The 57671-nt window shown below is 44.5% G+C and carries 53 protein-coding genes, 1 other RNA gene and 2 pseudogenes; 7 read left to right on the forward strand and 49 right to left on the reverse strand.

Annotated features, from left to right (window positions below):
• The 7 genes and pseudogenes from G5B12_RS18220 to G5B12_RS01265 all read right to left on the reverse strand — a co-directional run.
• Positions 1–108: pseudogene (locus G5B12_RS18220) on the reverse strand (flavodoxin family protein); the annotation flags it as partial.
• Between the two features lie 161 nt (positions 109–269).
• The gene (locus G5B12_RS01240) at positions 270–1649 is read right to left on the reverse strand and encodes an IS4 family transposase (RefSeq protein WP_174087615.1); all 1380 of its coding nucleotides are present in this window, start codon (positions 1647–1649) and stop codon (positions 270–272) included.
• Positions 1650–1992: 343 nt separating this feature from the next.
• Positions 1993–2649 (reverse strand): flavodoxin family protein, encoded by a 657-nt coding sequence (locus G5B12_RS01245; protein ID WP_118071593.1) that lies wholly within the window; start codon positions 2647–2649, stop codon positions 1993–1995.
• A gap of 194 nt (positions 2650–2843) precedes the next feature.
• On the reverse strand, positions 2844–3245 hold the full coding sequence (locus tag G5B12_RS01250) for a (deoxy)nucleoside triphosphate pyrophosphohydrolase (RefSeq protein WP_118063019.1): 402 nt from the start codon (positions 3243–3245) through the stop codon (positions 2844–2846).
• Position 3246: 1 nt separating this feature from the next.
• Positions 3247–5942: pseudogene (locus G5B12_RS18460) on the reverse strand (DUF3427 domain-containing protein).
• Between the two features lie 65 nt (positions 5943–6007).
• The gene (locus G5B12_RS01260; protein ID WP_202031865.1) at positions 6008–6760 is read right to left on the reverse strand and encodes an alpha/beta hydrolase-fold protein; all 753 of its coding nucleotides are present in this window, start codon (positions 6758–6760) and stop codon (positions 6008–6010) included.
• A 10-nt stretch (positions 6761–6770) separates the two neighbouring features.
• Complete coding sequence (locus tag G5B12_RS01265) at positions 6771–7466, reverse strand: Crp/Fnr family transcriptional regulator (RefSeq protein WP_021976855.1); 696 nt, start codon at positions 7464–7466, stop codon at positions 6771–6773.
• 373 nt (positions 7467–7839) lie between these two features.
• Between G5B12_RS01265 and G5B12_RS01270 the strand changes: the two genes are divergently transcribed.
• The 5 genes from G5B12_RS01270 to G5B12_RS01290 all read left to right on the forward strand — a co-directional run bounded on the left by G5B12_RS01270 (position 7840) and on the right by G5B12_RS01290 (position 13113).
• Entirely contained in the window at positions 7840–8697 is an 858-nt protein-coding gene (locus G5B12_RS01270; RefSeq protein WP_021976854.1) for a DUF3100 domain-containing protein, read from the forward strand.
• Positions 8698–8699: 2 nt separating this feature from the next.
• The gene (locus G5B12_RS01275) at positions 8700–9146 is read left to right on the forward strand and encodes a hypothetical protein (protein WP_174087616.1); all 447 of its coding nucleotides are present in this window, start codon (positions 8700–8702) and stop codon (positions 9144–9146) included.
• Positions 9147–9319: 173 nt separating this feature from the next.
• Positions 9320–10642, forward strand: coding sequence for an amidohydrolase family protein (locus G5B12_RS01280; protein WP_174087617.1), 1323 nt, complete (start codon positions 9320–9322; stop codon positions 10640–10642).
• The gene (locus G5B12_RS01285) at positions 10639–11463 is read left to right on the forward strand and encodes a sulfite exporter TauE/SafE family protein (RefSeq protein WP_174087618.1); all 825 of its coding nucleotides are present in this window, start codon (positions 10639–10641) and stop codon (positions 11461–11463) included. Before G5B12_RS01280 ends, G5B12_RS01285 begins: the two co-directional genes overlap by 4 nt.
• A 270-nt stretch (positions 11464–11733) precedes the next feature.
• A complete protein-coding gene (locus tag G5B12_RS01290) occupies positions 11734–13113 on the forward strand; it encodes an alanine/glycine:cation symporter family protein (RefSeq protein WP_442859954.1) in 1380 nt (459 codons plus the stop codon).
• Positions 13114–13230: 117 nt separating this feature from the next.
• Here G5B12_RS01290 and G5B12_RS01295 read toward each other — a convergent pair whose 3' ends face one another.
• The 3 genes from G5B12_RS01295 to G5B12_RS01305 form a co-directional block, all read right to left on the reverse strand.
• Positions 13231–13737, reverse strand: coding sequence for a gamma carbonic anhydrase family protein (locus G5B12_RS01295; protein WP_021976849.1), 507 nt, complete (start codon positions 13735–13737; stop codon positions 13231–13233).
• Positions 13738–13827: 90 nt separating this feature from the next.
• Complete coding sequence (locus G5B12_RS01300) at positions 13828–14859, reverse strand: LacI family DNA-binding transcriptional regulator (protein WP_118169890.1); 1032 nt, start codon at positions 14857–14859, stop codon at positions 13828–13830.
• A gap of 244 nt (positions 14860–15103) precedes the next feature.
• On the reverse strand, positions 15104–16594 hold the full coding sequence (locus G5B12_RS01305) for an AAA family ATPase (protein WP_118063032.1): 1491 nt from the start codon (positions 16592–16594) through the stop codon (positions 15104–15106).
• Positions 16595–17044: 450 nt separating this feature from the next.
• Between G5B12_RS01305 and G5B12_RS01310 the strand changes: the two genes are divergently transcribed.
• Complete coding sequence (locus G5B12_RS01310; protein ID WP_174087620.1) at positions 17045–18421, forward strand: MATE family efflux transporter; 1377 nt, start codon at positions 17045–17047, stop codon at positions 18419–18421.
• A gap of 258 nt (positions 18422–18679) precedes the next feature.
• Here the strand turns inward: G5B12_RS01310 and G5B12_RS01315 are convergent, their stop codons facing one another.
• From G5B12_RS01315 to G5B12_RS01325, 3 genes are read right to left on the reverse strand one after another with little or no spacing between them, the layout of a single operon-like run.
• Positions 18680–19060: a prenylated flavin chaperone LpdD gene (locus G5B12_RS01315; protein WP_021976845.1), complete on the reverse strand. Its 381-nt coding sequence runs from the start codon at positions 19058–19060 to the stop codon at positions 18680–18682.
• Positions 19045–19614: a UbiX family flavin prenyltransferase gene (locus tag G5B12_RS01320; protein ID WP_174087621.1), complete on the reverse strand. Its 570-nt coding sequence runs from the start codon at positions 19612–19614 to the stop codon at positions 19045–19047. Before G5B12_RS01320 ends, G5B12_RS01315 begins: the two co-directional genes overlap by 16 nt.
• The gene (locus G5B12_RS01325) at positions 19611–21077 is read right to left on the reverse strand and encodes a UbiD family decarboxylase (protein WP_118063034.1); all 1467 of its coding nucleotides are present in this window, start codon (positions 21075–21077) and stop codon (positions 19611–19613) included. The genes G5B12_RS01320 and G5B12_RS01325 overlap by 4 nt, the downstream gene beginning before the upstream one ends.
• 143 nt (positions 21078–21220) lie before the next feature.
• Here G5B12_RS01325 and G5B12_RS01330 point away from each other — a divergent pair, with 143 nt between their 5' ends.
• Entirely contained in the window at positions 21221–22096 is an 876-nt protein-coding gene (locus tag G5B12_RS01330; RefSeq protein WP_021976842.1) for a LysR family transcriptional regulator, read from the forward strand.
• Between the two features lie 10 nt (positions 22097–22106).
• Here G5B12_RS01330 and feoB read toward each other — a convergent pair whose 3' ends face one another.
• From feoB to G5B12_RS01510, 36 genes are all read right to left on the reverse strand, one after another.
• Positions 22107–24485 carry a ferrous iron transport protein B gene (gene feoB / locus G5B12_RS01335; protein ID WP_021976841.1) on the reverse strand — a complete coding sequence of 793 codons (2379 nt, stop codon included), beginning with the start codon at positions 24483–24485 and terminating at the stop codon, positions 22107–22109.
• A gap of 321 nt (positions 24486–24806) precedes the next feature.
• Positions 24807–26252 (reverse strand): glycogen synthase GlgA, encoded by a 1446-nt coding sequence (gene glgA / locus G5B12_RS01340; RefSeq protein ID WP_119248070.1) that lies wholly within the window; start codon positions 26250–26252, stop codon positions 24807–24809.
• Between the two features lie 58 nt (positions 26253–26310).
• Positions 26311–27117 (reverse strand): sporulation transcription factor Spo0A, encoded by an 807-nt coding sequence (gene spo0A / locus G5B12_RS01345; RefSeq protein ID WP_118063038.1) that lies wholly within the window; start codon positions 27115–27117, stop codon positions 26311–26313.
• A 325-nt stretch (positions 27118–27442) separates the two neighbouring features.
• Positions 27443–28651: a SpoIVB peptidase gene (gene spoIVB, locus G5B12_RS01350; protein ID WP_021976837.1), complete on the reverse strand. Its 1209-nt coding sequence runs from the start codon at positions 28649–28651 to the stop codon at positions 27443–27445.
• 108 nt (positions 28652–28759) lie between these two features.
• Complete coding sequence (gene recN / locus G5B12_RS01355; protein WP_174087622.1) at positions 28760–30445, reverse strand: DNA repair protein RecN; 1686 nt, start codon at positions 30443–30445, stop codon at positions 28760–28762.
• A gap of 42 nt (positions 30446–30487) precedes the next feature.
• Positions 30488–30949: an arginine repressor gene (gene argR, locus G5B12_RS01360; RefSeq protein WP_174087623.1), complete on the reverse strand. Its 462-nt coding sequence runs from the start codon at positions 30947–30949 to the stop codon at positions 30488–30490.
• Positions 30950–30965: 16 nt separating this feature from the next.
• Positions 30966–31826 (reverse strand): NAD(+)/NADH kinase, encoded by an 861-nt coding sequence (locus G5B12_RS01365; protein ID WP_021976834.1) that lies wholly within the window; start codon positions 31824–31826, stop codon positions 30966–30968.
• A 23-nt stretch (positions 31827–31849) separates the two neighbouring features.
• Entirely contained in the window at positions 31850–32659 is an 810-nt protein-coding gene (locus tag G5B12_RS01370) for a TlyA family RNA methyltransferase (protein WP_021976833.1), read from the reverse strand.
• A gap of 82 nt (positions 32660–32741) precedes the next feature.
• Positions 32742–34628, reverse strand: a complete 1887-nt coding sequence (gene dxs / locus G5B12_RS01375) for a 1-deoxy-D-xylulose-5-phosphate synthase (RefSeq protein WP_021976832.1) — start codon at positions 34626–34628, stop codon at positions 32742–32744.
• A gap of 22 nt (positions 34629–34650) precedes the next feature.
• Positions 34651–35538 carry a polyprenyl synthetase family protein gene (locus G5B12_RS01380; protein ID WP_118063044.1) on the reverse strand — a complete coding sequence of 296 codons (888 nt, stop codon included), beginning with the start codon at positions 35536–35538 and terminating at the stop codon, positions 34651–34653.
• Entirely contained in the window at positions 35528–35752 is a 225-nt protein-coding gene (gene xseB, locus G5B12_RS01385; protein WP_021976830.1) for an exodeoxyribonuclease VII small subunit, read from the reverse strand. The genes G5B12_RS01380 and xseB overlap by 11 nt, the downstream gene beginning before the upstream one ends.
• Positions 35752–36957, reverse strand: coding sequence for an exodeoxyribonuclease VII large subunit (gene xseA, locus G5B12_RS01390; RefSeq protein WP_021976829.1), 1206 nt, complete (start codon positions 36955–36957; stop codon positions 35752–35754). Before xseA ends, xseB begins: the two co-directional genes overlap by 1 nt.
• A complete protein-coding gene (gene nusB / locus G5B12_RS01395) occupies positions 36954–37430 on the reverse strand; it encodes a transcription antitermination factor NusB (RefSeq protein ID WP_021976828.1) in 477 nt (158 codons plus the stop codon). The genes xseA and nusB overlap by 4 nt, the downstream gene beginning before the upstream one ends.
• A 32-nt stretch (positions 37431–37462) precedes the next feature.
• The gene (locus tag G5B12_RS01400) at positions 37463–37849 is read right to left on the reverse strand and encodes an Asp23/Gls24 family envelope stress response protein (protein WP_015524453.1); all 387 of its coding nucleotides are present in this window, start codon (positions 37847–37849) and stop codon (positions 37463–37465) included.
• A gap of 80 nt (positions 37850–37929) precedes the next feature.
• On the reverse strand, positions 37930–39519 hold the full coding sequence (locus G5B12_RS01405) for a peptide chain release factor 3 (RefSeq protein WP_021976827.1): 1590 nt from the start codon (positions 39517–39519) through the stop codon (positions 37930–37932).
• Positions 39520–39606: 87 nt separating this feature from the next.
• Positions 39607–40452, reverse strand: coding sequence for a SpoIIIAH-like family protein (locus G5B12_RS01410; RefSeq protein ID WP_021976826.1), 846 nt, complete (start codon positions 40450–40452; stop codon positions 39607–39609).
• An 11-nt stretch (positions 40453–40463) separates the two neighbouring features.
• Positions 40464–40829, reverse strand: coding sequence for a hypothetical protein (locus G5B12_RS01415; protein ID WP_243003873.1), 366 nt, complete (start codon positions 40827–40829; stop codon positions 40464–40466).
• The gene (locus G5B12_RS01420; RefSeq protein ID WP_118071579.1) at positions 40744–41361 is read right to left on the reverse strand and encodes a stage III sporulation protein AF; all 618 of its coding nucleotides are present in this window, start codon (positions 41359–41361) and stop codon (positions 40744–40746) included. Before G5B12_RS01420 ends, G5B12_RS01415 begins: the two co-directional genes overlap by 86 nt.
• Complete coding sequence (locus tag G5B12_RS01425) at positions 41319–42608, reverse strand: stage III sporulation protein AE (protein ID WP_244096016.1); 1290 nt, start codon at positions 42606–42608, stop codon at positions 41319–41321. The genes G5B12_RS01420 and G5B12_RS01425 overlap by 43 nt, the downstream gene beginning before the upstream one ends.
• The gene (locus tag G5B12_RS17965; protein ID WP_021976822.1) at positions 42605–42991 is read right to left on the reverse strand and encodes a SpoIIIAC/SpoIIIAD family protein; all 387 of its coding nucleotides are present in this window, start codon (positions 42989–42991) and stop codon (positions 42605–42607) included. The genes G5B12_RS01425 and G5B12_RS17965 overlap by 4 nt, the downstream gene beginning before the upstream one ends.
• Positions 42992–43005: 14 nt before the next feature.
• Positions 43006–43200 (reverse strand): stage III sporulation protein AC, encoded by a 195-nt coding sequence (gene spoIIIAC, locus G5B12_RS01435; RefSeq protein ID WP_021976821.1) that lies wholly within the window; start codon positions 43198–43200, stop codon positions 43006–43008.
• Positions 43201–43258: 58 nt separating this feature from the next.
• Entirely contained in the window at positions 43259–43777 is a 519-nt protein-coding gene (locus G5B12_RS01440; RefSeq protein ID WP_021976820.1) for a stage III sporulation protein AB, read from the reverse strand.
• Complete coding sequence (gene spoIIIAA, locus G5B12_RS01445; protein ID WP_021976819.1) at positions 43762–44694, reverse strand: stage III sporulation protein AA; 933 nt, start codon at positions 44692–44694, stop codon at positions 43762–43764. The genes G5B12_RS01440 and spoIIIAA overlap by 16 nt, the downstream gene beginning before the upstream one ends.
• Before the next feature lie 84 nt (positions 44695–44778).
• On the reverse strand, positions 44779–45927 hold the full coding sequence (locus G5B12_RS01450) for a YncE family protein (protein WP_021976818.1): 1149 nt from the start codon (positions 45925–45927) through the stop codon (positions 44779–44781).
• Positions 45928–45952: 25 nt separating this feature from the next.
• On the reverse strand, positions 45953–46501 hold the full coding sequence (locus G5B12_RS01455) for a 4'-phosphopantetheinyl transferase family protein (RefSeq protein WP_118071578.1): 549 nt from the start codon (positions 46499–46501) through the stop codon (positions 45953–45955).
• Positions 46498–48324, reverse strand: coding sequence for an ATP-dependent helicase (locus G5B12_RS01460; RefSeq protein ID WP_118071577.1), 1827 nt, complete (start codon positions 48322–48324; stop codon positions 46498–46500). Before G5B12_RS01460 ends, G5B12_RS01455 begins: the two co-directional genes overlap by 4 nt.
• Positions 48325–48346: 22 nt before the next feature.
• Complete coding sequence (gene gltX, locus G5B12_RS01465; protein ID WP_021976815.1) at positions 48347–49801, reverse strand: glutamate--tRNA ligase; 1455 nt, start codon at positions 49799–49801, stop codon at positions 48347–48349.
• Positions 49802–49959: 158 nt separating this feature from the next.
• Positions 49960–50193 (reverse strand): acyl carrier protein, encoded by a 234-nt coding sequence (gene acpP / locus G5B12_RS01470; RefSeq protein WP_021976814.1) that lies wholly within the window; start codon positions 50191–50193, stop codon positions 49960–49962.
• 141 nt (positions 50194–50334) lie between these two features.
• Positions 50335–51495, reverse strand: coding sequence for an FtsW/RodA/SpoVE family cell cycle protein (locus G5B12_RS01475; protein ID WP_021976813.1), 1161 nt, complete (start codon positions 51493–51495; stop codon positions 50335–50337).
• A gap of 110 nt (positions 51496–51605) precedes the next feature.
• Positions 51606–51951: a transfer-messenger RNA gene (ssrA, locus tag G5B12_RS01480) on the reverse strand.
• 235 nt (positions 51952–52186) lie between these two features.
• Complete coding sequence (gene efp / locus G5B12_RS01485; protein ID WP_015524430.1) at positions 52187–52744, reverse strand: elongation factor P; 558 nt, start codon at positions 52742–52744, stop codon at positions 52187–52189.
• A gap of 86 nt (positions 52745–52830) precedes the next feature.
• Positions 52831–53340, reverse strand: coding sequence for a shikimate kinase (locus G5B12_RS01490; protein WP_148446681.1), 510 nt, complete (start codon positions 53338–53340; stop codon positions 52831–52833).
• Positions 53337–53843, reverse strand: a complete 507-nt coding sequence (locus G5B12_RS01495) for a YqeG family HAD IIIA-type phosphatase (RefSeq protein WP_173761934.1) — start codon at positions 53841–53843, stop codon at positions 53337–53339. Before G5B12_RS01495 ends, G5B12_RS01490 begins: the two co-directional genes overlap by 4 nt.
• A 10-nt stretch (positions 53844–53853) precedes the next feature.
• On the reverse strand, positions 53854–54720 hold the full coding sequence (locus G5B12_RS01500; RefSeq protein WP_148446685.1) for a patatin-like phospholipase family protein: 867 nt from the start codon (positions 54718–54720) through the stop codon (positions 53854–53856).
• 15 nt (positions 54721–54735) lie between these two features.
• Positions 54736–56097, reverse strand: coding sequence for a citrate/2-methylcitrate synthase (locus G5B12_RS01505; RefSeq protein ID WP_173771481.1), 1362 nt, complete (start codon positions 56095–56097; stop codon positions 54736–54738).
• Positions 56098–56277: 180 nt separating this feature from the next.
• The gene (locus tag G5B12_RS01510; protein WP_021976807.1) at positions 56278–57495 is read right to left on the reverse strand and encodes an aminotransferase class I/II-fold pyridoxal phosphate-dependent enzyme; all 1218 of its coding nucleotides are present in this window, start codon (positions 57493–57495) and stop codon (positions 56278–56280) included.
• Positions 57496–57671: the final 176 nt, after the last annotated feature.

Consider the following 57671-nt stretch of genomic DNA (forward strand, 5'->3'; position numbering starts at 1 on the left):
ACCATGCACCATGTTCCAGTATGTAGAACCAGCAACCGGCATCTGTGCAATTCCGAAATATTTATTCAAACCATCCAGCGCTGCAGTTGTTCCGCCTCTTCTTAGGATATATGGTCCAAAACATGCAAAAACTTTTTTCCTTAATTTGATATAAAACTGAATATCTGAATAGAAATATTCCATTTTATTTGTTAATAACTAAGACTTCCCATACCTAAAATGGGATTCGCACCTTGAAAATTCAATATTTCAGCTAACAAAATAGCAATTTATGCCGCTACAGCCTTGGGATGGAGTGCATTTCGCAGATATTCCGGCAGTCTTGCTTCAAAATCAGTGGTAAAAGCAGTCAGTTGTTCATCACTGAGCTTTAAATTTTCTTGAAGGCTCGCCATTAAGGAATCCATTAGGATGCCAAGTGATCTGTTGAAAGTAATGTCTGCCATTTCATCAACAAGGAAGAAGAACAGTTCCCCAAGAGTTCGCTGATCTTCATTTTGTCTCTGTTCCATTGCAAGTAACATATATCTGGTAAACACAATGGCCACATGGGCTGTCAGTGCATCATAAGATAAACTATGGCATTCTCCAATCAGGTTCAGCATGGATTTACAGGTCTTGAAGAAAACCTCGATCTGCCAGCGTTTCCCATAAATACGGATGATCTCTTCTTCGGAAAGAGTAGTATCTGTACAGATAAAGGCAAGCCAATCCCTGCGATTTGCTTTGTTCCTTACGCAAACAATTTTTGCAGGAATTGGATTTTCTTTTCCTACCATAACATCAACAGAAAGCAGATACTTTGATCTGCCGCGGCGTTTTTTATTCCGGGAATAGATCTCTTTGATATTCAGCTGTTCACCACAGTACAAATATTTAATCCGGCTGCTTTTCTTGATCATGGCAATCACATCCATACCTCTTGAGTGAATGTCTGTGACCTGTGCCGGGTTGGAAAACCAGGAATCAAACAGGATATAATCCGCTTTCAGTCCTGCACTGATGGCAGTATCCAACAGTGTCATCATTACTTCCGGTGCTTTTGTCTGAGCAAGTTTGCGTCTTTTGCCTGCAAGGGTTCTGTTATCAAAGGTCTTTACCGGGCCAATGATATTTGTATCTTTTGCGGATGCCAACAGACAGCTGTTAACAGGAATCAATGTATTTCCATCACTCCAGCTTAAAGTAAGCACTCGGAAGCCTTTTTTGAAATGCATATCCGTGTGGTCAAAAACTCTTGATCCCCGTTCTGTTTTCTTACAGCTTGTGCGATTAAAAAGACTGTCATCAATGATGAATACATTTTTTCTTTCTTGGTTTGTCAGATCACGAATGTCATTATTCACGATATCTGCTGCAAGAAGAGAAGTAAAACGGAGCCAGTTTGTTTTTGTAGAATTAAGGAAGCGATAGAAAGTGTTTTTAGAAAACTGTTCCTTAAAAGAGCCGGTTCGTTGCTGCATATACATACTTCTTCCGATAAAAATGTTACTGAGCTTGTAACGAAGCAGGGAAACAGGTGAAACACCTTTTTCTTTCATTCCGTTGCATTTAGCAAGAAGTTTGCCGACATGATGTTTGGAAAAAAATCTTTGAACACAGTCGATTAAGTCGTTCTCATCGAAATGGTTTTGTGGTATACTGGACATGGCATAAATCTCCTTTGTAAAGATGGTTTCTAGTCAACTCCATTATACCAAAGTGAACAGATTTATGCCTTTTTTATTGGCTGAAATATTGAATTTTCAAGGTTCAACACACCGCATCGGTGTGGGAAGTTTTAGTCATATATTTTTATGTATTTTCTTATTCTGTGGTTCCGACCAATATACCAAAATCATATATCTTCATAACCTTTCATTTGTAATATCGTCCATATAATTGATAACATGTTCCATATCACGCGCCGCATCCACCTGCAGTTTTTCACAGATTAAGAAAATAAATGAAAGAAAGGAAGTTTTGTCGCATCACAAAACTCCCCCCACTCTTTTATCTTTGGTTATCTTCTCGTCTGATAAAATTCGTACATGCTTCTGTCTCTGTCGCAGGATAAGGCACCCCTTCTTTCTTTCCAAGGGCAAAACATCTCATCATCCATACCATATTTCTGGCAAGATTCCGCATGGTCTGCATTCCTTCTTCATCCTGCGGTGCTTCCTCTCCATACAGACCATGCACCATGTTCCAGTATGTAGAACCAGCAACCGGCATCTGTGCAATTCCGAAATATTTATTCAGACCATCCAGCGCTGCAGTTGTTCCGCCTCTTCTTGCAACAGCTACCGCTGCTCCCGGTTTAAATTTAAAGACATCATAAACTTCATCACCCCCTGCACTGTAAAACGCCCGGTCCAGGAAATCATAAATCCTTCCACTGGGATGTGCAAAATACACCGGCGTTGCAAAAACAAAACCATCAGCAGATTTCGCCTTTTCTACAAAATCATTCACACCGTCATCTTTAAACACGCACTTTCCTGTTTTCTGACAGACATTACACTGCAGACAATCCGCAATCGGCTTTCCGCCCACCTGAATCACTTCCGTTTCTACGTTCTCTGCGTGAAATACTTTTTCCATTTCTTTGATTGCTGCCATTGTGGTTCCGTTGGGGTGGCTGCTTCCGTTTAGTAGTATTACTTTCATGTGAATACCCTCCTCTTTATTTTACAAAAAATTTTACAATTTCCCTTTTAATTCAATTGAAACATGTCCATGGCCTCCTCCTGGGATATATGGTCCAAAACATGCAAAAACTTTTTTCCCGGGTTTGATATAAAACTGAATATTTTCTAAACTTCTTTTTATAATTTATATGCTATCTCATCTTAACATTAAATCTACTGTCCCATTCCAATCTTCCCAATCAACTCCACATCCGCCGGCAACCAGTCTACTTTATCCAACTCGTTCTTCTTTAGCCATTTCGCATCTTCAGCTTCTTTCAGTACCAGATTGCCTTTTATCACCTCACACCAGAAGCAGTCCATGGACAGATGAAAGGTTGGATAGTCATATTCTATTGTATCAATCAGTTCTCCAACAGAAATTTCTGTATCCAGTTCTTCCATGATTTCTCGTTTCAGGGCTTCCTGGGGTGTTTCTCCTTCTTCTATCTTTCCACCCGGAAATTCCCAGCCGTCTTTGAATTCTCCGTATCCCCGCTGAGTTGCAAAAATAATATCTTCACCATTTTTATTTACTGCTTTGATAACTGCCGCTACTACTTTTATTGTTTTCATACTATTTATTTTCTCCTGTTATAATTTTGCTTTCTAAATATCTGAGCAAATCTTCTCTAACCGCATAATGCATTTTCATTGTCACTTTTGTAATGTCCCTTAAATTTCCGTTATTGTCTTTTTTCTTATCACCGATGATATTTATAATGTCGAATGTCCCCATATAATAAAAACTGGTTTCTGCATCACTTTTCTTAATAAAAAGATGCCGTCTCTTTGCTTCTACAACATCTTTCATATAACCACTTTCCGGCCCTTTGCCAATCTGAGAATCCCATTTAAAAATCATATTATCAACAAACATGTCTGCATAATCCGGCTTTCCATCTGCATATAATTTATCTTCATTTTCTGCTCCAATTTTGTGATATGTTACAAAAATGAAAACATCTTCACCAATTCGTTTCATACCGTACATCGTTGATGATAAGTCTTTTTCACAATTCATCAAAAAACTTACATCTCGCCGAGAATATTTTTCATATAAAACAAATTTACTATCCTTTGCATAGCTGTATTTGTTTTTATATCTCTTTAGCCCTACCAAGACAATATCTTTCATCTGTTTACGAAATTCTGCATGACTTAACCGTTGCGTATAACTATACATTCTTTCCAGCATATCGTCTGTATTGGTTTTCACAATTTCAATATTTGCAAATTTCTCATATTCTTCTTTATTGCTTACAAAATGTCCTTCAAGAACATAAATCGCATTATCCCAAGCATTTTCATTTTCAATCAAATATTCCTGTTTCATTTTTTCCACAAATGTTTCTTTGGTGATACTCTCTTTTTCAAATAAATCTTTTAATATTTCCAATTCATAAGGTCTTACACCACTTAATACAGTTTTACAAAGATATTCTAATGTTACCTTCTCCTGTTCAGAAATTACCCCTTTGTAAATTTGAGGTTCTACGATACAAAGAAAATCCTGGTATGTTTTGTATTCTCGTATAAGTACCAGTGGATCAATTTCACCATTTTCATAAAAGTCCAGTAAATATGGAATTCTGCCCAAACGATTTTTCAGCATCATATAATTCTCGCGAATAATAGCTCTTATTACTCGGATTTTATCAATAGAATGAAATATTCTTTCTTTAGAAATTTCATCAAAATGAATCGTTGAAGATCCTGGTATGATATTATTTCCACTAATCATATATTTTCGGATCGTGTCAGAATTGTAACTTCTGTCTCCATATAATGCAATCGGGATCATAAAGTTATTCCGATAATTTCCGATAAAATCCAAAATCACCACAACAACACATTAGCTTCATCGATTCGGCTGCAAAAAATCAAACCTTTTACACGTTCTCCGCTATGGCCAAAATATTCCGCCTGCTTCATAACATGTTCTACACGTTCATCCGATGTCAGATATCTGAAACTTTCCATTTTTTCTGTTGCTGATTTTCCCGCGTCTGAGATAACCTTCAGATCTGTAATCCCAAAATAATGAAATGTACATAACAGATCCTCTTCCATTGCATCCTGTAAACGAATCTCATAGGCAATCTGATGATTAAAGATTTCATAGATATTTCTGCCTTCCAGATTATCGTCCCGTTTATCCGGTGTTGCAGTCATACCTAGCCATAGCTTTGGAGTAAAATATTCCATTACTTTTTTGTAGCTGTTTGCAGAACTGTGATGTGCTTCATCGATCACGATCGCATCAAACGCATTCCTGTCATATTTCTCCAAAACATCTTCTTTGCTCAGTGTCTGGATCGTTGCAAAAATATAATCCGCATTATAATCCTGATGTTTCCCGGTAACCATTCCCATAGAAACACTTTTGTCAAATACTTTCTTATAAGATTCCAACGCCTGCTTTGCGATCTGTCCTCTGTGAACAAGAAACAGCACTCGTTTATATCCAAGTTCTCTCATGGCAAAAGCGGATGCATATGTTTTTCCCGTTCCTGTAGCGGAGATCAACAATGCCCTCTTTTCACCAGCTTCCACGATTTTCTGAAGATTTGTAATAAAACCAATCTGCATGGAATTGGGCTGTAGACGATATTTTTCTATGGATGTGATTTCTTCACTTCGGGCAAGTTTTCGCTGTTTTTTTATGAGTTCGTATCTCTTTTTATAGTTTTCGTAAAACTCATCAAAATCCAGTGCATACTTACTATTCCAAAGTTCATAAAATTCATCTACTACACTTTTTGACATTTCACCCTGGCTGGTGGATACAATTCGTGTATTCCATTCCCGGTTTGTAGTAAGTGCTGTTTTTGTTATATTGGAGCTTCCTATGATGATCCTGTAGATTTCTGCTTTCCGAAAAATATATCCCTTTGTATGAAATCCTTCTCCGGATTTGTCTACATCATACATTTTCAGCGTTATATTAGAAAGCGCATTCAGCGTTTTCAGAGCTTCCGGTTCACTGAAACTTAAGTAATTGGTTGTAAGAATTTCACCTTTTATCCCTTTCTCTTCCAGCTCCTGCAAAATCTGCAATAAGGGTGTAATTCCGCCCATTGTAATAAATGCAACACTGATCTGAAACTGATCGCATGTCATCAATTCATCCTCTATTGATGACAGCACCTTTTTCCCCTGTTTATAATCGTTTGAGATAAACTGTGGTTTATATGCCAGATTTGATGTACTTGTTTTATCTATGTATGCGGTTTCAAATCCATTACGTAATTCCTGAAGTTTTTCCTGCATTCCCATTCGTACTATTTCCAATCCTGTTTTTAATGAATGTTTATTGCCAATATCGATTTTTATAATTATACCATTGTTCTGTCCCTATTTGTTTTGCAATTGTTGATCTTACAAATATTTTCTCCCATACACCACAAAAATCCCTTCCCGCACCGCACATCCACATCCTGGAAATGATTCCCCTTATTCCATTCCAGCACACACTCTATCTTCTCGCTGTTTTTATAACAGCTATCCATTTCCCGGATGTTCTGCCCGACCTGGCGCATTGCTGCATTCCGGGTTCTCTCTTCACGGTCTCCCAGGCTGAGATATACCCTTTTCGTTTGTATCTGTTTTGTTTTCATATATTCCAGCCATCCTGGAAACCAGACCGACGGAGACATTCCGGCTGCTGCCGCAAATTTGACAGCGCAGCTTTCCTGGTAAGCGCTCCACAGGGCAAACAGTCCCGCAAGGGAATATCCTCCCAGGATCACCGGAATATCTTTTATATTTTCTTCTAATCCATATCGTCTTCCAATCTCCGGTATCAGCATTTTTTCTATAAATGCCAATGTCTCTCCGGCACCTTTCCCAAAGTCCTCTTTTCTAAATACCGCCGGAGCACACCAGGGTGACAGATCCTGATTCCAGTCTTTTACCAGAAACGAAACCAGCAGAAAACTTTTTTCCGTGTGCTCTGTCATAAACCGGATCTGCTGATCCAGCATCTGTGAGTGTGGTTCGTTAACCGGCTGGAGCAGAAGATATTGCGGATTTTTCTTTCCATATGCAATGCATGTAATTTCGTTGATCTCAAAAATATTTTTTTCCATAATCATTTTCTCACGATACATAATATCCAATCTTATCTCTGGCCATCCGGTACTGTTCCAGGGACATGACAACCTTTCCTTTTCGGGTATCAATAAGGCCGTCTTCTTTCAGTTTTGTGATGGTTCGGTTGATGGTTTTTACAGTCATGCCCAGTTCTTCCCGGATTCCTTCTCTCGTTTTCCGAAGGATAACTTCTCCCTTCTTCTCGATATTGTGGGTGGAAGCAAATTTCAGCATATAGTCCAGAAACAGGAATGTAGGAGGATAAAATAATCTGGCACCCCGGTTATAGGAGGAGCGATAGAGTTTGTATGCAATCTTGTGGGCTACCAGCCGCAGAAGATGGATATCCTGGGCGATCCACATCTCAAAATCCTCCCTGGAGATCATAAACACCACACATTCGGTCAGTGTTTCAATGGATACGGATGTGAGCGGTTTTTCCGCAAGAATGGTAACTTCGCCGATAAAATCAATTGCTTCATTTTTTTCGATCATAAATACATTTCCATTCTCAAATTCATTGATCACCCGGTGGTTTCCACTGCATACGATCCCGAAATAATCCAGGGGATAATCTTTCTGATGGATGATGGTCCCAGGCGGAAATTTCCGGATGGTGTAACGGGTTTTCAATTCTTCCGGCATGTTTTTAAAGTAGGTTTCTGCCTCCGGATAGGTTTCGATCAGTTCTTCCAGTGTCATTTCGCGTCTCCTGATACAGGCAGATTACATGGGATCATCTGCCGTTTTTCATAAAACAGATATTTTTTTCCTTCTGCCTGTTTTCTAAATCCCCTGACATAAGAATGGTCATATTATATCATGGTATTCTCATAATTTTACAAATTTTTCTAAAAAAGTACCTTTTGTCCTTTTTTTTGCCTTTCCAAAAGCGTACAATCCTCACCGTGAAGAGTTCAGATGTTTACATATTGATCTGCTTTGTCCAAAGCTCTGCACCGGATTTCCACAGATGGTATCCGAAACACTTTACTGGCAGTTTTTTGCATCCAACCAGTTGCTTATCACAGATGGGAGCCCCGAAAAACTGTCTCTAAACACAGGGAGGAAAGAAATGAAGCAACAGGACTTTATGTATTCAGGCCTTGGCGAGCGCCTGAAAAAAGAATGGAAAATCTATCTCGCCGCACTGATCTTTATCATAATTGCTGATTCCATAGGACAGATCAAGATTCCCCTGGGACCAGGAACTTTGATCTTGTTTCCTATTTTTTATTCTATTTTTCTTGGTATCCTTTCAGGGCCTCAGATTCTGAAGATATTCAAAAAGCCTGAGGTAAAGGCTGCATCCAAACTTGTTATTGTATGTATCTGTCCTTTTATCGCCAAGCTTGGCATTAACGCAGGTGCAAGCATTGAGACTGTGATCTCCGCAGGTCCGGCACTTCTCCTTCAGGAGTTCGGAAACCTGGGAACCATCTTTTTATCACTGCCGATTGCACTGCTCCTTGGCCTGAAACGTGAGGCTGTAGGCGCCTGCCATTCTATCAACCGTGAAACAAACCTTGCTCTGATGCAGGATGTTTTCGGCCCGGATTCTGCTGAAGCCCGGGGAAGCCTTTCCATTTATATCATCGGTGGAATGGTTGGAACTATCTTCTTTGGATTCATGGCAACTGTGATTGCCTCCACCGGTATCTTCCATCCATATTCTCTTGGTATGGCTTCCGGTGTTGGTGCCGGTATCATGATGGCAACAGCTACTGCTACCTTATCGGAAATGTTCCCTGCAATGGCCGATCAGATCAGTGCACTTGCAAGTGCCAGTGAAACCATTTCCGGTATTGACGGAATTTACATGGCTCTGTTTGTAGGTATTCCACTGTGCAACTGGCTTTATGCAAAACTGGAACCCAAGCTTGGCCCCATCCATGACAAACTGACTGGAAAAGGAAGAAAAGGAGAGAAATAACAATGAGATATATTGAGTGGGCTGTAATGTTTCTTGTGGCAGGCATCGGAATCGCCCTTGCCAACTTTGTAGGATTTCAGGTAAACTTTATGGATTCTGTCCCAGGCATCCTGATCCTTCTTGCGATCTCTTTTGTATCCGTAGTGATCAGTAAGCTGGTACCTTTTAAATTGCCGGTGATCGCTTACTGTTCTCTTATCGGACTTCTTGTGGCAAGCCCGTTATGTCCGGCACGTGAATTTGTGATCGAAGCTGCCGGAAAGATCAATTTCACCGCACCGCTGACTATGGTTGGCGCTTATGCCGGAATCTCCATCAGCGACCAGCTGAAAGAATTTGCAAAACAGGGATGGAAAATGCTTCTCATCGCGGCTCTGGTCATGATCGGAACTTTTACCTGTTCTGCCATCATCGCCCAGATTATTCTTTCCATGACGCATGTGATCTAACAGATCTGACCAGATCAGGTATGTCCCCTGTGAGATCACAAAAACACGAAACAGCGTGATGAACTTTCTTGTAACTGTCTTCAAGCCGGCTGGTGTATTTTCACTGACCGGCTGTTTTTTCCTGTCACCCAAAACAAAGATTTCAAAAATCAGCTTTAATCTGAGAGGTAAACATGAACGAAAAAACAACTTGTGATATCTTAATCCGCAACACTTCCATCCTGGATGAAAACTTCCAGATCCGGCGCAATATTTTCATCGCCATTCAGAACGGAATCATTCTTTCCATCACTGAAAAAGAACCTTCCGGTCTTACAGTCACAAAAATCATCGACGGGAAAGATCTCCTGTGGATGCCAGGTCTTGTGGATGGCCATATGCATACCGGACAGCAGCTTCTCAAAGGTGCGGTTCTGGATGAACTTCCTATGATCTGGACCAGGATCATGCTGCCTTTTGAGAGCACTCTGACTCCGGAAAAAATGCGCCTCAGTGCCAGCCTTGCAGCCCTTGAGATGATCAAAAACGGAACGACCGGTTTTGTGGACGCCGGAAGCTATTTTATGGAAGAAGCTGCCAGAATTTATCTGACTTCCGGTCTTCGTGGCGCACTTTCCCATTCTTCCATGGATCAGGGAAATTTTCCGGATTCCATCCGCCAGACCACAGTGGAAGTTCTTGCATCGGAAGACCGGCTTTTTGATGAATTTCATGGAAAGGGTAATCTGAAGGTATTCTATTCTTTACGGGCACTGATGAACTGTTCCCCTGCACTTATCAAAGCCACTGCCGGGCGAGCCACAGAGCGGAATACTTTTTTCCAGGCTCATATGAACGAATACGCAGGGGAAGTGAATTATACTCTGGAAAAATACCAGATGCGCCCTGTGGAATATCTGGATTCCCTTGGAGTCCTGAATGAAAATTTTCTTTCTGCACACAGCATCATATTGTCCGCCCACGAGCGTTCTCTTCTTGCAGAAAATCAGGTAAAAGTTGTTCATTGTCCTTTCAGCAACTGCGGAAAAGGTGTACCGGATACTCCTTCTCTTCTGGAGCAGGGAGTCTGCACCGGCCTCGGCACTGACGGAGCCGCCCACGGAGGCCTAAGTCTCTGGAATGAAATGAAGATCTTCCGCTCTGTTATGAATGCTTTCTGGGGAGCAAAAAATGCTGATCCCGCTGTAATGCCTGCAAAAACCATCCTGAAAATGGCCTCCGAAAACGGTACACACCTTCTCGGCGAAGAAAAATCCGGTGTATTAAAAGAAGGGTTCAAAGCAGATCTGATCTCCATCAACTGGCGCCAGCCTCATCTTCTTGCCACAAACAATCCGGTAAATACACTTCTGGAATGTGTCTGCGGAAATGATGTGTCTGACAGCATTGTAAACGGAAAGCTTCTGATGCGAAACCGCCAGGTCCTGACCCTGGATGAAGAAAAGATCCTTTGGCAGGCAGAAAAATATTTTACTTCCGGGGAGGTGTCTGAATGAGTTCTTTAACCATCCTGACTCTCGCGATCATCGCAGCCGCAAATATGGCAGTCGGCGGATGCATCGGAATCTGTGGAATTGCCGGTTTTCTGCTTCCCATGCTGTATACCGGCGGACTGGGCTTTGATGTGACCTATGCGCTGGCACTCAGTTTTCTTGCGTTTCTGGTGTCCGGCATCATTGGTTCTTTCAATTATTACAAAGCCGGAAATCTGGAGGTACGGATGTCCCTGAAACTTGGTATCGGCAGCCTCATCGGAGCCATTGCCGGTGTGTTCCTCCAGTCCATGATCGAGAAATCCACAGCAAAAACCATCCTTTATCTGGTGGTACTGTTTTCCGGTGCTTCCATTCTGATCCGGATGTGGAATGAAAAACGGAAAGCGGATTCTGTCTCTGCAAAGAAAGTTATTTCCGATGGAAAAAATTCAGCATCTTCTAATCCTTCCCATCCAAAATCTATTGCAGACCATATGGGATTCCTGATTTTCCTCGGAATCACAACCGGAGCGATCTGTTCTCTCTCCGGTGCAGGCGGCCCGGTACTTGTGATGCCTCTTCTGGTAGCATGCGGAGTGTCCGCAAGGATTGCCGTCGGTGTGGCACTTTTTGATTCTGTGTTTATTGCCATTCCTGCATGTATCGGCTATCTTTCCAGAATTACCTGGACAGAAATCCTGGGACTTCTGGTGCTGATCGTTCTGACTCACGGAATTGGCGTATGGCTTGGAAGCCGGTTTGCAGGAAAAGTTCCGGTTCAGGGGCTGAAAATATTTGTAGCCGTTTTCTCTGTCTGCATCGCAATTTATATGCTGGCATAAAATACTGTAAATTATCTTTTTTTGTTGCATCATTCTAAAAATTCCTGTATAATCAACATAATCATTACAACAAAAGAGCGTAACGTACAAGGGCGTACAGCACATATTTTCATATGTCTGCACGCCCTTGTGTTATTTCTGCAGTCTTCCGATGATCACTTTCTCCATCACAGCATAAGGTATCTTTTTCATACCTGCCGACCTTAGAGCATCGGAGATCTTTTTTGAATATTGCAGAATCCGCTTTGAGAAAGGGAGGAGATTTCTATGATGAATGCAATCGGAAATGTGATAAACCAGATCGACAGTCTGGTGTGGGGCTGGTGGATGATCATTTTGCTTCTGGGTACTCATATTTTTATGACCATCCGTACCGGTGTGATCCAGCGAAAGATCGGTACTGCCATCCGCCTGTCTGTTACCAAGGATCCCGACGCAGAAGGTGAAGTCAGCCAGTTTGGTGCTCTGACCACAGCACTTGCTTCTACCATTGGAACCGGAAATATCATCGGTGTGGGAACCGCCATTGCTCTTGGCGGTCCCGGCGCAGTTCTCTGGTGCTGGCTTACCGGTGTTTTCGGAATCGCCACCAAATACAGCGAATCTCTCATTGCCGTAAAATACCGTGTCAAAACCAAAGACGGCCGTATGCAGGGTGGTGCCATGTATGCTCTGGAGCGTGGACTGAATATGCGCTGGCTTGGTCTGATCTTTGCATTCTTCGGCGGTTTTGCTTCCTTTGGAATCGGATGTGCCACACAGGTCAATGCCATTGCAACGGTATGCAATGAAAACCTCCATATCCCACCTGCAGTGATCGGTATCGCAGTAGCGGTTCTTACTGCTCTTGTTATTTTCGGTGGGATTAAATCCATTGCAACGGTATGTGAACGTCTTGTTCCGTTTATGCCATTTTTCTATGTGATCGGCTGCATCATCATCCTTGGGATCAATTTTGACTTTATTATCCCCGCTGTAAAAACCATCTGCAAGCTTGCATTTACACCAGGGGCTGCTGCCGGTGGTCTTGTAGGACGTGGTATCATGATGGCCATGCAGTATGGAATCGCAAGAGGACTTTTTTCCAATGAATCCGGTATGGGTTCTGCTCCTATCGCTGCCGCTGCTGCTCAGACAAGAAATCCGGTACGTCAGGCTCTTGTTTCCAGCACCGGTACCTTCTGGGATACCGTTGTAGTGTGTCTGATGACCGGTCTTGTTCTCGTTACCAGTATTATGAAAAACCCATCTATCGATATGGGAAATATCACAGATGGCGGTGTCCTTACCACCCTTGCTTTTCAGCAGATCCCAGGTTTGGGTCCCGTGATCCTGGTGGTAGGTATCATTTCCTTCGCATACTCTACCGTCCTTGGATGGGCATATTACGGGGAACGGTGTGTCGAGTATTTTTCCGGCAAAAAAGGCCTTATTCCATATCGTGTTCTGTACATTGCGGTAGCCGCCATTGCTCCTGTTATTTCTCTGAATCTGGTATGGACCGTAGCCGATATCCTGAATGCCCTGATGGCCATTCCGAACCTGATCGCAGTATTACTTCTTTCCAATGTGATCATAAAAGAGACCCAAAAATATATCAATGATCTGGATGCACGGGATGACACACCTGTAGAAGTGATCGATAAGTAAAAACACACAAATATGATTATTTTATATAACAAAATTACAGCTCCGACTGCTTCTGATATTACAAAGCAGTCGGAGCTGTTCATTTATGATCGGAACGCAATCGCAAAGCAATTACTTTCATAATAATACATCCTGCTCTTTCATCTCTTCAGACACTGCAAGATATTCTTTGCTGTTTTCCACAATCCCAAGTTTTTCTTCCCAGGTAAGATTACGTTTGATTCTGGCCGGACTTCCCATTACCAGAGAACCATCCGGGATTACTGTATTCTTGGTCACAAGGCTTCCGGCTCCTATGATGCAGTCGTTTCCAATCTTTGCACCATCCAGGATCACTGCCCCCATTCCGATCAGTGTCCGGTCTCCGATGGTACAGCCGTGGATTACTGCATTATGTCCTACAGTAACATTATTTCCGATATGGACCGGCATGTTATGGCTGACATGAATCGTACAGTTCTCCTGGATATTCGTCTCCTCTCCAATCACTACAGGAGCATCATCTCCACGGATCACTGCATAATACAGCACACAGCTGTCACGACCGATCGTCACATCACCCAGGATCACCGACTGTTTTGCGATCCTGGCACCTTCTGCAATTTTTACATTTTTATAATTCATATTAATCTCCAAACATTATCAAGGGGATATTCGCGATCCGCAGGATATTTCCCTGATTCAGCTAAACTTTTTTCAAACCACAGACTGTCTTCAGCCCATGTTATATCTGGTACGGATCACGATATCTGTATATTGGAATTCTTTCTCCGGCTTCTTACTGTCAAATAGTAGCTGAAAAAGAATGGTCACCGGGGAATGCCCCTGTACAGCGGCATCCTGGCCGATAAGGAAATTAATGGTACCCTCTTTCAGCCATTTCAGATTTTCTTCCAGAAAATCGTTGGCGATCACATGCATGGTTTTATCTTTTCCAAGTTTCTGCAGAGTCTGGCAGACACCTTTTACTCCATGGCCGGTAATATAAATACCGGTAAGGTCCGGATAAAGCTCCAGAAGCTCTTCCACGATCTTGGATGCCACCCACTCATCATCGTAAGAATACCGGATATCCACAACTTCAATTCCCGGAAAGCTCTCCTTGATCTCTGTTGTGAATCCCTTCTGTCTGCTGATCAGTCCAGGATTTGCAACCTGTCCGGAAATAATGGCAACCTGTCCGTTTCCTCCTGTCATCTCTCCCATCAGGCCCGCCGCCGTACGGCCGGCCTGAAACGTATCCTGTCCTACAAAACATAATCTTTTCGTATCTTCCAGATCCGCATTAAAAGTAACTACCGGAATTCCATACTCTTCCTGATACTGATTGATTCTGGCTTTCAGAAGCTGATCTTCCGACGGTGTCAGCGCAATTCCATTGAATCCATCTTCCCGGAGTTCTTCCATTGCAGCCATTACTTTTTCCGGTTCTACGCCATCAATCTCATAAATCTTTACCGTTCCGCCAAAGCTCTCCACTTCTTCCTTTGCTTCCAGAACTCCCTTCAAAACCTGCTGCATAAAAGGAGTTGTCATATACTGAAGGATCACGCCGATGCGGATTTTTCGCTTCGCCATGGCAAGAGCACGACCTGCGCGGCTGGGCTGATACCCCATCTCCCTGGCAATCTTCTTGATCTTTTCCTCTACTTCCGGACGGATGCGGCCTCTGTTATTCAGGGCCCGGTCCACGGTTCCTCTGGAAACTCCTGCTGCTTCCGCAATCTGCTGTAACGTCACTGCCATATTTTACCCTCCAAAATATCCCCTGTACTTTCCGTGTTCACGTGCACATGTTTTTATTTCATTATACACATTTACGTGTTCTCAGGCAATCCCTGATTTGATTATTTTTATAATTTCCAGGCAAGTCCCCACCCACTGCTTATCTCTTTTCGCACTCCCACAAGAGACTTACTTGATTTTGTAAAAAAATGCTTCCGAAAATTTTTCCGGAAGCATTCTTATCATTCTAAAATAAATCCCTGCGTCAGTCCAGAAGCTCCTGTACCATCTCCGGGGTAAAGGTCACGGCTTTCACATGATCCACCTCGATCTGATACAGCGCATTGGCCGCGATATGCTCTGCCGCCTGCTCCAGATCACGGATTCCTGTAGTGTCCTCAAATTTCTTGATCACTGCATCCAGCGCCTCATCGGTTACAATACATTCTTCCGGCTTCAGGCTCATACGTTTCAGAACTTTTGGAAGTGCAAATCTGGAGAAGATGATCTTCTTTTCCTCCGGTGTGTAATCCGGAATGTCGATCACTGCAAAACGGGACATCAGAGGAGCACTGATCTGTGCCTTGTCATTGGCTGTGGCAATCGGATAGACACCAACGGTCGGAACCATACATTCCATGTAGTTATCTGTGAAACCAAGATTATCCAGAAGTGTCAGAAGCACATCTGCCGGATTTCCGTTGCCTTTCCCTGATGCAGCCTTGTCAAGCTCGTTGATAATAAATACCAGATTGGATTCTCCTGCCATGGAAAAAGCCTCCATGATGATTCCTGGCTTGGCATTTGCGTAGACACGGGAACTTCCGGTCAGCTGTTCCGGATCGTTAATGGAACTCATATCCAGAGTTGTCCACGGCATTTTCAGGATCCTTGCAACTGCATAGGCGATCTGAGATTTACCGGTACCCGCCGGTCCTACCAGAAGCAGTCCGTAAGCAGGAAGTGTATGGGTACGGTTGATCTGGATGATCGTCTCAATAATCCTCTGTTTTACACGTTCCATTCCATAAAGTTCCTCATCCAGGATACGACGTGCTTCCTTGGGATCAATAGACTCAAAGTAATTATGTTTCCACTGAATGTTCATCATGATGGAAAGTGCTCTCTGAGCATGACGTCTTTCCTCCTGGGAAACCTCATGGGAGCGGGCAACTGCCAGGTTTCTTCTCGCCCAGAGACGGATATTATCCGGCATGGTCTTTCCGGCACAGGTCATAAAGTCGGTGATACTCTGAATGCTGGTGAGCTTCATGTCATCACCGTCTTCTTCCTCCTCATCGTCCTCATTTACTTCTGCAGGTGCACTGCTTGCAAACAGACGCTCGATCATAAACTGAAGAAATCCATCTTCTGCAGAAAGCTTGGTGCCACCGCCAAAAGCGATCTCCCGGATTTTGTAAACAGCATATCCTTCTTCCGTATTCTGTCCGGAAAGGCGGATGTTGATATGATTTTCTCCAAGCCATCTGATCAGACTTGTAAAACGGGAATCAATCTTCAGAATATCTGCTGGAAAAACACCGTCCTCTTCCTTGAACTCAAATGCCGTCTGCTTTGCAGGGTTGGAAAAATATCCACAGGAATGATGCTTCCATTCTCTTTTGCTGTTATCCAGGATCAGCACTGGTTTCTCCGGTGTGGCTTTTGTCTCATTGGAACGAAATGTTGTATATGTGCACTGGCTCTTTGTCTTATTTTCGTCTGCCGGTGCTGCGCTGAAATCAAAAACTGGCATATTTTTTACTCCTCTTTCTCTGAAAAATATCTTTTGTAAAGCAGACTTCGCATCCTGTTCTGACGCATATTTCTGAGCATAGTCTCTTTACAGCCGTCTGCGTTCAGTGTATCACGGATTAAAGATCTCAACAACCGCTGATATGATTTTTTATACATTTTTTGCATAAAAATCAATGAAATATTCTTCTTATTGCATTCTGTCATCATCGTCAAACGGATATTCGCAATTCGCCTTTACCACATAACTCTACACCAAATAACTGTTTCGTCATTTTCCCATAAGTTGTTTAAACAATTTTACAGTTTACCGATTGACACTGTCTGTAAACTGTGTTATTGTGCAACTATGTCTACTTTTACTATTCTTTTACAAAAGCCGACACAGTTACAGTTCCTGTGGATTTTTAATTTCCGTGGTGCTGTGATCGTATATTTTTTGGAGGAGGAAATGAAAAATCAACTTTCGCAGCGGGATGACTTTTATCCACAGATCGTTAAGCTTGTCATCCCTATCATCATTCAGAACCTGCTCAGTGCAGCGGTCAATTCTGCTGACGTTATCATGCTGAACTTTGTAGGTCAGTCATCCATCTCCGCAGTTTCCCTGGCAGCAAATTATTCCAATGTCCTGTTCATGGTATACTACGGTCTTGGTACAGGTGCTACCCTGCTTTGTGCCCAGTATTACGGAAAAGGGGATTACAAAGCCATTCAGATCATTGAGGGAATTGCACTTCGTTTTTCCATGATCATCTCTATTCTTGTGGCTCTGGTTGCGTTTACCATGCCGCAGATGATGATGAAACTGTTCACCAATGACCCGGAACTTCTGGCCATAGGTTCTTCTTATATCCGCATTATGGGTATCACCTATATCTGCTGGGGTATGACGGAGGTTTATCTGGCTGTCCTTCGAAGTATCGGGCGGGTGACTGTCAGCATGGCCATGAATATGCTGGCTTTCGGGCTGAATATCCTTTTGAACGCAACATTTATCTTCGGCCTTTTCGGAGCTCCAAAACTTGGAGCCACTGGTGTTGCCATTGCTACCGCGCTTTCCAGAACCGTGGAGCTGATCGCATGTTTTATCGTTTCCGCCTTCAGTAAAAATGTACGGCTGGATCTTCGGTATATGTTTATTAAAAATAAGCTGCTGTTCAGCGATTTTGTACGGCTTTCCCTGCCGGCTCTTGGCAATGATATTTCCTGGAGTGTTGGTTTTTCCATGTATTCGGTGATCCTCGGGCATCTTGGCACAGATGCAGTTGCTGCCAATTCTCTGGTTGTGGTTGTCCGTAATATTGGTACAGTTTTCTGTTTTGGTATTGCAAGCGCAGGTGGTATCCTTCTTGGAAATGTGATGGGCCAGGGAGATCTGGAGCGTTCCAAGCATTATGCTTCCAAAACTTTGAAACTTACAGTGATCGCCGGTGCTTTTGGCGGCCTGATCGTTCTTGCTATTACGCCTTTTATCATGAAGTTTGCTTCCCTGACTCCTACGGCTATGCATTATCTGAAGTATATGCTTCTGATCAACTGTTATTACATTATGGGAACTGCAGTAAATACAACCCTGATCGCCGGTGTATTCCGTGCAGGCGGTGATACGAAGTTTGGCCTGATCTGTGATACCATTGATATGTGGGTATATGCAGTACCACTTGGATTCTTCGCCGCATTTGTACTGAAGCTACCGGTTATGTGGGTGTATTTTCTGCTCTGTACGGATGAATTTGTGAAGTGGCCTTGGGTTATTAAGAGGTATCTTAGTGGAAAATGGGCTAAGAATATTACCCGTGAGGATATATTTGAGAATAATAAATAGAATATTGAGTGGATGTGGAGTATTGACTTTTACTGACAAACGGACGCAGGAGAGCGCAGATCAAGCTGCGCTCTCCTGCTGTGTTTTCATTGGATGAAATTTCCAGTCAATTCAACAGGACAGAACGTTCACGTTCGTCTCCGTCCCTTCCGGTTTGAAATGCCAGCCTGGGAGACAGTATCTGGCTCCCGGGCGTCCGTTCAGCACCAACACCTTCCGCCCGACTCCCTCCCCGGTACACCAGACCGAACCCGCAAACTACACCTGCAATCTTCTTATCACACACTCTGTCAAACGTCCAACACTCTCCTGCACCTCCCGGATCTCCTCCGCCGAAATCCCATCTTTATGAAATCCCCCGGTACAAATAACTCTCCTGTTCAATTCTCCGGAAACTTTCTCCGCCATCCATCTGCAGATCACCTCATCCTTATGCCCCGGAAAATTCAAAACCGAAGAAGTCGCACTCACCGAACCATCCCCTGACAGAGACACCCTCGGTTCCGTCTGCACCACACACCCCAGATGCGGTCGCTCCCCGCCCTGCAGGCAAAGAAGCACATCCTCACCGATCAATGCAGCACTGACCTCCAACTGACATCCCGCAGCCACCATACATTCCGTCACAATCCATTCCATCTACGATACTCCTTCGCTTCAATCCCAAACGGCTCCAGAAGCTTCGCCGCAATATGATATACCATATCATCAATACTTTCCGGCTTATGATAAAACGTCATCATCGGCGGAATGATCCGCACCCCCGGGAGCATGGAAAGCTCATAAAGATTCCGGAGATGGATCCCGCTTAACGGCGTTTCCCTGGCAGCCAGCACCAGCGTTCTCTGCTCCTTGATCGTCACATCTGCCGCACGCAGGATCAGATTATCCGCATAGCCGCTGTGGATACCCGCAATCGTCTTCATGCTGCAGGGTACGATCAGCATTCCCTCTGTTTTAAAAGAACCACTGGCCGGTTTTGCCCCAATTTCCTCCGGTGCACATACATGATCAGCCAGTCGTTTCACATCATTCACTTCCAGTTCCGTCTCCTGCCGAAGAGTCAGTTCTGCACTGGAACTCATGATCAGATAAGACTCAAAATCCGGATCCTCCCGGATAATCTCCAGACATTTTACAAGGAGCGGCAGGCCACTTGCACCTGTCGCACCGACTACAATTCTCTTTTTCATTTTTTCAGCCATTTCTCCGGATCCAGTTCCATAAAACGCGCTCTGTGGAAATGATCTTTCAGATCATAAGGTACCGTACAGTCAAAAATCGTTTTGCATGCAATTCCATGATCCCGGATACTTGGAGAAAATGCCGGATCATTGGACGGATCCAGCGGATGGCATCGAACACCCGGAATGGTGATCACATCCACATCCCCCTGGAACCTTGTGTTCATTGCCCAGAGAACATCATTCATGTCAAAGCAGTCCACATCTTCATCTACGAGGAATACATTTTTCAGCTCACTGAACGCGGAAAAGGCAAGAAGTGCAGCCTGACGCTGTCTGCCCTCATCACTTGGAGAAAGTTTCTTAAACTGAAGAACAGCCATATATTTTCCACCGCCGGCACTGCTGCAATATACATTCTGAAGTCTTCCCGGCATCGCCTTCTCCACCATTCCATAGATACTAGCCTCTGTAGGAATTCCTGCCATGGAAACATGTTCTTCACTTGGTCCGATACAGGTCTGCATGATCGGTTTCTCCCGATGCGTTACCGCAGTTACCTTGATCAGCCAGCACTGGTCACTTGCAGGACCAGTATATCCCGGAAACTCCGGCATCGCATAGCCGGTATTGCTGTTCTGATCTTCCTTTACACGTACTCCAGGGATCACTTCTCCCTCGATCACATATTCCGCATTTGCAATAGCACGCTCATTTACCGTCACACATTTACAAAGCTCCACCGGTTCTCCACGCAAAGCCCCTGCCACAGAAAGCTCATCATATCCCAGCGGTGTTGTAGGCGGCTCAAAGCAGGAACCGATCTCAATGGCGGGATCAACTCCGATACTGATAGAGATCGGAAGCTTCTGTCCCAGTTCCTCAGCACGCTCCGCCATTGCTCCGATATGTCTGGCCCCAGGTGTAAAGAAAATCGAAAGCTCATCTTTTCCCTGAATACAGAGACGGTGAATCGTCACATCATGTACACCAGTATCCGGATGTGTGGCATAACACATACCAAGTGTAATGTACGGTCCAGCATCATCCGGTGTATTGGTCGGTGCCGGAACCAGCTTGTACAGATCAAAATCCGGATCTGTTGCTTTATGGATCACCTGCTGACACGGTGCATCCCCTTCAAAATCTATCGGTGGAACAGGATTCTCCACACTTTTACAAAGCATCTTTCCAAGATTTTCCGGCTGGGTATCAAGTAAAGCAGCAACTCTTTTCCTGCTTGCGAGAAGACCGATGGCTACTTTTGCATCCGGATGTCCTTTCACATGATTAAAGATCATGGCCGGTCCCTCTTTTGTAGGACGCTTTACTGTTCCACCGGCTCCTACATAACGGTATACACCTGCAAGCTCTGCCATCGGATCTACTTCCACATCTGTTTCGATCAGCTGATCCGGCATCCGTTCCAGAAGTGCCAGGGCACTTCTTAAATCTCTTACTTTCTCTGCCATAAAAACCTCCTGCATTCTCTTTATTTCCTGATGTTATTTTATCTCTTTTTCACGTGGTCAATCAATTCTTTCTATGGTATAATTGTTTCCAATATGGAATGATTCGGTTAAAAATCAATATCCTATGAAAGGCAGGTGTTATCATGACTCTCGAACAGATCGACTATTTTATCTGCACGGTCCAGTCCCGGACTTTTTTTGATGCAGCGGAAACCATGCATATCTCCCAGTCCTCTCTTTCCAAACAGATCATGAAACTGGAAAAAGAACTGGACCTCACCTTATGGGATCGTAGTAAACGGACTGCTGTGCTTACTCCTGCAGGGGAATTTTTTTATAAAGAAGCACTTAAGATTTCCAGACAGTATCATCGTTCCATGGAATCAGTGTCCCATTTTAAGGACTGTGAATCCCAGACCCTTCATATCGGAACCCTTCCTTTTCTCTCCCAGTACCATCTCACTTCTGTGATCCACAGTTTCTGTGCCGCACATCCGGAGCTTTCTTTCTCTCTGAAGGAGGTGGAAGATCAGGATCTTCTCTCCGGCCTCGAAAAAAATCTTTTCGATCTGATTTTTGTACGGAAGCACATGCTGGATCTGAAACTTTATACTTTTCACGTTCTCACAGAAGACCGGTTGGTTGCCGTACTTCCCAAAAATCATCCTTCTGCGTCCAAAAAAACGGTCTCTCTTACTGAACTGAAAAGGGAAATTTTTATCCTGATGCCCCCACACACTTCCATTTACCGTTTCTGCATGCAAAGTTTTCATGATGCAGGGATCCATCCTCAGATCCTGCGTACTGCCCGTGCAGAATCCATCGTCAGCGCAGTGGAAATTGGTGAAGGAATCAGTCTTCTTACAGAAAGCAGCTTTCAGCTTTTCCGTCAGCCTTCTCTTGCTGCAGTCCCGATTAACGGACTGGAAAAATTATCCGTTGGAGTTGCCCATAAAAAAAATATGGCTCTCACATCTTCCGCAGAATGTTTTCTGCAGTATGTGAAAAGCCATATATAAAATATTTTTTCTATAATCCAAGCATCATTCCCACACCATGTACAACAAATGCAACGATCCATGCAGTGGCACACTGCATCAGTGCAATACCTGCTGCGGCCCTTACGGTTCCCATCTCTCTCCGCACAGTTGCAATAGCTGCAACACAAGGTGTATAGAGCAAAGTAAAGATCAAAAATACATAAGCAGTAAACGGAGTAAACAAAGTCTGAAGCAATGCCGTCTTTCCGCCCAGAAGAACTGTCAGCGTTGACACAACACTCTCTTTTGCCATAAAGCCGGTAATCAATGCTGTGGATACTCTCCAGTCACCAAAGCCCAGTGGGGCAAAAAGTGGTGCCACAATACTTCCGATCTTTGCCAGAAGGCTCTGATCTGCACTGGAAACCAGATGCAGGCCTGCATCAAAGTTCTGCAGGAACCATACGATCAGCGTTGCCGCAAAAATAATGGTAAATGCTTTCTGAATGAAACCCTTTGCTTTCTCCCAGATCAGCTGTCCCACGCTTTTTGCAGAGGGAAGACGATAGTTTGGGAGCTCCATGACAAATGGTACCGGCTCACCTTTATATTTGGTTTTCTTCAGGATCAGCGCATACAGAATACCACAAAGGATACCTGCAAAATAAAGACTGATCATCACAACGCCTCTCCACTGTTTCGGGAAAAAAGCACTGGTAAGAAGTCCGTAAATTGGAAGCTTGGCACTGCAGCTCATAAAAGGAGTCAGCAAAATCGTCATCTTCCGGTCACGTTCACTGGACAGTGTTCTTGTTGCCATAATAGCAGGTACGGAACATCCAAATCCGATCAGCATCGGCACAAAACTTCTTCCGGAAAGTCCGATCTTTCGAAGAAGTTTGTCCATAACAAAAGCCACCCTGGCCATATATCCGGTATCTTCCAGAATTGACAGGAAAAAAAACAAAGTAACAATGGTGGGAAGAAATCCAATTACACTTCCGATACCACTTAAAATTCCATCTACAACCAGGGACTGCAGTACTGAGCTGACACCTGCTGCTGCCAGTCCCTTGCCGATAAGAGCAATTACCCAGTCCACAGCCATGGTCATTCCATCCGAAAGCCAGGCTCCCAGATAATTAAACGTCATCACAAATACAAAAGCCATAATTCCCACGAAACAGGGAATCGCTGTATATTTTCCGGTGAGGATACGATCTATGGCTACACTTCGTTTATGTTCCCGGCTTTCTGCCGGTTTTACCACAGTTTTTTCACAGAGCTTTTCAATAAAATCAAAGCGCATGTTCGCAAGCGCTGCCTCACGGTCCAGGCCCCCATCTTTTTCCATGACATGTACCAGCTCACCAAGGACCTTTTTTTCCCCTTCAGGCAAAGCCAGACGTTCTTCGATGAGCGGATCTTTCTCCACGATCTTTGTAGCTGCAAAACGCACAGGGAGTCCTGCTTTTTTTGCATAGGGTTCGATCAGATGAACGGTTGCATGGATACATCTGTGAAGCGCACCTACCGGATCCTTCGGTGACTGATTGTCCGTACAGAAATCAATTCTTCCCGGTGCTTCTCTATATCTTGCAACATGAATCGCATGATCGATCAGCTCATCGATTCCCTCATTCTTTACTGCTGAGATTGGAACAACCGGTATACCCAGGATCTCCTCCAACTCATTGATCCGGACAGAGCCTCCATTTGCCCTTACCTCATCCATCATATTTAACGCCAGCACCATTGGAATTCCGAGTTCCATCAGCTGCATGGTAAGATAAAGATTTCTTTCAATATTGGAAGCATCTACTATATTAATGATTCCTGTAGGTTTCTCATTCAGCAGAAAATCCCTTGTTACGATCTCCTCGCTGGAATACGGAGAAAGTGAATAAATTCCGGGAAGATCCGTCACTGTCGCCTCCGGATGTCTCCGGATACTGCCTTCTTTCTTGTCAACAGTTACACCTGGAAAGTTTCCAACATGCTGATTGGAACCAGTCAGCTGATTAAAAAGTGTTGTCTTTCCACAGTTCTGATTACCTGCCAGGGCAAACGTGATCGGTTCTCCCTTGGGGATCGTGTCCCCAATCCGGTTCTTACGGTAATCACGGGCCTTTCCAAGCTCTCCAACGCCAGGATGGGCAATTGGCTGATGCCGTTCGCTCTCTTTCTTCGTTTCTGTCATCGATTCGATCCCAACGATCTCAATCTTTGCAGCTTCTGCCAGCCGCAATGTCAGCTCATATCCACGCAGCACAAGCTGTACCGGATCTCCCATAGGAGCGGTTTTACGAAGGGACACCTCTGTCCCTGGTGTAAGCCCCATGTCCAGAAGATGATGTCTCAGCTCCCCCTCGCCACGAACACTGATAATTCTGCCACATTCTCCAGTCTTTAATTTGTCCAGTGTCATATCGTCACCTCATCATAAGTACAATTTATATGGTAATACAGCTGTCTGTATTATCCACTAGTATAAATGTAACACACTTCAAGTTGTTTGACAATAACTGATTAATCTGATAAGTTTTATATAAATAACATTAATTTATGAGTTATTTATCATTAACATTTTTATTTTTTCTCATTTTAATTTAATTTAAATTTAACAGACAAGAAACTGTATCTTTTCAGCAAACATCTTCTAACATATTCTCCTCACTAAAAAAGCACAAACGACATATTACCTGTCGTCTGTGCTCTCTTATTACTTTGAATTTGTTTCAAAAAATTCTTACTCACCAATCAGCCAGTTATACATCTCTTCATACTGACGTGCGGAATTATTCCAGGAGAAATCTGCTGCCATTGCACGATCTACCAGTTTATTCCATTCACGCTTCTTATCATAATATACACTCTCTGCATAACGGATCGTAGCAAGCATTTCATGTGCATTGTAATTCACGAAGGAAAATCCTGTTCCTGTTCCCTCGAATTCATTGTATGGAATAACCGTATCCTTCAGACCGCCGGTTTCTCTGACGATCGGAAGAGTTCCATAACGAAGGCTCATCAGCTGACTTAAGCCACATGGCTCAAACAGTGACGGCATCAGGAATGCGTCAGATGCTGCATAAATTCTGTGAGACATTGCCTCATCATAGTAAATCTGTGCAGATACCTTGCCGTGATATTTCCAGTCAAAGTGACGGAACATATTCTCATAGCGTTCTTCACCGGTACCGAGGACAACGATCTGAACCGCATCCTGGCAAAGCTCATCCATGATGTAAGCGATCAGATCGAATCCTTTCTGATCTGTCAGGCGGGATACGATACCGATCATCATGGCCTTTGGATCCTGCTCAAGTCCGAGATCTTTCTGAAGCTGGATCTTATTCTTGATCTTTTCCTTGCGGAAATTCTTCGCATTGTAGTTTCTGGTGATGTTTGGATCTGTCTCCGGATTGAATTCATTGTAATCAATACCATTTACAATACCTCGCAGGCTGTTGGCCCTTGCATTGAGAAGACCATCCAGCTTTTCACCGTAGAATGGTGTTTTGATCTCCTCTGCGTAAGTATTACTTACTGTGGTGATCGCATCTGCAAATACTATACCGCCCTTCAGGAAGTTGGCATCCTTATACGCCTCCAGTTTATCCGGTGCAAAATAGTAATCAGAAAGCCCTGTAATATCCTTAACAGTCTTAACATCCCATACACCCTGGAATTTCAGGTTATGTATTGTCATAACAGTCTTGATTCCACGGAAGAATTCATTCTGCTGGAAAGAATCATGAAGGTAAACCGGAACAAGTCCTGTCTGCCAGTCATGACAGTGAATGATATCCGGTCTGAATCCGATCACCGGAAGAACTGATAACACAGCTTTGGAAAAGAAAGCAAATTTCTCAAGATCCCACGGTGCGCTGTCATATGGTTTCGGACCGCTGAAATAATATTCATTGTCAATGAAGTAGAACTGGATCCCATCATACTGCATCTGCATGATTCCCACATAGCAGTTCTTGAATCCAAGATCCATATAAAAATGGGTCACATACTCCATTTTATCTTTCCATTCCTGTTTCATGCAGGCATATTTCGGTAAGATCACGCGGATATCAAAATATTTTTTGTCAAAGCACTTAGGCAGTGAGCCGGCAACATCAGCAAGTCCTCCTGTTTTGATAAAAGGTACTGCTTCTGATGTAGCAAACAGAATTTTTTTCATCTGTATTCCCCTCCCTGGGTACACCCGTTTTTATTTATGATTATACTCCAAAATTCCTCTAATTTAAAGACCGATTTTTATATTCCAGTCTGATTTTATCGGCAATCAGTGCTATGAATTCTGAATTCGTGGGTTTCCCTTTTCCGGTGCTTACGGTATATCCAAACAATTCATCGATGGTATCCATCTTTCCGCGGCTCCATGCCACCTCGATCGCATGGCGTATCGCCCGCTCCACCCTGCTTGGCGTTGTCTGATGGCGTTTCGCAATGGTTGGATATAAAACTTTGGTGATGGAATTGAGCATTTCCATGTCATTGACAGACAGGATGATCGCATCCCTTAAATATTGATATCCCTTGATATGTGCCGGAACTCCGATCTCATGAATGATATTCGTCACATCGGTTTCCAGATTCCTCTCCGGCTGAGGTTTTTTGGTTTCTGTGATACCTGGCCTTGGAATCTCCCGCACTCTTCTTTCCCCGATTTTCCGGATATGTTTGATCCGGTTTAAAAGTGTGGTGTTGTCAAAAGGCTTCAACACATAGTAGTCTGCTCCAAGACTGAATGCATCCTCTGTAATCCTTTCCTGTCCAACTGCGGATAATACGATAAACACTGGAACTTTTTTGACATTTGCGTCATGGGAAAATTTCTCCATAACGGAAAGGCCGTCCATCTTCGGCATAATGATGTCGAGAATCACAACATCCGGCTCCTTATCTTTGATTATGTTACAGATTTCTTCTCCGTTGTGTGCTTTTCCGACCAGTTCAAGGTCTTTATCTTCTTCGATCATCTGACCGAGCATGTCTGTCATTTTCGCGTTATCATCAGCAATTGCAACATTTAATTTGTCCATGAGGACCCTCCTAACTTCTCTCTCCTTGGGTTTCCAGACATACCCCCTGTCACCACGGCAGTAACCGACACTGTTAGCTGCCTGCGCTTTCCCCTTGCTGGCGGCAAAATTATTATAGTGGAAATCCTATGGTAAAATCAAGATAAAAGTAGTTATTTTACCTCACTTTCGTACGATATTTTTCGACATTTTTTCTCTTTTATATCACAAAATTCACTAAAATACTGACGTTTCCTTCTGTATCCGGCATTTTTTTCCATATAAAAAAGAGGCACTTTTCCTGGATTTTTCCGTGTTTTTCTGTGCCTCTTTCCAAAGTTTCCGATTATGCATTACCTGTCATATTTTCTATAAAAATCCCATACCCTCCGGTAGAATCCTGCACAAATACATGAGTCACGGCACCAAAGAGTTTTCCATTCTGGAGCACCGGGCTTCCGGACATTCCCTGAACGATCCCGCCGGTTTTTTCCAGGAGTTCTTTGTCTGTGATCCGGATCACGAAGCTTTTGTTGGAGTCCTCATGGTTCATATCGATCCTGGTGATCTCTGCGGCATATTCTTTTACTTCGCCATCTGTACAGCAGAGAATGGACGCAGGTCCGGTTTTCAGATCCTGTTTGTAGCCTATGGGGATTTTTTTCAGATCCAGATTTTTCATCCGCCAGGCATCCATGATCCCAAAAATGCCATTTTTACTGTTTTCCGAAATTTCTCCCAGGATATTATCGGCGTCGTATCGGATCAGCCCGGAAAGTTCTCCCGGATTTCCTTTTTCTCCTTTCCGGATTCCCAGAATCTGGGCATCATAAAGATTTCCGTCTGCAATACTTAAAAGTTCACCTGTGTCCACATCGCTGATCCCATGACCAAGTGCGCCGAATCTTCCATCTTCATCCACATAGGTTAACGTTCCGATTCCCTGTGTATCATCCCGCACCCAGATTCCCAGTTTGTATTTGCCTTCTTTATCTTTTACCGGAGTCAGAGACAGAGGAATCGTCTCTTTTCCCCTGCGGACTTTCAACATCACAGAATCTCCGTCAAGAGCAGCCAGATCCTCCATAAGATCCTGCTTGCACTGGATCCTGTTCTGATCAAAAGCCACAATATAATCTCCCGGCTTTACAATGTCCCGGGCAGGTTCTTCCGTCTCACCACTTTCTGAGAGGATCTCACCTGTGTCAATGATCAGGACACCTTTGGTCTGCATATAGATGCCCACTGCGTCTCCGCTTACGTATACTTCTTTTGCAGTTGTATGTTTTACTTTCACATCCTTAAAAGGAATCACTCCAAAAACTCTGCAGTGCAAAGTATAGCTGTCTTTCCCCGAGACTGTAATGGCATCATCAAAACTGACAAAAGGGCGCTCAAGAAGGCCTGCCACCTCCCGGCTGTTCTCATGATCTACCAGGATCTGATCCGGAATCTTCCGATCCAGAAGCCGATAGCCCAGCCATCCCATCAGCATCAGATCCAGAGCAAGAAATGCCAGGATCAGATAGCGGTACTTCCTTTTTCTGTTCATCATACGTCACATCCTTTGTATTTTTTTAACAAGGGGCTATTCGCAATCCACATTCGGTTAAAAAAGAGGACTGACCTTTCGGCCGTCCTCTCTTAGTATGTAACGTATGATTTATTTCAGTCTTGTATTTTTTTGTTGCTGTGCCAATTCCTTCATTTCTCTCGCATTTCCAAGAACAGCCGGCGTGATCTCTGCGCCGCCCAGGAGTCTTGCAAGCTCTCGGACGGATTCCTCTCCTTCAAGAGGATGGATCTGAGTGATGGTCTCTGTTCCCTCCACATGTTTCTCAATCTCAAAATGGGTATCTGCCATTGCCGCGATCTGCGGAAGATGGGTGATACAAAGCACCTGTCTGTGCTGTCCGATCACTGCCATTTTTTCGGATACTTTCTGCGCGGTACGGCCGCTGATTCCTGTATCGATCTCATCGAAGATCAGCGTATCGATCTGGTCCTTATCTGCAAGGATCGCTTTGATGGCAAGCATGATCCTGGAAAGCTCACCACCGGATACGATCTGCCCCAGCGGTTTTCTGCTTTCACCTGGGTTTGTGGAAATCTCATATTCTACCGCATCATAACCATTATCTGTATAATTTTTCCTGCGGTCAAAACGGATAGAAAAATCCACATCCGCAAAATTCAGCTCCTTCAATCCATCGATGATTTTTTCATCCAGCTGTTTACTGTATTCTTTCCGGATTTCTGAAAGTTCATGCGAAGCTTCTTCAAGAATCTTTTCTGACTGTACAAGTTTTTCTTTCAGAAACTGGAAATTTTCTTCAAATTTTTGAAGTTTTTCCAGTTTTTCCTGCTGTTCTTTCTGATAAGACAAAATTTCCGGGATCGTCTGTCCGTATTTTGCCTTCAGGCTGTTGATCAGATCCAGACGTTTTTCTGTTTCAAAAAAAGTTTCTTCGTCAAAAGTAAGACTGTCCATATAAGAGGACAGATCCCGGCAGAAGTCGCTGAGAAGAGAATCGATTTCTCCGAGAGCTTCCTGCAAAGGCGCAAGTTCCTTATCGTAATCCACAATTCTTGAAAACTCTTTCAGAGCGTTTCCGGTCATGTCCGCAGCGCCCTGTTCATATCCGGTCATCCCATGGACCATCTGTGCGGTTTCCATGATCCTTCTGGCATTGCTCAATTTCCGGTATCGGTCTTCCAGCGTTTCGTCCTCGCCCGGAATAAGAGCTGCTTCTTCAATCTCATTGATCTCAAATTCCAGAAAGGCCTTTTCCCTGTTACGCTGTTCCTCATCCATATCCAGCGCTTTCAGCTGATCCATGCAGGCCCGATACTCCCGGTAAGCTTCCCGGACTTTCTCCCTGGCTGGAAGGATCCGTTCTTTTCCGTATACGTCCAGAATCGACAGCTGGCGATCCCCGTAAAGAAGGGACTGATGTTCATGCTGCCCGTGAATGTCCAGAAGGCAGGCTGCTGCTGCTTTCATCTGGCTGACTGTGCTTGTCTCTCCGTTGATCTTGTTGATACTTCTGCCATCCATGATCTTACGGGACATCAGAACCTGTCCGTCCTCCGGATAGATGTCAAGCGCCGCAAGGGACTCTCTGGCTTTCGTATTTTCAACCTGAAATAACAGCTCTACCAAAGCATAAGAAGCATTTTCGCGGATCATGCTTCTGGAAGTTTTTCCGCCCAGGATGAGCTGTATGGATCCTAACAGGATGGATTTTCCGGCTCCGGTCTCACCGGTCAGGATATTTAATCCCGGTCCGAATTCCACCTCTGTTTCCTCTATCAGTGCAAGATTTTTTACATGCAGATGTACTAACATTGGTTTCCTTTCTGGTATAAAGCGTTTGCATATTCTGTCATTTTATTTTCCACGGGATAAGATCCCGCCAAGCTTCTGTACTACTCCAGGTGCCTGTTCGGAAGTTTTTACCACACACATGATAGTGTCATCTCCGGCAATACATCCCAGGATCTCCGGCCATTTCATTGCATCAAGAGCCGCAGCCGCAGCCATTGCCATTCCCGGAATCGTTTTTATCACTACGATATTCTGTCCGATATTCATGGAGATCACTGCGTCTTTCAGGACTCTGGAATATTTGTCACTTAACACATCCGGTGTGTGTTCTTCCAGAATTGCATATCTGGATTTTCCATTGCTGCCTGCAACTTTTGTCATCTTCAGAGCACGGATGTCTCTGGATACGGTAGCCTGTGTAACCTTGAAACCGGCCTCATTCAGTCTTGCCGCAAGTTCTTCCTGTGTATCAATCTCGTACTGACGGATCAGTTCGATAATTTTTTCATGTCTTGCTACTTTCAAAATTGAACCTCCTGCATCAGCTGTTGCTCATTTTCTGTCTCAGAACCTCCACAAAACTCAGATGGTTCAGCTTGAGGATCTTTGTCCTGACTGTGGCTTTCCGGATGACGATCCTGTCACCGGTGACCATGGATATCTGGGTATCCCCGTCAAAAGATGCCACCGCTTTCTCAATGGTATTATGTCTTCCCTCGCCGATCTCCACAGTAACTGCCTCTTCCCCGGAAAGAATGATACTTCGGGTATTCATAGTATGAGGCGCAATAGGTGTCATGATCATCATACTGGCACTCGGGGAAACCACAGGTCCTCCTGCCGACAGGCTGTAGCCGGTGGAACCGGTTGGCGTGGAGATGATGATTCCATCCGCATTGTAGGAATTCATATATGAATCATTGACATAATTCTTAAAACGGATCACACGGAGATGTCCTTCTCTTCCGATCACAATGTCGTTTAAGGCAATATCCTTTCCGACAAGTTCATCTCCCCGATAGATCTTCCCCTCCAGCATCATCCGCTCTTCCAGCTCATAATCATCTGTCAGAAGTCTGTCCAGTGCCGGATATACGGAATTTTTATCCACCTCTGCAAGAAATCCCAAAGTACCCAGATTGATTCCGAGAAGAGGGATATCCAGATGTACCACGTCCCTTGCAGCCTGCAGAAGTGTCCCGTCTCCGCCCAGTACGATAATGCACTGTGTATCCTCGGGAATCCCGTCCGGATCTGTATAATGGTATGGTCCTTCCATTTTTTCGGTGATCTTCTGCACATGGCACCTGGCGCCGTGTTCTTCCAGATAGTCGATGATCATATTGGAAAATGTCAGTTCCGGATCCTTGGCACTGTTTGGAATTATATAAAATCTGTCCATATTGCTTCAGTCCTTTCCAAACATCAGTCCAGCTGGCCGTGTGCTTCCTTTACCACATCCTCTACGGATATGTCAAGACTCATGGGAACTTCTGTTCCTTCCGGATGTTTTTTCAGATGAAGGAGGTATTCAATATTTCCCTCCGGTCCCTTGATCGGGGAAAAGGAAAGATGACAGGGTTCCATGGAAATACTCATGGCATAATCTCTGACTTTCTCAATGACTTCCTCATGAACTTTCGGATCACGGACAACACCTTTCTTTCCAACTTTTTCTCTGCCTGCCTCAAACTGCGGTTTGATAAGACATACGATCTCTCCATCTTCTGTGAGAAGATTTCTTACAGGAAGAAGAACTTTTGTCAGGGAAATAAAAGAAACATCTATCGAAGAAAATGCTGCCGGTCCTTCCAGATCTTCCGGTACTACATAACGGATGTTTGTCTTTTCCATACATACAACTCTTGGATCATTTCGGAGTTTCCAGTCCAGCTGGCCGTATCCCACATCAATAGAATAAACTTTAACCGCTCCGTTCTGAAGCATACAGTCTGTGAATCCACCTGTAGATGCTCCTACATCCATACATACTTTATCTTTCAGCGTTACACCGAAATTTTTCATGGCCTTCTCCAGTTTCAGTCCGCCTCTGCTGACATAGGGAAGGGTTTTTCCTCTTACCTCCAGCTTGGCAGTTTCCGCAAACATAGAACCTGCCTTGTCCTCTTTCTGACCATTGACATATACTTCCCCGGCCATGATATAAGCTTTTGCTTTTTCCCTTGACGGTGCAAGTCCCTGTTCCACCATCATGATATCCAGTCTTTTTTTCATGTTATCCTCCAACAGCCCGGCTCTTTATGTGCCGGGCTGTAAAATGCCCTGCAAGTCCTTTTCCCTGCAAAGGCTGTCTCTTTTATTTTCTGTTATTCCCAATATCTTCCCAGCTCTGTTCTACAGCATCCAGGACTGCCTGTACATTCAAACCAGTTTTCATCCGCTGACTGTCCACAGTTCCGTGTTCAATAAAGTGATCCGGTATTGCCAGAGGAAGCACTCTAACTTCCGGATGACAGGCCTCCATATAAGCAGATACATGTTCTCCGAATCCACCGCTTTTTACATTCTCCTCCACAGTGACCAAAAGACTGTGGTTCTGTGAAAGCCGGTCAAGAAGGCTGGTATCCAGCGGCTTTACAAAACGTACATTGACAAATGTAGATCTTGCGATTCCGTGATCTCTTATCTCCCTACAGACTTTCTGACAGACAGAAACCATACTTCCGACACCGAGAACAGCGATCTCACTGCCCGGAGTGATCACTTCGCTTCTGCCCCTCTTAAGTGGTTCATCATGCTCTTCCATATCTGTACATGCCGTTCCCTTCGGATAACGGATCGCACAGGGACCATCCAGCTCTTCTACTGCAAATTTCAGCATCTCTTCTAGTTCTTTCCCATTCTTGGGAGCCATAACAGTCATATTGGGAATCATAGACAGATAGGAAAGGTCAAAGCATCCATGATGTGTTTCTCCGTCCGCCCCCACAAAGCCTGCCCTGTCAATAGCAAAGATCACATGAAGGTTCTGCATGCATACATCGTGGAGGATCTGATCGATTCCTCTCTGCAAAAACGAAGAATAGACCGCAAAAACCGGGATCATTCCTCCAAGAGCCAGCCCTGCCGCAAAGGTTACCGCATGCTCTTCCGCAATCCCCACGTCAAAAAAACGCTCCGGGAATTTCTTCCGGAACCGGTTCAGTCCGGTCCCATCGGGCATGGCAGCCGTAATGGCAACTACTTTCCGGTTCTTCTCTGCCACAGAACATATTGCGCTGGAAAAACAGTCCGTATATGTGGGCGCTGTTTTTTCTGCAAGAGGTCTGCCGCTTTTGATCTCAAAAGGACCGGTTCCATGAAAACGCTCCGGATGGGAAGATGCCGGTCCATAACCTCTGCCCTTTTCCGTAAGGACATGGACAACCACCGGTCCCTCCACTCTTTTTGCCTCATTAAAAAGCTTCATCATCTGACGCATATTATGGCCGTCTACCGGTCCAAGATAAGTCAGACCCATATTTTCAAAAAGCATTCCGGGAATGATCAGCTGCTTAATACTGCTCTTGGTTTTGCGGACCGTATCCACCACGGCAGTTCCAACATGTGGAATTTTTTTGAGCGTTTTTGTCACGCCGATTTTCATTCCCGTGTAAGTCTCCGCTGTACGCAGGGCACTTAAATAGGTGGACATTCCTCCTACATTCTTGGAAATGGACATGTTGTTATCATTGATGATGATAATAAAATTCGTCTTCAGCTCAGCTGCATTGTTTAATGCTTCATATGCCATTCCGCCGGTAAGCGCACCATCTCCGATGACAGAAACCACATGGTGTTTCTCTCCCCGCAGATCTCTGGCACGGACATAACCAAGTCCTGCGGAAATGGAATTGGAACTGTGTCCGGTATCAAAAGAATCACAGTCACTTTCATTTCTCTTCGGGAAGCCACTTAAGCCTCCCTCTTTACGAAGATCCTTAAAGCCATCTTTCCTGCCTGTAAGAATCTTATGCGTATAAGCCTGATGTCCCACATCCCAGATCAGTTTATCCTGTGGAAAATCAAGCACATTATGCAGAGCAAGGGTCAGCTCCACCACACCCAGATTGGATGCCAGATGGCCGCCTGTCTCACTTACACTCTGGATCAAAAAGCTCCTGATTTCCTCGGCAAGGCGCGGAAAATCCTCCAATGAAACTTTATGAATATCATTTGGCTTTTTAATTTTTTCCAGAATCATTCGTAACCTTCCTTTATTCCTTCTATTTCCTGCGGCTGATAAGACTTTCCACAAGAAGATCCAGAAATTCGTTCTTCCTGTCAAGACTGTTTAAAAGCTCTACCGCATGTTCAGAAAGTTCTTTAACCTTGCCGGCTGCTGCCGGGGCTCCCATGAGGCTTACATAGGTAACCTTATTGTTCTTCTCATCACTGTGGATCGGTTTTCCCAGTTCCTCCTGGGTACTGGTCACATCAAGGATATCATCCTGGATCTGAAAAGCCAGCCCGATGTTCTCTGCAGCCTGCTCCACAACTTCAAGTTCTTCCTCCGATGCCCCTGCCAGCACGGCGCCGGTCATCATAGAAGCCTCGATCAGTGCGGAGGTCTTGTTCTTGTAAATATAATCCAGCATCTCACGTTCCAGAGGTTTGCCGTCATTCTCCACATCCACACTCTGTCCTCCAAGCATACCGTTAATGCCTGTCTTATCTGCCATGATCCGCATGGCAGCTATCACACGTTCTTTATCTTCAGTCAGGTCGAAAGCGGAAATCATCACCTCATAGGCTCTGTTTAAAAGTGCCACGCCGCTTAAAACGCCCATGGCCTCTCCATATACCTTATGTGTAGTCAGCCTTCCCCTCCGATAATCATCATTATCCAATGCCGGAAGATCATCGTGGATCAGCGAATGTGTATGGATCATCTCCATCGCCGCCATAAAGGGCTCACAGAGCACACCCTCTCCTCCAAACAGACGATAGGTTTCCCGGATCAGGATCGGGCGAAGTCTCTTTCCGCCTGCCGTCATACTGTAATTCATGGCCTCTGCCATGGTTTTCGCAAAACCGGATTCTTCCGGAAGATATTTCCGGATCACGCGTTCCGCTTCTTCTGTTCTTTTTTTCAGTTCTTCATTAAAATTCACGAAATGTCCCATCCTCATTCATCTGAAGCATCTTTTTTTCTACAGTGTCCAGTCTTCCGTTCAGATCCTTAAGAAGCTCCATTCCCTGTCTGTAGAGACGGAAAGACTCTTCCAGAGGGGTATCTTTATCCTCAAGCTTCCGGGCAAGCTGATCAAGCTCCCCAAAAGTTTCTTCTATGGATCTCTCTTCTTTCTTTTCTTCTGTCTCTGCCATTATCGCTCTTCCTTCCTGATGCGATCCGCAACTGCTTCTATAACTCCGTCGGTTACTGCAATGGAAATCCTGTCACCCTTTTTTATCTGGCTGATCTCTGTCACTGCATGTCCTCCTTCGTCGGACACGAAGGCATATCCTCCATTTAACTTTCTTAATGGGGAAAGCCCTTCAAAACGCTGGATCCATATTGCCAGTTCATGTCTTTTCTCTGTAAGCTTCTGTTCCATGAAAGAACGCAGACGTTCCTCCATATCTGATGCATACTGGCGTTTTTCCCGCAGCATGGACTCCGGACTCAGATACTGAAATCTGGTCTCATAGGACTTAAGTCTTGCAGAAAAAAGAGCTGTCTTACTGTTCATGGCACGCTGCAGACGATCTCCGTACATACGGAAATTCTCCAGGACACTGCGAAAATCATCTACTGCCAGCTCTGCTGCAGCTGATGGTGTAGGTGCCCGTAAGTCTGCCACAAAATCCGCAATGGTAAAATCCGTCTCATGTCCCACTGCCGAAATCACAGGTGTTCTGCACTCAAAAATAGCACGGGCCACGCTCTCCTCGTTAAAAGCCCAGAGATCTTCAATAGAGCCACCTCCACGGCCAACGATGATCACGTCCACCCCTGCTTCATCCAGCATCCGGATTCCCTTCACAATACTCTGTGCCGCTCCTTCTCCCTGCACAAGTGCCGGGTAGAGGATCACCTGCAGATACGGATTCCTTCTGCCTGCAATATTGCGGATATCCTGTACTGCCGCACCGGTAGGTGCTGTCACCACGCCAAGAGTATGGATAAAATGAGGAATAGGCTGCTTATATTCCTGGGCAAACATTCCCATATCCTCAAGCTCCTGTTTCAGTGCCAGATACCGCTCATAGAGAGCACCGGCGCCCTCCAGTGTGATTTCTTTCGCATAGAGCTGATAACGCCCGTCTCTCTCATATACGTCTACAGCACCACCTACAACTACCTTATCTCCGTCCTTCATGCGAAAAGCAAGGCCACGACGATGCCCCGCAAACATCACACAGCTTAATGTACCTGTTTCATCCTTCAGGGAAAAATAGATATGCCCGCTGGTATGATATTTACAATTGGATACTTCTCCCTTTACATAGACTTTACGGAGAAAGTAATCCTGAGTAAACATATTCTTGACATAATGGTTTACCTGGCCGACAGAATAGACGTTTCTCATGCGTTCTCTTCTGGGGTTTCTGCTGCTTTCTCTTCTGTGTCAGCAGTCTCCTCCTCGTTTTTCTTCTCTTCCTTTTCGGATGCGATCTTTCCAAGGACTCCGTTTACAAAAGAACCGGAAGCATCTCCGCCAAATCTCTTGGCAAGTTCTACCGCTTCATTGATCGCTACTCCTGTCGGTACATCCTCATCATATTCCATCTCATATACTGCCAGACGAAGTGCCGCGAGATCCACACGGCTCATACGTTTGGTCTTCCAGCCACGGCTCGCACTGTTCAGCTGTGCATCGATCTCTTCCAGATGCTCCTTCACATGTGCATACTTTTTCTTCATATATTCCTGGTCCTGCTCTGAAAGTTCTCCAAGACCCTCAAAATAAAGAGAGAGCTGTTCTGTCATCTCTTCTTCTGAATTAAACTCTGTCATAAACATAAGTTTAAATACATGTTCTCTCTGTTCTCTTCTTCTCATAATTTCCTCCTAAGACGGAAAAAAGGAAAGGTTTACTTTCCTTTTTCGTTCTCCATATCCACGCTGGCAATATGAATATTTACATCTGCAACCTCAAGTCCTGTCATATTCTCGATAGCGGATTTCACTTTCTCCTGAACCTTCTTGCTTGTCTCAAGAATGTTTCTGCCATACTCGATATTCAGTGACAGATCCACGGTAACGACGCCTTCCAGAATGGTTACTCTCACACCCTTGGACAGGTTCTTCTTTCCAAGTTTACTTACCAGCTCATTGGTGATATTTCCTGCCATGGAAGCAACTCCATCCACGTCTGTTGCCGCAAGTCCTGCAACGATCGCAACAACCTCATCTGCAATGTGGACTTCACCGATTCCGCCCAGATCCTGTATCTTATATGTTGTTCTTTTTTCTGCCATGGGAAACCCTCCTACGGATATAATATTTTTGTTCGTAATTTTATACTATTATACCAAAAAATGTTATGAAATAAAAGGGCTTATTTACTGAATTCTGTCAGTACCAGATCCGGGTTTCTGTCCTCAACCATACCAACGCTCCATGCATTGACAAAGAGAAGCAGCGGATTTCCCTTAAGATCTGTGACTTTCTTCATATCTGAAGTTCCCACGATCTTGTCTACTTTCACAGCTTCCTTGTTGGCGATCCAGCGGATATGCTCATATGGAAGTGTTTCAAGGCGGATATCTACATTATACTCATTCTCCAGACGATATTTCAGGACATCAAACTGAAGGACACCTACAACGCCCACGATGATCTCTTCCATACCGGTATTAAACTCCTGGAATATCTGGATTGCACCTTCCTGAGCGATCTGGTTGATACCTTTTACAAACTGTTTTCTCTTCATGGTATCGATCTGACGTACACGTGCAAAATGCTCCGGTGCGAAAGTCGGGATTCCTTCAAAAGCAAATTTCTTTCCAGGCGTACAGATCGTATCTCCAATGGAAAAGATACCCGGATCAAAGACACCGATGATATCACCTGCATAAGCCTCGTCCACAACATGGCGGGATTCCGCCATCATCTGCTGCGGCTGAAGAAGGCGCATTTTCTTGTCACCCTGAACATGATAAACTTCCTTGGTCGCGTCAAACTTGCCGGAACAGATCCTCATAAATGCGATACGGTCTCTGTGAGCCTTGTTCATATTTGCCTGGATCTTAAATACAAAGGCTGAAAAATCATCGCTCATCGGATCTATCGGTCCGCAGTCAGCAGTTCTCGGAAGCGGAGAGGTGGTCATCTTCAGGAAATGCTCCAGGAATGTCTCCACACCGAAGTTAGTAAGAGCGGAACCGAAAAATACCGGTGTCAGCTGTCCTTTGCTGACTTCTTCCTGGGAAAACTCCGCACTTGCGCCATCCAGAAGCTCAATTTCTTCCATCAGCTGCTCTTTCTGCTCCGGATCCATGATCTCATCTGCATGCGGATCATCAATATCGATCTCTTCGATCACACCTTCCTTGGTACCTTTTTGTGTATCGGAGAAGGTAAGGATCTTCTTTGTATTACGGTCAAAAACTCCTCGGAATTTCTTACCGGAACCAATCGGCCAGTTGATCGGACAAGTAGCAATACCAAGCTCTTTTTCGATCTCATCCAGAAGATCAAACGTATCATTTGCATCTCGGTCCATCTTATTGATAAAAGTAAAGATCGGGATGTGTCTCATAACACAGACTTTAAAAAGTTTACGTGTCTGTGCCTCAACACCTTTGGAACCATCGATGACCATGACTGCGGAATCCGCTGCCATCAGTGTACGGTAAGTATCCTCGGAGAAATCCTGATGTCCCGGTGTATCCAGAATGTTGATACAATATCCGTCATAATGGAACTGAAGTACGGAAGAGGTGACGGAAATACCTCGCTCCTTCTCGATCTCCATCCAGTCTGATACTGCATGGCGGGCCGTAGCCTTACCTTTTACGCTTCCGGCCAGATTGATGGCCCCTCCATACAGCAGAAATTTTTCTGTCAATGTTGTTTTACCGGCATCCGGATGGGAGATGATGGCAAAAGTTCTTCTTTTTTCTATTTCTTTCGTATACTTCGACACGTGAGCCTCCTGTATATTCTCTGATATCTCTATTTTACTATAACCTTACCTATTCTAGTATAGACAAGGCTTTGCTGTCAAGGCAATTCAGTCGTAAATTCCCTCTGTATCAATGGTAGGATCATTCTGAGCACCTGCTGCTGTCTCTTTGTCCTCTGATCCTGAATCTGCAGGATCACTTTCTGCTGATGCAGCGGTATCCTGCGCTTCATTGCCCTCACTCCCCGCTGTATCTTTTGTGTCTGTGGCATTTTCCGCACCTGCTGCGTCCGCTGCTGTATCCGGGGCATCTGATGTATTATCATCTGCCGCTTCTTTACTCTGGCTCAGAGGCGTGATCACAATACTCTCTGCTGCCACACCGGTTTTCCGTTTTACAATATCCTCGATCTGTGCACGTTTTACATCTTCAAGATCCGCATCCGGCACTACCACATCCGCAGTTTCTCCCGTCAGATTTACGATCACATTCTCAAAGCCCTTCGCTTCCAGAAGAAGTTCTGCTGCCGACTCTTTTTCTGTAAGATCTGTCATGGAAACCATGGTATTGATGGCATTCTGTTTTTCTTCATCGCTGATATCCTTATTGCTGATGATCGCCTGCAGGTCCGCCTTGTTCTGAGAGCGCACCTGTTCTCTGCTGATTTTCGCCTGCGCCGCAAAATCCGACGCACCGGTAAGTACGGCTTCGCCCGGAGATGCGGTATCCATCACCTCCGACTGGGTTGTGCCATCTGCCCCGTTCTCATCCAGAAGGGCTGTTTCATCGGTCAGGTCATAATTCACATCGTCCAGGATACTGCTGCTGTCGGTGCTTGCCTCCTTATCTTTAAATCCCAGATCCACATCTGCGAAATTCAGATACCCGGCCACCGCGATCAAAATGGCCAGCGAGGTGATGATTACCTGGTTTTTCTTCATGATCTTTTTCACTTCTACTCTCCTCATTTCATTTTCATTACTCTAATTTTATGGGCGTCAATCTGAAATAATGCCATAATTGCCTGCTGAATATTCTGAACTGTCACTGCGCTGCCCGCCCCCTGGGCAGCCACCAGCACGCCGGTCACTTCATTTTTGCTGCTTATGGAAAAACCATCCGTATTTCCTTCATCTCCGGTCATAATGATCACTTCCACCTCTCCGACTCCTTCCACGTTGGAAAGCAGTTCCTCCAGGCGGCTCTCCAGTCTTGTTTTTTCAGACACCTGGGTATTCGCATTCTTACTGCTTTTCTGGGTTACCGGAAGCCCTGCCACCAGCAGAAGTATCCCCAGAAGAAGTACTATTCCCCACTCCTTCCACCCCATCGCCAGGATCCAGGATCTGATACTGATCTTTTCCGAGTCCGCAGATCCTTTCACACCCATCTTGTACCGCCTCCTTCTGCTTTTCCGTGATCTTCTCAGAAAACCTTATGATCACCCGGAGATTTTTCTCCATATCCACTTCAATTTCCCCACAAAAAATCTTCTGTTCATTTAAGATCTCCTCCACCTGTTTTTTCAGCTCACTTTCGTAAGCTTCCTTCAGAAAGGTTTCCCGGATCCCCTGCGCTTCCGCTTCCATCCGCTCCTGTTCTTCCTGGCTGTAATTTTTCCGGAATCCCTCCAGAAGTTCCTGACTTTTTCCTACAACAGCAAAAACAGGCGTGCAGATAAGAAGTATCAGGAGAAGGCCCATAAACAGACGGACATACTGTTCATACCGTTTATCCGGCAGAATATGCAGGATCGCCGTAGTAAGCACATGAAAAAAAGCCAGATCTTTCATCCACTGATAGATTTCCTGCCGCATGATCAGATTCCCCCTGCCATCAATATCAGAAATGTCAACATACATAAAACTTCTGCTGTAAACAGGATCCGCATCAGAAGAGCGCACCCTTCTCCCATGGTACTGAATACTTCCACAAGCCGTTTATCAGACACCGGCTGTGCCACTGCCGCCAGAAACCTGTATACAAGAGACAGCAGTCCGTAGCGGATCACGGGGCCGGCTCCGACCACCAGAAATACAAGAAGAAACACCACACCCAGACTGTTTCTTACAAGAACTGCTGTCGTAAGCACCAGTTCTGTCACTGCATTGACCGCATTACCTACCCCCGGAAGCGTACCGGCAGTTTTTCCGATGGCACTTCTTTTCAGAGAATCCATCACTGGAGTCACCAGTCCCCGCACTACCTGCAGTCCTGCAACAACCCCCAGCAGCGTCCGAAGGCCCCAGGAAATCAAAGTTTCGATCAGTTCTGCCATCTTTCCCAGCATCTCTTCCCTGGAAAGATGATTCACAAACTTAAGAAGTATATACAAGCTGACTCCAGGAAGCAAAACACTTTCCAGTATCCACTGAAACAGCCACACCAGAAGAAGTACTCCCTGATAAAAAACAGCAGCCGTAGATGCTCCGGATGCAGCAGCCACTGCCATAAAGTACACCGGCGACAGCTCTTTCATAAATTCCGTGATCCACCGCAGTATGGAAAGCAGTGATGCACTTAAGCCGGAAAAGCTGTTCATCAGCAAAGTAAAAACAAGAAGATACACAACATAAAAACTGATCTCACCGATCTGTCCGTTGTCAAAAGCACCTGCAAATCCGGAAAAAACTGCCGCGAATAAGAGAAGAAGCAGCAGTTTTACGATCAGGCTTTTTTCTTTTTCAAGGCTGGAAAAAAGGAGACTGTGCAGAAATTCCCGCACACTCTCCTCCGAAAGCACTTCTTCACCGGACAATAACCTGTGGAAAGCTTCTGTAACAGAAAAGCTGTTCTCACCAAGCATTTCATCCACCATGGACTGCAGATCTGTAAGTTCCAGCTGATCTGTGAGCTGTTTTTCCTGGGAATTGTCTATGGATGCAGAACCTTCTGAGTCTGCCTGTCGGACCGCATCCGCTTCTGTTGTTTCTCCTGATACCGGCTGTGCAAAAACACAAACACCATTTACACCAGTATCCATCCGCTCCGGCCACTGTATCAATCCCGTGCATATCATTACCAGGACCACGATCCTGGCTTTCCACCAGACCTTCGCTCTTCTTTTTTCTTCTGATCCCCTCTTCTGATCTGTTTCTTTTTTTTTCATACAAGAAATCCCTGTATCGTATCCAGAAGTGCCAGCAGTACCGGCATACTCAGAACCATCACAGACAATCTGCAAAACAGATCGATCTGTGCCCCTGTGGAAGCATACCCGGCATCTTTACATATACCAGATGAAAATTGTCCGATATAGGTAATTCCGATCATTTTTAACAAGGTAGTGATGTAACTTCCGTCAACCGGAAGACATTCTTTCAGTTTTTCAAGAGACTGAAAAAGATATCCGATCTTTCCTGCCGCCAGGCCCAGGATCATCAGACCGATTCCCACAGTAATCAGACTTGTATATTCAGGAGCCCGTGATTTCAGAAGGATCCCCAGAAGAACACCCACTGTTCCCAAAATGGAAATTCTTAAAATATCCACGTTTTTTACCTCCTTTAAAGAACAAAAAGCTGCTGGATATTTTCAAAGAGTTCATAGATATACGGTACGATCCAGAACAGCACGATCAGAAGTCCTGAAAGACTTACGAGAAATGCCTGTTCTTCCCTTCCGCTGTGCTTCAGGATCTGAGAAAGAACAGAGACCAGAATCCCTACTGCCCCAATCTTAAATATGATACTGACCTCCAAAAACTCCCTCCTTTTTCTTCAATAAGCCCGTCCCATCTTCACTGTTCAGACAAAACCTCTATATCAAAAGCACCGCCAGAAGCAGTCCTCCCAGAATTCCCAGACTCCGGTACAATCTCTTTTTTACGGAGGCCTCTTCTTTTAACCGGGAAATCTCCTCTTCCAGGTTTTCCTCATATAGAGAAAGCTGTTTCATCTGCATTTCCAGATCCAGATAACCAAGATGCTCTCCCAAAGAAAAAAAAGCGTCCTTTTCCCCGGAGGTAAGGCAGCTTTTTTTCAGGGATGTTTCTGCACATTCCCTGCATATCTGTGAGAGCGTTTCTCCTGTTCCAGACTTCATCCTGTCTGCAGCACTTATGAGAAATTCCCTGTATTTTCCATCCATTCTTCCGGCAACTCCGTAAAAAGCATCCGGCAGAGACATATTTCCGCAACGGATCTCTCCTTTCAGGAAGATTCCCATCCGCAGCAGCATCTCAAGCGTATATATTCTCTCCGAAAGCTTCATACTTCCGGAAAATCCCATTCCGGTCCCTGCCGCCACGAGCAGAATGCATCCTACAATTCTGTACATAGGCATTTTCCGTTTCCATCATAAATTCCCTCTACAATTCCCGCACGGTCATGTTTTCCAAGAAAAATATATCTTTGAAAAACCCGCGCTTCCCACAACTTCTGAAAAAACGGCTGAGACAACGTTTCTTCCACAGAATCACCGTGAGCAGTGGCGATCAGACGACAGCCACAGTGGATCACCGCTTCCACTGCCTTGAAATCTTCTTCCTTTCCAAGCTCATCCACAGCAACCACAACCGGTGACATGGACCGGATCAGCATCTGCATGCCCTCTGCTTTCGGACAGCCGTCCAGGATGTCTGTCCGCATTCCAAGATCATTCTGCGGAATTCCCTGATAACATCCTGCAAGTTCACTTCGCTCATCTACCACCCCTACTGTCACACCGGAAATATCTCCCCAACCATTACTCATCTGGCGGATGATATCCCGAAGAAGCGTAGTCTTCCCACATCTGGGCGGGGAAACGATCAATGTGTGCATAATCTGCTCTCGTGTCTGGATATAAGGCATCACGCCTCCGGCACATCCCTGGATCTCATGAGCCAGCCGCACATTGATGCAGGAAATGTATTTCATTCCCCGGACCCGGTTTCCGTCCAGGATCACTTTTCCGGTAACTCCTACACGATGTCCGCCCTGTACACTCAAAAATCCCTGACGTATTTCGTCTTCATAAGCGTACAGAGAATAACCACTGACATATTCCAGTGTCTCCTTCAGATCCTCCCGTGTCACCAGATAAGGCTCTGTGTCTTTCTGCCGCAGAAAACATTCTCCCCCGTCATAGGTAAGAAACAGAGGTCTTCCCACCCGGAGACGTATCTCATATAATTTATCATAATCAAGGTCTGCATCCACCAACAGCTGGCGGACATTGCTGGCAAACAGGTTCTGAATCTGGTTTGCGTCCATTTTTTCACCTCTTACACTTAAATATATTGCGGACATGCAGGATTTAGTACCCTTTGTCTCCTTTGGAAAAAATCTGTTTTTCCTTTATTCTGACAGAAAAAAGAGGCTTTCTTCCTCATCGTAAGCCTCCATCTTCGGAAGGCTCAGCTTCAGTACCCGGTCCACAATATTTACGGAGGATGCACGGTATGCATAGGCACAGGATTCAAACATCACATAGAGATTGTCTCCCTCCACCACGATCTGTTCCAGGCGCTCCGGAAAGCGGTAGGTCCTGGCCGAATTTTCATTTACATACAGACGCTTGTCGGACTGTTCATAAAATACCAGTCTGGATGGCAGGATTCCAAAGGAATGAGAGATCAGCAGTTTGTCATTGTAAAAAGCGATTCCCTGGACCTGCTCCGATATGGTGGAATAATCCAGCGGAACTGCCATTTCAAAATCCATGCCCAGCTCCTCATCCATGGTATTGATCAGATTTCCATCTGCGTCAACTCCGTATCGTGCAATTACACTTTCGTTATATTTTTCAAAGCAGCCTACATACAGACACCCTTCGTAAAAAGTCATAAATGAATCCCTTACAATTCCATAAAGACTGACTGTCTGCAAAGTATCCACCGGCAGGTGACTGTCATCATAATCATAGGCTTCTATTGTATCCATTTTTATGCTTACTGCCTGTGCAATTCCGTTAATATTGGAAGAATACCACAGAATCTTATGTTCCGGATCGTAGGCAAGACCTCCCACATGAGGCTGTCCAGGCAGCACTACTTCTTTTATAAAGTTATGTTTCTCTTTATCGATCACATAGATGACCGAATTATGTTTCTGTGTGCTGCAGTAAGCACTGATCAGCACATAATCTTCGGTAACTGCCAGTCCCTGAGGAGTCATGGACGTGCACATGGCCGGTGTGGCACCTTTTTCCGTAAGCAGCGTCCTTGTATTTTTCAGTCCGGGAATGACATAAGTTCCATATTCTTTCTCTTTTTCTCTTCCGTCAAAGGCAAAATAGGAAAATGCCTCTTTCTGGGAAAGCATCTGTTTCTGGCCCCGCAGCGTATACACTGCAGCACCTCTGTTTGTCACCACAGCTTTTGTTGGCAGTTCTGTTTTTGCTCTGTATACAAATGCATATAAAAAATAACATATACACAGCACAAAAACAACTGCCAGGATCTTCAGAATAAAAATCCGGAAGCTGCGTTTCATCTCTTTGTTCATTTCATTTTCTCTATTCTGGTACAGTTTATCTCAGTATGATATCTTCGTATTCAAAGCGCAATTCCAGATCATCTTTTGACCAGACTGCGCCGCTGTATCCCGGTTCCATTTCCAGCATCATGTAATTTCCTTTGTCCATGGGAATCGTCCTTAAATCTCTGGACAATCCTTCTCCCGTCCATTTGATATAAGCTTCCCGCAATACCCACTGTGCAAAAAAAGCCTTCTCCATATCATCTGCTTCCAGGATCTCCCTCACCATATCTGCAGGTACCAGTCTCTCAAGGATCCTCTCATAATTAACCTTCTTATGGATCTGTATATCAATACCTACTTCTTCACCTGCAAATAAACACATCACATATTTTCCGGAATGTGAAATATTATAATGGATCTTTGGAAGAAGGGTAAAAAACGGTTTCCCATGTTCCCCCTTAGCCCTGGGTTCAAAGGCAAGTTTCCGGCCATATTCTCTTTCCAGCCCGATCTCCAGAAGCTTTTCCCCGATCATATGCTCCATGTTTTTGCCAGAATATTCGTCTCTTATCTTTGTGTAGTAAATGATCCCGTTCATAATCCTGCCTCCTCAAGGAACCGTGACGGCTCCCGTTCCTTCTCGTACTGCATTCTCACATAGCACAGACAAAGTTTCTTCTTTGCCCGCGTCATTCCAACGTAGAAAAGTCTCCGTTCTTCCTCAAGGTGCGCTTCCAGAACCGCTTTCCGGTAAGGCATACTGCCCTCATTGACATTCATAATATATACCCGGTCATACTCCAGGCCTTTTACAGCGTGAAGGGTAGATATCACACAGCCTTCCCTTTTCACGTCCTGTTTTTTCGCCTGTTCTTCCAGTTTTCTGGTATATTCATCCATATAGGCCAGCCAGTCTTCCAGCGTTTTCATTCCTCTGGCACTTTCGTGTATCCGGTTTAAGGTCTCCCAGAGCTCTTCTGGCTTTATTTTACGATACCTTGCGTATTCCTGCAAGTATTCTTCATATCCCATGCCGTTTCGGATAAAATTAATGGCTGCATAAGGGGCCATGGTTTTCAAGATCCGAAGATGTGTTTCCAGTGTTGTGATCCTGTCACACATCCAGTCCTTATCTTTATAAAATTCGGCAAGAGCCTTAAAATCTATGTTTTTTTCGGCAAGAGCCTCTCTGGCTATGTAGCGGTTAGGGCGGTTCATAATTTCCAGAAATGTACTTCTGCTCCGGTCCCCCTGTGCCATTTTCAGATAGGCGATCATATTTTTACAGATCCAGTGGCGGAACAGATTGGGCAGTTTCTCTTTCATGGTAAAAGGAACCCCATATTCCATCAATGCGGCAACCAGGCCTTCTGCCTCCTGATTGGTCCGGAAAAGAAAGGCGGTATCTTCAATATATTCCCCTTTTTCCATCCGGTCTTTCAGTATTCCCGCAGCTGTCATATACTCATCTCTTGGATTTTTAAATTCCTTTACCTCTACAGGTTCTCCTAGGTTATTGGGTGTAGAAAGTTTTTTTACATAACGGTTTTCGTTATGATCAATTACTTTCATAGCTGTGTTCAAAATATTTCCGCTGCACCGGTAATTAATATTCAGCAATACTGTTTCCGCATTTTTGAAATCTTCCGGAAAATTCAGCATAATCTCCGGACGTGCTCCACGGAAATGATAAATAGACTGGTCATCGTCTCCCACCACAAACAGATTATTTTCCGGAGCTGCCAGCATTTTTACAATATCATACTGAAGATGGTTGATATCCTGAAACTCATCCACCAGAATATACCGGAATTTTTTCTGCCATGCTGCCAGAATATCTTTTCTTTTACGCAAAAGCTCATAGCAGCTCAAAAGCATATCGTCAAAATCAAGCTTTCTTCTTTCATTCAGGACTTTCCGATACCCCTGAAAAATCTGCCGGAACACTTCATCCGGACAGCAGGAAGAATAGTAATGTTCCAGTGAAATTCTTCCCCCTTTGACAACACTGATCTCTTTTGCCACATCTTCCACAAAGTCCCCTTCCTGGGACTGTTCTGCGGCACAATTTACTGCCAGTTCCCTTAAGATCGCATACTTTTCCTCTTCAGAAAGAATGTTGCTTCCGTTGAGACCATATGCCTGTTTCAGGATTCCATAAAATACACCATGAAAAGTTCCAAATGTAACGCCTGTCCTCGAAACTCCGGTAAATTTCAGAAACCGTTCTTTCATTTCTACGGCTGCCGCCCTTGAAAAGGTCACAACAAGAACAGAGGAAGCCGGTATCTTCCCTTCATGGATCATATGTGCTGTTCTTTCTACTATGACGGAAGTTTTCCCCGAACCGGGGCCTGCCAGAACCATCATCGGTCCTGACAGGTGGGCGATCGCCCGTTTTTGAGATGGATTTCGTTTCATAACTGGATTATTGACTATGCACTTATTCGTGCTCAAGTTTTTCGATTGCTGCATGTACACGTTTCAGTGTCTCTTCCTTACCGATGATCTCCATGATCTCTGTTGCGCCGGCCGGCGTCATCTGCTTGCCGGATACTGCTGTACGCAGCGGCCACATTACATAACCGTTCTTATAGCCGTGCTCCTTTACAAAAGCACTTAAAGATGCATACAGCGGATCATTGGTATAATCCTCCTGTGCTTCCAGTACAGGAAGTACCTCCTTGAGAACTGCAAGGGAAGTCTCCTCTGTTGTTTTCATTTTTTTGTGGCGGTACATTGCACTGTCATATTCCGGAACTTCCTCAAAGAAGTCCACAAGCTCCGGGATATCCGGGAATACTTCAATTCTGGTCTGAACCATACCTGCGATCTTTTTAAGATCAAAGTCTTTCTTCAGAACTTCTTTCAGATACGGAAGTGCTCTCTCATAGAACGCATCCGGATCCATTTTTTTGATGTACTCACCATTCATCCATTTCAGCTTGGCAATATCAAAAACTGCCGGTGATTTGTTGATATGGTGGTAATCAAACGCTTCCACAAGTTCCGGAAGAGAGAAAATCTCACGGTTGTCTGCCGGGCTCCATCCAAGAAGCGCAACATAATTGATCACTGCCTCTGTAACAAAGCCCTGATCGATCAGATCCTCATAGGAAGAATGGCCGCATCTCTTGGAAAGTTTCTGATGTGTCTCATCTGTGATCAGCGGACAATGTACATAAACCGGGATCTCCCATCCGAATGCCTCGTAAATACGGTTGTACTTCGGAGAAGAGGAAAGATACTCATTACCTCTTACAACATGCGTAATCCCCATAAGATGGTCATCAATTACGTTTGCAAAATTGTATGTCGGATATCCATCAGATTTGATCAGGATCAGATCCTCCATCTCTTCATTGTTGACTGTGATATCACCGTAAATAACATCGTGGAAGGTTGTAGTTCCCTCTGTCGGCATATTGAAACGGATAACATGAGGTTCTCCCGCATCCAGACGACGCTGAACCTCTTCTTTGGAAAGGTGGAGACATCTCTTATCATAGATGGAGATCTCCTTGCCTGCAACTGTACGTTTCATACTCTCCAGTTCTTCCTTGCCGCAGAAGCAGTAGTATGCATCTCCCTGCTCAATAAGCTGTTTTGCATATTTCAGGTACATGCCTGTTGCCTGACGCTCACTCTGTACATACGGACCGAATCCGCCGTCTTTATCCGGTCCCTCATCATGGATAAGTCCGGTTTTCTCAAGGGTACGGTAAATAATATCTACAGCTCCCTCCACATAACGTTCCTGGTCTGTATCTTCAATACGAAGGATAAAATCTCCGCCTTCATGTTTTGTGATCAAATAAGCATAAAGAGCTGTTCTTAAGTTACCCACATGCATTCTTCCTGTAGGACTCGGTGCAAATCTTGTTCTGATCTTTGTCATTTCTTTTCTCCTCGTTTTGTTGTTTCTCATTATAGGTGATATTATATACCTAAAGCCTTCAAAATGTCCATAGGTTTTCCGACGGAATCCCCCGTCTTCCCTATACACAGAAAAATCCCCTGAGACACCATTGTCCCAGAGGATCTCTTAATTCCTGCTTATGCTTCCACACCTTTGTTTTTAAGATACTCGATTACATCTCCAACTGTATTCAGATCTGTAAGCTCCTCTGCCGGAATCTCAACATTGTACTCATCCTCAAGAGCCATAACCAGCTCAAAAAGATCCAGAGAATCTGCTCCGAGATCATCCTTGAAAGATGTCTCCGGTGTAATTATAGATGCCTCACAATTTAACTGCTCTGCAAGCATTTCTTTCATTTTTTCTAACATGTCTTAATTTCTCCTTTAATCGTTACAGATCGAATCTGTTTCCTCTTTTTGAGCCAAGTATATAGTCTGCAAAAACAGTTGTCAAGAGGATTTTCCCAAAAAATGGCTCCAGAGCAAAAATATTTTGATTTTAAAACTATTTTACTCTTGAAATTTTATCTGACGGGCCACACTGAGGGCAATTGCCATCTCTGACATCAGGAATACAATAGAGGTTCCTCCATAGCTGATAAAGGGCAATGTAACACCTGTATTCGGCATCAGATTCAGTACAACGGCAATGTTCAGGATTACCTGCAGCGCAATATGTATAAAAATTCCCGTGACGATCAGAGAGCCGAACAGATCCGGAGCATTCTGTGCAATAAAGAACAATCTGTACAGAAGATACCCGAACAGGATCAGTACAAAAATGCCTCCGAAAACTCCGAGTTCTTCACAGATAATGGAAAAAATCATATCGTTCTGAGCCTCAGGAACACTTCCCAGTTTCTGGATACTGTTTCCAAGTCCCCGTCCGAAAAAGCCCCCGGAACCGATGGCATACAGCGCCTGTAACGTCTGGTATCCACCTTCATCAGAATATTTCTCAGGCTGCAGCCACACCAGCACTCGCATAACTCGGAAACTGTTACTGTCCTTGGTTGTTACAACCAGAAACAGCACACCGATTACGATCAGGACTATACCGACGATACCTATAATGATAAACGGACGTGTATCCGGATGTGCCACAAAAACCATTCCTACAGTAATGCCCAGAATGATCATGGCAGTACTTAAGTTATCGGTAAGCACATAAGCAGCCAGCGCAAGTCCTGCTCCCGGAAGTCCCAGGATCATACAGCTTTTCAGAGTTTTTACCTTTCGTCCCATCTTTCCGATCATATAGGCCATCATGATGATGACCGCAATCTTGGCTATTTCGGCAGGCTGAAAGTTGATCGGTCCGATATACAGCCATCTGGTTGCACCATGGGAAGAATGCCCCAGCGGAGTGCGGACCAGGCCCATAAGGATCAGTGAAGCCACATAAAGTGCGGTTGTAAAAGGAAGAAGGACATGATAATCCAGTATTTTTGAAATAAATAATGCTCCGATTAGACAGGCCGCACTGATCAGTGCCTGTTTCTTAAAATAAAACATATCATTGCCATAATTTACTTCCGCCATATAAGAACTGGTGCTGTACAGCATAACCAGTCCGAAACATACCAGAAGTACGATGACAGCGACAAGATTATAATCATAGTAATCTGATTTTGTATTCTGCTTTTTTAAATTGAGCAGAGGTTTTTTCATTTTATCACCATCGCTTTCTGTATCCGCGAAGAAATTTCTGATATCTAAAAAAGAAAGTAAAAAAAATTCCCGGAAAGCCGCATAAATGCTGTCTTTCCGGGACGTTCCATAAATGGACCTGAGGGGAATCGAACCCCTGTCCGAAAGCCTATCCCTTAAGGCATCTCCCATCACAGTCGCTGATTTAACATTCCCTCGGCAGCACGCCCACCGACAGGCTTACTGCTTCAGTAGCTTCATGATACATCTACCGGGGCAAAGCTTACCCGGCAAGGTTTCTCACATAGTCGACGCCAGATTCCCGATGTGTGAGTGCAACGGGGCTGACGAGCAGCTTAGGCTGCTAACGCTAACTTTTCGTCTGCGTTTATATTTAGTTCCCGGTTGGTACGCAGTCCAGGAGTCTGCGGATGGCTTCCCTAACTTCAAAGCCCCCGTCGAAACCAGTACAAGCCCTCAAAAGACTTCCGTGGCCGGATCATTTCCGGACATCTCTGGTGGACAGACGAACTTCTTGGTCAGTTATTTTTGACTGGGTTTAATTATACCAGAATGATTTTTTGTGTCAAGGTAATTTCTAAAAACGGACATAAAAAAACCCGCATAAGCGGGTTTTTTCATCATAAGCAGATATTCATAATCCGCATTCGCTACTTGTTCATAGCCAATCAACTGCTACGCAGTTTATTCGTTATACACGGGAGAGATACTCTCCTGTTCTTGTATCGATTTTCAGTTTGTCGCCCTGGTTTACGAACAGCGGAACCTGAACCTGTGCACCTGTCTCAACAGTTGCCGGTTTGGTAGCACCCTGTGCTGTATTTCCTGCGAATCCTGGCTCTGTCTCAATAACCTCAAGCTCTACGAAAAGAGGTGGCTCGATTGCGAATACTTCGCCGTTATGAGAGCAAACCTTAACCATCTCGTTATCCTTAACGAATTTCAGAGAATCGCCAACCTGCTCCTCTGTAAGACCAACCTGGTCATATGTCTCTGTGTTCATGAAGTAGTATAAACCACCATCCTGATACAGATACTGCATATCTACACGCTCAATACGTGCAGCCGGGAATTTCTCTGTAGGACGGAAAGATTTCTCCACTACAGATCCTGTAATAATGTTTTTGTATTTTGTTCTTACAAAGGCTGCGCCTTTTCCTGGTTTTACATGCTGGAATTCAACGATCTGACATACGTTTCCATCAATTTCAAGTGTGATACCATTTTTGAAATCACCTGCTGAAATCATAAATATTTCCTCCTTAATATATGCGGTTCTTTTTCGCTATGGATTATTCTATAATACCTTTTGTCATTTTTCAACTGTTTTTTTGTTTAAGCCCTTAATTTTTCTTCAATTTCTGCAATCAGTTCGTCAAAAGGCTTCACTCCTGTGACAACTTTAATGTCTGCAAACTTCTCATAAACAGGATCTCTCTGCTTGAGAAGTTTCTTGATCTTGTCCTCTTTGTTCTCAGCTCCCTCCAGTGTTGGATTGTTGCTTCCTTCCAGACGTTTGATCAGTGTTGCCGCAGATCCCTTCAGATAGATGATCGTCCCCATATTCTGAAGATATTTCTGGTTCTGCTCCTGCAGAGGCAGTCCAGCGCTGACAGAGATTACCTTACGCTCACCATCTGTAGACAGCTCTTTAACTGCCATTGTCTCCAGTGCACGATAAAACGGCTCTCCAAAGCGTTCAAATACCTCCTTTACCGACATGTTCATTTTCTTCACGATCAGTCTGTCCACGTCAATAAACGGAAGTCCCAGGTCCTTCGCCAGCCTCTTTCCAACTCGTGTCTTTCCTGAACCCATAAAGCCGATAATTACAATATGGTTCATGAATTCTTCCCCTCCTCTTTTTGGTAAAAATATAGTACTATTTTTTCCAGATAGCGTTTCAGCACAATCTGGATTTCCTCTTTTGGATGAATCGGTTTCACAAGAATCGTGCGGATTCCCGCCCGTTTCGCTCCGTAAATATCCGTAAACAGCTGATCCCCTACAAAAATCGTCCGGTCAGGTTCTGTTCCTATCACCTGACAGGCTTTTTTGTAATTCTTCACAGCCGGTTTATGGGCATTTTCTATAAAATTTCCCTCTACGGCCCTGGCAAAAGGCTCTACGCGGGGTTTCTGGTTATTGGATACAAAACAGTATCGAAACCCGATCCCCCTCAGCTTTTCAAACAGTTTCCTTGCCCGTTCATCTGCCGGTGCGCCGTGCGGGACAATGGTATTATCAATATCAAAAAGAAGCCCTCTGTATCCTTCTCTGTAAAGCTTCTCATAGTCAATTACATACGCAGAATCCAGATATTCATCCGGAAAAAAACTTCTGAACATCTATTCCACCTCAGTTTTCTTTTTCCAGGTAATCATAAAGTTCACCCAGACGATCTTTCATTACTTCATACCCATGCTTGTAAAATCCGCTTAATGCTTCCGCATTCTGTTCCGTACGGGAAACGGTCTCGATTTCCGGTCGGATCACAAAAATATGACCTTCTTTTTCCCATTTTTCAATCAGTTCCAGGGTCTTATTATACACCTGATAACGGTTGAGCAATGTATTTAAAAGATTCGGATACTTCTTAAAAGCAGCCACATATACGGCTTTGCTTTTACCTGGTTTTTTCTTACGGTATTCCTGATTTCTGGTAAGAATGACCACATTTTTCCGGTGGCCTTTTTTCATGGCATGGATAAGAGGTATGGAATCTGCCGCCCCTCCATCCAGATACAGCTGCCCGTCTATCGTTACCATCGGGCTCATTCCCGGAATGCTGCTGGACGCTCTGCAGATATCCATAAGTCTCCGTCTGTCCTGCTTTTCGGACAGATACTCTGCTTCTCCTGTAAGACAGTTCGTCACAACCATCTCACATTCAATGTCCGATTTAAAATACTCGTCAAAATCAAATGGGAAAATCTCATTGGGATACCTGTCAAAGATCATATCCATGTCAAACAGACTTTTCTTATCCAGAATATTTTTCAGGCTGATATAACTGTATTCCTTATTTTCCACGATCATACATCTTCTGGTACGCCCTACCTGCCCGGATACATAATCCATGGCATTGCAGGCGCCCGCTGATACTCCCACTACATATGGGAATTCCACTTTCTGTTCCATCAGGTAATCCAGTACTCCTGCAGTAAAAACACCTCTGTTTCCACCGCCTTCCAGTACCAGTGCTGTCTCATTATATTCTGTCATTTTCCATTGCCTTTCCTATCGCTCACCAAGAGGAATATACTCTGCTTCCGGAAGAACATTCTTATATGCAGGACGGATAATTTTATCCACATTGATAAGCTCTTCCATACGATGTGCACTCCAGCCTACAATACGTGCAATGGCAAACATCGGTGTGTAGAGTTCCAGGGGCAGATCCAGCATACTGTAAACAAATCCACTGTAAAAGTCCACATTGGCACTGACACCTTTATAGATCTTACGCTCCTCTGCAATAACCTTTGGCGCAAGGCGCTCTACCGTAGCATACAGCTGATAATCCTTCATTCTGCCTTTTTCTCTTGCAAGCTGCTCCACATACCCCTTAAATACTTCTGCACGTGGATCGGAAACAGAATAGATCGCATGTCCCATACCATAGATCAGCCCACGTTTATCAAAGGCCTCTTTGTGAAGAAGTTTCTTAAGGTAAACACTGACTTCCTCTTCATCACTGTAATCATGCACATGCTTACGCATATCGTTGAACATTTTTACAACTTTGATGTTGGCGCCACCGTGTTTCGGGCCTTTCAGAGAACCCAGGGCTGCCGCAATTGCGGAATACGTATCGGTTCCGGAAGAAGAAACCACATGTGTAGTAAAGGTAGAGTTGTTACCACCGCCATGCTCCATGTGAAGAATCAGGGCAATATCCAGAATCTCCGCCTCCAGTGCCGTGTATTTCTTATCCGGTCTTAAAAGGCGTAGAATATTTTCTGCTGTGGAAAGTTTCTTCTTCGGCTGATGGATATAAAGGCTCTTACCTTTCTCATAATGATTATAGGCCTGATACGCATAAACAGATAACAGCGGAAAAACACTGATCAGATTAATACACTGACGGAGCACATTCTCCAGTTCAATATTATCCGGATCTTTGTCGTAGGAATAAAGTGTCAGCACACTTCTTGACAGAGCATTCATAATATCTCTGGATGGCGCCTTCATAATGACATCCCTTACAAAATTCCGCGGCAGCTGGCGCTGATTCGCAAGAATCCCGGAAAATTCATTCAGTTCTTCCTGATTCGGAAGTTTTCCGAAAAGAAGCAGATAGGTTACTTCCTCAAAACCAAAACGCCGGTCATTGATGAAGCCTTTTGTCAGATCCTTGATATCATATCCCCGGTAAGAAAGCTTACCTGCACAGGGAACCTCTTTCCCATCCACGATCTTGGTTGCCTGGACATTGGAAATCTGGGTAAGTCCCGCAAGGACACCCTTTCCATTCAGGTCACGCAAACCTCGCTTGACATCGTACTTGCCATATAAAGACAGATCCAGTTTATCATTCTCACGACAGATCTGCGTAAGTTTCTCAATCTCAGGTGTCACTTTCATGTTGAATTTGCTCATCCGTTATTTCCCCTTTCGATTTCTGTTTTATTGCTGTCCGATAACGGTCCCTCCTCATTCCCCTCTCAAGCAATTCTGGTCTTATTTCATATATCCCGGCCCTGATGACCGGGATATTTCAGATATGATTATAGCATTTTTTTCCGTTTTGGTCTATGCCGAAAATATTTGTATTGGTGATCAGACCTGCTTATATGTAGCAAAGAACTCTTTCATCTTCTTCATTGCCTTATCCAGCTGACGGATATCCGGCAGATAAACAATACGGAAATGATCCGGCTGGTTCCAGTTAAAGCCTTTACCCGGAACGATGAGAACCTGCTTGTCATGAAGGAAATCCAGGGCAAACTGCTCATCATTATAGATATTGAATTTCTCGGTATCGATCTTCGGGAATATGTAAAATGCCGCACGCGGCTTTACAGCGGAAATTCCCGGAATATCATTCAGAGCCTTATAGATAAAATCTCTCTGCTCGTAAACACGTCCGCCTGGCTGGATATACTCATTGACACTCTGATATCCGCCCAGTGCAGTCTGTACAATCGACTGTGCCGGAACATTGGAGCAAAGGCGCATGGAAGAAAGCATGTTGATTCCTTCTATATAACCTTTGGCCTTGTTCTTGGCTCCGCTTAAGATCATCCATCCGATACGGAAACCTGCGATCATATGAGACTTTGACAGTCCTGAAAATGTCACGCAGAATACGTCCGGTGCAAGAGAAGCGATGGAAGTATGTTTGTATCCATCCATAACAAGGCGGTCATAGATCTCATCGGAAAAGATGATCAGCTCATGCTCTCTTGCAATGTCCGCGATCTGCTCCAGGATTTCCTTCGGATATACCGCACCTGTAGGGTTATTAGGATTGATGATAACGATCGCCTTGGTCCTTGGTGTGATCTTGCTCTTGATATCCTCAATATCCGGATACCAGTCAGACTGTTCGTCACAGATATAATGAACTACATTTCCACCTGCCAGAGTTGCAGTAGCTGTCCACAACGGATAATCCGGAGCCGGGATCAGGATCTCATCCCCGTTATCAAGCAGCGCCTGCATACAAAGGTTGATCAGCTCACTGACACCATTTCCCGTATAAATATCATTAATGGTAACTCCCGGGATCCCGCGAAGCTGTGCATACTGCATGATCGCCTTTCTTGCGGAAAAAATGCCCTTGGAATCGGAATATCCCTGGGAAGTACGTACATTACTCAGCATATCCAGGATCACTTCCTGAGGTGCTGAAAACCCAAACGGATACGGGTTGCCGATATTCAGCTTCAGAATCTCCATTCCATCTTCTTCCATTCTGGCAGCCTCATCCACAACCGGTCCGCGCACATCGTACAGCACGTTGTCAAGCTTTGATGATTTCCCGAATGTTCTCATAAAAACCACTCCTCTTCTAATTTTCACTATTATTTAACCATTTTAATTTCATAGTCAAAAAATATCTATTTCTATATCTTCTCACATTTGGGCTTTCAACGCAAGAAATAAAAATTTAAAAAAATTTAATTTAGCACTTCCCTTTTTTAGCATGTTAATGTATAATAGCACTCGAA

It is taken from the genome of Blautia sp. MSK.20.85 (assembly GCF_013317245.1).
Lineage (GTDB): Bacteria > Bacillota > Clostridia > Lachnospirales > Lachnospiraceae > Blautia_A.

Bases quoted from the DNA above. Each gene is read 5' to 3' on its own strand.
- G5B12_RS01240 (WP_174087615.1), bottom strand. From the start codon at position 1,649: ATGTCCAGTATACCACAAAACCATTTCGATGAGAACGACTTAATCGAC.
- G5B12_RS01245 (WP_118071593.1), bottom strand. From the start codon at position 2,649: ATGAAAGTAATACTACTAAACGGAAGCAGCCACCCCAACGGAACCACA.
- G5B12_RS01250 (WP_118063019.1), bottom strand. From the start codon at position 3,245: ATGAAAACAATAAAAGTAGTAGCGGCAGTTATCAAAGCAGTAAATAAA.
- G5B12_RS01260 (WP_202031865.1), bottom strand. From the start codon at position 6,760: ATGGAAAAAAATATTTTTGAGATCAACGAAATTACATGCATTGCATAT.
- G5B12_RS01265 (WP_021976855.1), bottom strand. From the start codon at position 7,466: ATGACACTGGAAGAACTGATCGAAACCTATCCGGAGGCAGAAACCTAC.
- G5B12_RS01270 (WP_021976854.1), top strand. From the start codon at position 7,840: ATGAAGCAACAGGACTTTATGTATTCAGGCCTTGGCGAGCGCCTGAAA.
- G5B12_RS01275 (WP_174087616.1), top strand. From the start codon at position 8,700: ATGAGATATATTGAGTGGGCTGTAATGTTTCTTGTGGCAGGCATCGGA.
- G5B12_RS01280 (WP_174087617.1), top strand. From the start codon at position 9,320: ATGAACGAAAAAACAACTTGTGATATCTTAATCCGCAACACTTCCATC.
- G5B12_RS01285 (WP_174087618.1), top strand. From the start codon at position 10,639: ATGAGTTCTTTAACCATCCTGACTCTCGCGATCATCGCAGCCGCAAAT.
- G5B12_RS01290 (WP_442859954.1), top strand. From the start codon at position 11,734: ATGAATGCAATCGGAAATGTGATAAACCAGATCGACAGTCTGGTGTGG.
- G5B12_RS01295 (WP_021976849.1), bottom strand. From the start codon at position 13,737: ATGAATTATAAAAATGTAAAAATTGCAGAAGGTGCCAGGATCGCAAAA.
- G5B12_RS01300 (WP_118169890.1), bottom strand. From the start codon at position 14,859: ATGGCAGTGACGTTACAGCAGATTGCGGAAGCAGCAGGAGTTTCCAGA.
- G5B12_RS01305 (WP_118063032.1), bottom strand. From the start codon at position 16,594: ATGCCAGTTTTTGATTTCAGCGCAGCACCGGCAGACGAAAATAAGACA.
- G5B12_RS01310 (WP_174087620.1), top strand. From the start codon at position 17,045: ATGAAAAATCAACTTTCGCAGCGGGATGACTTTTATCCACAGATCGTT.
- G5B12_RS01315 (WP_021976845.1), bottom strand. From the start codon at position 19,060: ATGGAATGGATTGTGACGGAATGTATGGTGGCTGCGGGATGTCAGTTG.
- G5B12_RS01320 (WP_174087621.1), bottom strand. From the start codon at position 19,614: ATGAAAAAGAGAATTGTAGTCGGTGCGACAGGTGCAAGTGGCCTGCCG.
- G5B12_RS01325 (WP_118063034.1), bottom strand. From the start codon at position 21,077: ATGGCAGAGAAAGTAAGAGATTTAAGAAGTGCCCTGGCACTTCTGGAA.
- G5B12_RS01330 (WP_021976842.1), top strand. From the start codon at position 21,221: ATGACTCTCGAACAGATCGACTATTTTATCTGCACGGTCCAGTCCCGG.
- feoB (WP_021976841.1), bottom strand. From the start codon at position 24,485: ATGACACTGGACAAATTAAAGACTGGAGAATGTGGCAGAATTATCAGT.
- glgA (WP_119248070.1), bottom strand. From the start codon at position 26,252: ATGAAAAAAATTCTGTTTGCTACATCAGAAGCAGTACCTTTTATCAAA.
- spo0A (WP_118063038.1), bottom strand. From the start codon at position 27,117: ATGGACAAATTAAATGTTGCAATTGCTGATGATAACGCGAAAATGACA.
- spoIVB (WP_021976837.1), bottom strand. From the start codon at position 28,651: ATGATGAACAGAAAAAGGAAGTACCGCTATCTGATCCTGGCATTTCTT.
- recN (WP_174087622.1), bottom strand. From the start codon at position 30,445: ATGTTAGTACATCTGCATGTAAAAAATCTTGCACTGATAGAGGAAACA.
- G5B12_RS01365 (WP_021976834.1), bottom strand. From the start codon at position 31,826: ATGGACAGATTTTATATAATTCCAAACAGTGCCAAGGATCCGGAACTG.
- G5B12_RS01370 (WP_021976833.1), bottom strand. From the start codon at position 32,659: ATGAAAAAAAGACTGGATATCATGATGGTGGAACAGGGACTTGCACCG.
- dxs (WP_021976832.1), bottom strand. From the start codon at position 34,628: ATGATTCTGGAAAAAATTAAAAAGCCAAATGATATTCATAAAGTTTCA.
- xseB (WP_021976830.1), bottom strand. From the start codon at position 35,752: ATGGCAGAGACAGAAGAAAAGAAAGAAGAGAGATCCATAGAAGAAACT.
- xseA (WP_021976829.1), bottom strand. From the start codon at position 36,957: ATGAGAAACGTCTATTCTGTCGGCCAGGTAAACCATTATGTCAAGAAT.
- nusB (WP_021976828.1), bottom strand. From the start codon at position 37,430: ATGAGAAGAAGAGAACAGAGAGAACATGTATTTAAACTTATGTTTATG.
- G5B12_RS01400 (WP_015524453.1), bottom strand. From the start codon at position 37,849: ATGGCAGAAAAAAGAACAACATATAAGATACAGGATCTGGGCGGAATC.
- G5B12_RS01415 (WP_243003873.1), bottom strand. From the start codon at position 40,829: ATGGGGTGGAAGGAGTGGGGAATAGTACTTCTTCTGGGGATACTTCTG.
- G5B12_RS01420 (WP_118071579.1), bottom strand. From the start codon at position 41,361: ATGTATGTTGACATTTCTGATATTGATGGCAGGGGGAATCTGATCATG.
- G5B12_RS01425 (WP_244096016.1), bottom strand. From the start codon at position 42,608: ATGAAAAAAAAAGAAACAGATCAGAAGAGGGGATCAGAAGAAAAAAGA.
- G5B12_RS01440 (WP_021976820.1), bottom strand. From the start codon at position 43,777: ATGTACAGAATTGTAGGATGCATTCTGCTCGTGGCGGCAGGGACCGGA.
- spoIIIAA (WP_021976819.1), bottom strand. From the start codon at position 44,694: ATGGACGCAAACCAGATTCAGAACCTGTTTGCCAGCAATGTCCGCCAG.
- G5B12_RS01450 (WP_021976818.1), bottom strand. From the start codon at position 45,927: ATGAACAAAGAGATGAAACGCAGCTTCCGGATTTTTATTCTGAAGATC.
- G5B12_RS01455 (WP_118071578.1), bottom strand. From the start codon at position 46,501: ATGAACGGGATCATTTACTACACAAAGATAAGAGACGAATATTCTGGC.
- G5B12_RS01460 (WP_118071577.1), bottom strand. From the start codon at position 48,324: ATGAAACGAAATCCATCTCAAAAACGGGCGATCGCCCACCTGTCAGGA.
- gltX (WP_021976815.1), bottom strand. From the start codon at position 49,801: ATGACAAAGATCAGAACAAGATTTGCACCGAGTCCTACAGGAAGAATG.
- acpP (WP_021976814.1), bottom strand. From the start codon at position 50,193: ATGTTAGAAAAAATGAAAGAAATGCTTGCAGAGCAGTTAAATTGTGAG.
- G5B12_RS01475 (WP_021976813.1), bottom strand. From the start codon at position 51,495: ATGAAAAAACCTCTGCTCAATTTAAAAAAGCAGAATACAAAATCAGAT.
- efp (WP_015524430.1), bottom strand. From the start codon at position 52,744: ATGATTTCAGCAGGTGATTTCAAAAATGGTATCACACTTGAAATTGAT.
- G5B12_RS01490 (WP_148446681.1), bottom strand. From the start codon at position 53,340: ATGAACCATATTGTAATTATCGGCTTTATGGGTTCAGGAAAGACACGA.
- G5B12_RS01495 (WP_173761934.1), bottom strand. From the start codon at position 53,843: ATGTTCAGAAGTTTTTTTCCGGATGAATATCTGGATTCTGCGTATGTA.
- G5B12_RS01500 (WP_148446685.1), bottom strand. From the start codon at position 54,720: ATGACAGAATATAATGAGACAGCACTGGTACTGGAAGGCGGTGGAAAC.
- G5B12_RS01505 (WP_173771481.1), bottom strand. From the start codon at position 56,097: ATGAGCAAATTCAACATGAAAGTGACACCTGAGATTGAGAAACTTACG.
- G5B12_RS01510 (WP_021976807.1), bottom strand. From the start codon at position 57,495: ATGAGAACATTCGGGAAATCATCAAAGCTTGACAACGTGCTGTACGAT.